Origin of the sequence: Roseibium sp. (genome assembly GCF_050301095.1) — a bacterium.
GTDB lineage: Bacteria > Pseudomonadota > Alphaproteobacteria > Rhizobiales > Stappiaceae > Roseibium.
Map to the genome: position 1 here is coordinate 1 of NZ_JBNKYW010000251.1, position 57,671 is coordinate 57,671.

The 57,671-nt window shown below is 59.0% G+C and carries 48 protein-coding genes and 3 tRNA genes (1 of these 51 running past the window's edge); 21 read left to right on the forward strand and 30 right to left on the reverse strand.

Annotated features, from left to right (window positions below; translation table 11 throughout):
- The 3 genes from ACQY7U_RS21535 to ACQY7U_RS21545 form a co-directional block, all read right to left on the reverse strand.
- A partial coding sequence (locus tag ACQY7U_RS21535; protein WP_428649142.1) for a glycosyltransferase family 2 protein occupies nucleotides 1-747 on the reverse strand: 747 nt, incomplete at its 3' end.
- Nucleotides 744-1,502 carry a phosphatase PAP2 family protein gene (locus ACQY7U_RS21540; protein WP_428649145.1) on the reverse strand — a complete coding sequence of 253 codons (759 nt, stop codon included), beginning with the start codon at nucleotides 1,500-1,502 and terminating at the stop codon, nucleotides 744-746. The genes ACQY7U_RS21540 and ACQY7U_RS21535, both read right to left, overlap by 4 nt.
- Before the next feature lie 136 nt (nucleotides 1,503-1,638).
- Nucleotides 1,639-3,384 (reverse strand): ArnT family glycosyltransferase, encoded by a 1,746-nt coding sequence (locus tag ACQY7U_RS21545; protein ID WP_428649148.1) that lies wholly within the window; start codon nucleotides 3,382-3,384, stop codon nucleotides 1,639-1,641.
- A 277-nt stretch (nucleotides 3,385-3,661) separates the two neighbouring features.
- Here ACQY7U_RS21545 and ACQY7U_RS21550 point away from each other — a divergent pair, with 277 nt between their 5' ends.
- Both ACQY7U_RS21550 and ACQY7U_RS21555 read left to right on the forward strand, forming a co-directional pair.
- Nucleotides 3,662-4,498 (forward strand): phosphodiesterase, encoded by an 837-nt coding sequence (locus tag ACQY7U_RS21550; protein WP_428649151.1) that lies wholly within the window; start codon nucleotides 3,662-3,664, stop codon nucleotides 4,496-4,498.
- Nucleotides 4,498-5,058 carry a CAP domain-containing protein gene (locus tag ACQY7U_RS21555; protein ID WP_428649154.1) on the forward strand — a complete coding sequence of 187 codons (561 nt, stop codon included), beginning with the start codon at nucleotides 4,498-4,500 and terminating at the stop codon, nucleotides 5,056-5,058. Before ACQY7U_RS21550 ends, ACQY7U_RS21555 begins: the two co-directional genes overlap by 1 nt.
- A 136-nt stretch (nucleotides 5,059-5,194) precedes the next feature.
- On the opposite strand, the gene ACQY7U_RS21560 is transcribed toward ACQY7U_RS21555, so the two are convergent.
- Entirely contained in the window at nucleotides 5,195-6,475 is a 1,281-nt protein-coding gene (locus ACQY7U_RS21560; protein ID WP_428649157.1) for a YcaO-like family protein, read from the reverse strand.
- Between the two features lie 364 nt (nucleotides 6,476-6,839).
- On the opposite strand from ACQY7U_RS21560, the gene ACQY7U_RS21565 reads away from it, so the two are divergent.
- On the forward strand, nucleotides 6,840-7,130 hold the full coding sequence (locus tag ACQY7U_RS21565; RefSeq protein ID WP_428649159.1) for a hypothetical protein: 291 nt from the start codon (nucleotides 6,840-6,842) through the stop codon (nucleotides 7,128-7,130).
- Entirely contained in the window at nucleotides 7,131-7,505 is a 375-nt protein-coding gene (locus tag ACQY7U_RS21570) for a hypothetical protein (RefSeq protein WP_428649162.1), read from the forward strand. It begins immediately after the preceding gene.
- Here the strand turns inward: ACQY7U_RS21570 and ACQY7U_RS21575 are convergent.
- Nucleotides 7,498-9,369 (reverse strand): BTAD domain-containing putative transcriptional regulator, encoded by a 1,872-nt coding sequence (locus tag ACQY7U_RS21575; RefSeq protein WP_428649164.1) that lies wholly within the window; start codon nucleotides 9,367-9,369, stop codon nucleotides 7,498-7,500. The genes ACQY7U_RS21570 and ACQY7U_RS21575 overlap by 8 nt on opposite strands.
- Nucleotides 9,370-9,676: 307 nt before the next feature.
- Between ACQY7U_RS21575 and ACQY7U_RS21580 the strand changes: the two genes are divergently transcribed.
- A complete protein-coding gene (locus ACQY7U_RS21580; RefSeq protein WP_428649167.1) occupies nucleotides 9,677-9,934 on the forward strand; it encodes a hypothetical protein in 258 nt (85 codons plus the stop codon).
- Nucleotides 9,935-10,057: 123 nt separating this feature from the next.
- Here the strand turns inward: ACQY7U_RS21580 and ACQY7U_RS21585 are convergent, their stop codons facing one another.
- From ACQY7U_RS21585 to ACQY7U_RS21595, 3 genes are all read right to left on the reverse strand, one after another.
- On the reverse strand, nucleotides 10,058-10,528 hold the full coding sequence (locus ACQY7U_RS21585) for a hypothetical protein (RefSeq protein WP_428649170.1): 471 nt from the start codon (nucleotides 10,526-10,528) through the stop codon (nucleotides 10,058-10,060).
- Nucleotides 10,529-10,719: 191 nt separating this feature from the next.
- Nucleotides 10,720-10,796: transfer RNA gene (locus ACQY7U_RS21590), tRNA-Arg, on the reverse strand.
- Between the two features lie 137 nt (nucleotides 10,797-10,933).
- Nucleotides 10,934-11,239 (reverse strand): ETC complex I subunit, encoded by a 306-nt coding sequence (locus tag ACQY7U_RS21595; protein ID WP_428649173.1) that lies wholly within the window; start codon nucleotides 11,237-11,239, stop codon nucleotides 10,934-10,936.
- 382 nt (nucleotides 11,240-11,621) lie between these two features.
- Between ACQY7U_RS21595 and ACQY7U_RS21600 the strand changes: the two genes are divergently transcribed.
- Nucleotides 11,622-11,855, forward strand: a complete 234-nt coding sequence (locus tag ACQY7U_RS21600; protein WP_428649176.1) for a hypothetical protein — start codon at nucleotides 11,622-11,624, stop codon at nucleotides 11,853-11,855.
- 66 nt (nucleotides 11,856-11,921) lie between these two features.
- On the opposite strand, the gene ACQY7U_RS21605 is transcribed toward ACQY7U_RS21600, so the two are convergent.
- The 4 genes from ACQY7U_RS21605 to ACQY7U_RS21620 form a co-directional block, all read right to left on the reverse strand.
- Nucleotides 11,922-11,998: transfer RNA gene (locus tag ACQY7U_RS21605), tRNA-Pro, on the reverse strand.
- 138 nt (nucleotides 11,999-12,136) lie between these two features.
- The gene (locus tag ACQY7U_RS21610) at nucleotides 12,137-12,622 is read right to left on the reverse strand and encodes a DUF192 domain-containing protein (RefSeq protein WP_428649179.1); all 486 of its coding nucleotides are present in this window, start codon (nucleotides 12,620-12,622) and stop codon (nucleotides 12,137-12,139) included.
- Nucleotides 12,623-12,859: 237 nt separating this feature from the next.
- Nucleotides 12,860-13,441: a cold-shock protein gene (locus ACQY7U_RS21615; protein WP_428649181.1), complete on the reverse strand. Its 582-nt coding sequence runs from the start codon at nucleotides 13,439-13,441 to the stop codon at nucleotides 12,860-12,862.
- A 149-nt stretch (nucleotides 13,442-13,590) separates the two neighbouring features.
- On the reverse strand, nucleotides 13,591-14,355 hold the full coding sequence (locus ACQY7U_RS21620; RefSeq protein ID WP_428649184.1) for an SIR2 family NAD-dependent protein deacylase: 765 nt from the start codon (nucleotides 14,353-14,355) through the stop codon (nucleotides 13,591-13,593).
- 51 nt (nucleotides 14,356-14,406) lie between these two features.
- On the opposite strand from ACQY7U_RS21620, the gene ACQY7U_RS21625 reads away from it, so the two are divergent.
- Both ACQY7U_RS21625 and ACQY7U_RS21630 read left to right on the forward strand, forming a co-directional pair.
- A complete protein-coding gene (locus ACQY7U_RS21625) occupies nucleotides 14,407-14,847 on the forward strand; it encodes a VOC family protein (protein ID WP_428649187.1) in 441 nt (146 codons plus the stop codon).
- Between the two features lie 125 nt (nucleotides 14,848-14,972).
- Nucleotides 14,973-15,048 (forward strand) — tRNA-Glu (locus tag ACQY7U_RS21630).
- 69 nt (nucleotides 15,049-15,117) lie between these two features.
- On the opposite strand, the gene ACQY7U_RS21635 is transcribed toward ACQY7U_RS21630, so the two are convergent.
- The gene (locus tag ACQY7U_RS21635; RefSeq protein WP_428649190.1) at nucleotides 15,118-15,969 is read right to left on the reverse strand and encodes a hypothetical protein; all 852 of its coding nucleotides are present in this window, start codon (nucleotides 15,967-15,969) and stop codon (nucleotides 15,118-15,120) included.
- Between the two features lie 494 nt (nucleotides 15,970-16,463).
- Here ACQY7U_RS21635 and ACQY7U_RS21640 point away from each other — a divergent pair, with 494 nt between their 5' ends.
- Complete coding sequence (locus ACQY7U_RS21640; RefSeq protein WP_428649193.1) at nucleotides 16,464-18,017, forward strand: caspase family protein; 1,554 nt, start codon at nucleotides 16,464-16,466, stop codon at nucleotides 18,015-18,017.
- Nucleotides 18,018-18,106: 89 nt separating this feature from the next.
- On the opposite strand, the gene ACQY7U_RS21645 is transcribed toward ACQY7U_RS21640, so the two are convergent.
- On the reverse strand, nucleotides 18,107-18,535 hold the full coding sequence (locus tag ACQY7U_RS21645; RefSeq protein WP_428649196.1) for an ExbD/TolR family protein: 429 nt from the start codon (nucleotides 18,533-18,535) through the stop codon (nucleotides 18,107-18,109).
- 98 nt (nucleotides 18,536-18,633) lie between these two features.
- On the opposite strand from ACQY7U_RS21645, the gene ACQY7U_RS21650 reads away from it, so the two are divergent.
- The 3 genes from ACQY7U_RS21650 (at nucleotide 18,634) to ACQY7U_RS21660 (ending at nucleotide 20,382) form a co-directional block, all read left to right on the forward strand.
- Nucleotides 18,634-19,152 carry a DUF1036 domain-containing protein gene (locus tag ACQY7U_RS21650; RefSeq protein WP_428649199.1) on the forward strand — a complete coding sequence of 173 codons (519 nt, stop codon included), beginning with the start codon at nucleotides 18,634-18,636 and terminating at the stop codon, nucleotides 19,150-19,152.
- Nucleotides 19,153-19,251: 99 nt separating this feature from the next.
- On the forward strand, nucleotides 19,252-19,659 hold the full coding sequence (locus ACQY7U_RS21655; RefSeq protein WP_428649202.1) for a hypothetical protein: 408 nt from the start codon (nucleotides 19,252-19,254) through the stop codon (nucleotides 19,657-19,659).
- A gap of 36 nt (nucleotides 19,660-19,695) precedes the next feature.
- A complete protein-coding gene (locus ACQY7U_RS21660) occupies nucleotides 19,696-20,382 on the forward strand; it encodes a MotA/TolQ/ExbB proton channel family protein (RefSeq protein WP_428649205.1) in 687 nt (228 codons plus the stop codon).
- An 8-nt stretch (nucleotides 20,383-20,390) separates the two neighbouring features.
- Here ACQY7U_RS21660 and ACQY7U_RS21665 read toward each other — a convergent pair whose 3' ends face one another.
- The 11 genes from ACQY7U_RS21665 to ACQY7U_RS21715 all read right to left on the reverse strand — a co-directional run bounded on the left by ACQY7U_RS21665 (nucleotide 20,391) and on the right by ACQY7U_RS21715 (nucleotide 36,943).
- Nucleotides 20,391-21,770 (reverse strand): hypothetical protein, encoded by a 1,380-nt coding sequence (locus tag ACQY7U_RS21665; protein WP_428649207.1) that lies wholly within the window; start codon nucleotides 21,768-21,770, stop codon nucleotides 20,391-20,393.
- Nucleotides 21,771-22,207: 437 nt separating this feature from the next.
- Nucleotides 22,208-22,630, reverse strand: a complete 423-nt coding sequence (locus ACQY7U_RS21670; RefSeq protein ID WP_428649210.1) for a biopolymer transporter ExbD — start codon at nucleotides 22,628-22,630, stop codon at nucleotides 22,208-22,210.
- 13 nt (nucleotides 22,631-22,643) lie between these two features.
- Nucleotides 22,644-24,557, reverse strand: a complete 1,914-nt coding sequence (locus tag ACQY7U_RS21675) for a serine/threonine-protein kinase (RefSeq protein WP_428649213.1) — start codon at nucleotides 24,555-24,557, stop codon at nucleotides 22,644-22,646.
- Entirely contained in the window at nucleotides 24,557-25,321 is a 765-nt protein-coding gene (locus tag ACQY7U_RS21680; protein ID WP_428649215.1) for a PP2C family protein-serine/threonine phosphatase, read from the reverse strand. Before ACQY7U_RS21680 ends, ACQY7U_RS21675 begins: the two co-directional genes overlap by 1 nt.
- Nucleotides 25,318-25,995 carry a type VI secretion system-associated protein TagF gene (gene tagF, locus ACQY7U_RS21685; RefSeq protein ID WP_428649218.1) on the reverse strand — a complete coding sequence of 226 codons (678 nt, stop codon included), beginning with the start codon at nucleotides 25,993-25,995 and terminating at the stop codon, nucleotides 25,318-25,320. The genes ACQY7U_RS21680 and tagF overlap by 4 nt, the downstream gene beginning before the upstream one ends.
- Before the next feature lie 3 nt (nucleotides 25,996-25,998).
- Complete coding sequence (tssM, locus tag ACQY7U_RS21690) at nucleotides 25,999-29,649, reverse strand: type VI secretion system membrane subunit TssM (protein WP_428649221.1); 3,651 nt, start codon at nucleotides 29,647-29,649, stop codon at nucleotides 25,999-26,001.
- 38 nt (nucleotides 29,650-29,687) lie between these two features.
- The gene (icmH, locus tag ACQY7U_RS21695; RefSeq protein ID WP_428649224.1) at nucleotides 29,688-31,286 is read right to left on the reverse strand and encodes a type IVB secretion system protein IcmH/DotU; all 1,599 of its coding nucleotides are present in this window, start codon (nucleotides 31,284-31,286) and stop codon (nucleotides 29,688-29,690) included.
- Complete coding sequence (gene tssK, locus ACQY7U_RS21700; RefSeq protein WP_428649227.1) at nucleotides 31,286-32,620, reverse strand: type VI secretion system baseplate subunit TssK; 1,335 nt, start codon at nucleotides 32,618-32,620, stop codon at nucleotides 31,286-31,288. The genes icmH and tssK overlap by 1 nt, the downstream gene beginning before the upstream one ends.
- A gap of 59 nt (nucleotides 32,621-32,679) precedes the next feature.
- Nucleotides 32,680-34,452 carry a type VI secretion system-associated FHA domain protein TagH gene (tagH, locus tag ACQY7U_RS21705; protein WP_428649229.1) on the reverse strand — a complete coding sequence of 591 codons (1,773 nt, stop codon included), beginning with the start codon at nucleotides 34,450-34,452 and terminating at the stop codon, nucleotides 32,680-32,682.
- A gap of 22 nt (nucleotides 34,453-34,474) precedes the next feature.
- Nucleotides 34,475-35,071 carry a DUF6931 family protein gene (locus ACQY7U_RS21710; protein ID WP_428649231.1) on the reverse strand — a complete coding sequence of 199 codons (597 nt, stop codon included), beginning with the start codon at nucleotides 35,069-35,071 and terminating at the stop codon, nucleotides 34,475-34,477.
- Nucleotides 35,072-35,116: 45 nt separating this feature from the next.
- On the reverse strand, nucleotides 35,117-36,943 hold the full coding sequence (locus ACQY7U_RS21715; protein ID WP_428649234.1) for a type VI secretion system Vgr family protein: 1,827 nt from the start codon (nucleotides 36,941-36,943) through the stop codon (nucleotides 35,117-35,119).
- 392 nt (nucleotides 36,944-37,335) lie between these two features.
- Between ACQY7U_RS21715 and ACQY7U_RS21720 the strand changes: the two genes are divergently transcribed.
- From ACQY7U_RS21720 to tssH, 9 genes are all read left to right on the forward strand, one after another.
- Nucleotides 37,336-38,034 carry an OmpA family protein gene (locus tag ACQY7U_RS21720; RefSeq protein ID WP_428649237.1) on the forward strand — a complete coding sequence of 233 codons (699 nt, stop codon included), beginning with the start codon at nucleotides 37,336-37,338 and terminating at the stop codon, nucleotides 38,032-38,034.
- A 63-nt stretch (nucleotides 38,035-38,097) separates the two neighbouring features.
- Entirely contained in the window at nucleotides 38,098-39,381 is a 1,284-nt protein-coding gene (locus tag ACQY7U_RS21725) for an ImpA family type VI secretion system protein (protein WP_428649239.1), read from the forward strand.
- Between the two features lie 289 nt (nucleotides 39,382-39,670).
- The gene (gene tssB, locus ACQY7U_RS21730) at nucleotides 39,671-40,225 is read left to right on the forward strand and encodes a type VI secretion system contractile sheath small subunit (RefSeq protein ID WP_428649242.1); all 555 of its coding nucleotides are present in this window, start codon (nucleotides 39,671-39,673) and stop codon (nucleotides 40,223-40,225) included.
- Nucleotides 40,226-41,749, forward strand: a complete 1,524-nt coding sequence (gene tssC, locus ACQY7U_RS21735; RefSeq protein ID WP_428649245.1) for a type VI secretion system contractile sheath large subunit — start codon at nucleotides 40,226-40,228, stop codon at nucleotides 41,747-41,749.
- Nucleotides 41,750-41,956: 207 nt separating this feature from the next.
- A complete protein-coding gene (locus ACQY7U_RS21740; RefSeq protein WP_428649248.1) occupies nucleotides 41,957-42,442 on the forward strand; it encodes an Hcp family type VI secretion system effector in 486 nt (161 codons plus the stop codon).
- A gap of 138 nt (nucleotides 42,443-42,580) precedes the next feature.
- Entirely contained in the window at nucleotides 42,581-43,132 is a 552-nt protein-coding gene (gene tssE / locus ACQY7U_RS21745; RefSeq protein WP_428649250.1) for a type VI secretion system baseplate subunit TssE, read from the forward strand.
- Entirely contained in the window at nucleotides 43,129-45,126 is a 1,998-nt protein-coding gene (tssF, locus tag ACQY7U_RS21750) for a type VI secretion system baseplate subunit TssF (protein WP_428649253.1), read from the forward strand. The genes tssE and tssF overlap by 4 nt, the downstream gene beginning before the upstream one ends.
- Nucleotides 45,123-46,955, forward strand: coding sequence for a type VI secretion system baseplate subunit TssG (gene tssG, locus ACQY7U_RS21755; protein ID WP_428649255.1), 1,833 nt, complete (start codon nucleotides 45,123-45,125; stop codon nucleotides 46,953-46,955). Before tssF ends, tssG begins: the two co-directional genes overlap by 4 nt.
- A 39-nt stretch (nucleotides 46,956-46,994) precedes the next feature.
- Nucleotides 46,995-49,802 (forward strand): type VI secretion system ATPase TssH, encoded by a 2,808-nt coding sequence (gene tssH / locus ACQY7U_RS21760; protein WP_428649257.1) that lies wholly within the window; start codon nucleotides 46,995-46,997, stop codon nucleotides 49,800-49,802.
- An 83-nt stretch (nucleotides 49,803-49,885) separates the two neighbouring features.
- Here the strand turns inward: tssH and ACQY7U_RS21765 are convergent, their stop codons facing one another.
- From ACQY7U_RS21765 to ACQY7U_RS21785, 5 genes are all read right to left on the reverse strand, one after another.
- Complete coding sequence (locus tag ACQY7U_RS21765; RefSeq protein WP_428649260.1) at nucleotides 49,886-51,709, reverse strand: M23 family metallopeptidase; 1,824 nt, start codon at nucleotides 51,707-51,709, stop codon at nucleotides 49,886-49,888.
- Nucleotides 51,710-51,982: 273 nt separating this feature from the next.
- Nucleotides 51,983-53,917 carry an adenylate/guanylate cyclase domain-containing protein gene (locus ACQY7U_RS21770; RefSeq protein ID WP_428649263.1) on the reverse strand — a complete coding sequence of 645 codons (1,935 nt, stop codon included), beginning with the start codon at nucleotides 53,915-53,917 and terminating at the stop codon, nucleotides 51,983-51,985.
- Nucleotides 53,914-54,600, reverse strand: a complete 687-nt coding sequence (locus tag ACQY7U_RS21775; protein ID WP_428649266.1) for a hypothetical protein — start codon at nucleotides 54,598-54,600, stop codon at nucleotides 53,914-53,916. The genes ACQY7U_RS21770 and ACQY7U_RS21775 overlap by 4 nt, the downstream gene beginning before the upstream one ends.
- Before the next feature lie 168 nt (nucleotides 54,601-54,768).
- Nucleotides 54,769-56,520 (reverse strand): caspase family protein, encoded by a 1,752-nt coding sequence (locus ACQY7U_RS21780; RefSeq protein WP_428649269.1) that lies wholly within the window; start codon nucleotides 56,518-56,520, stop codon nucleotides 54,769-54,771.
- A gap of 195 nt (nucleotides 56,521-56,715) precedes the next feature.
- Nucleotides 56,716-57,671, reverse strand: partial view of a caspase family protein gene (locus ACQY7U_RS21785; RefSeq protein WP_428649272.1) — the 3' portion only. Its footprint extends 1,684 nt past the window's final position; 956 of the gene's 2,640 nt are visible here — the last part of the coding sequence; its start codon lies off the right edge, out of view; the stop codon is at nucleotides 56,716-56,718.

The following is a 57,671-nucleotide window of genomic DNA, read 5'->3' on the forward strand; positions in this document are numbered from 1 at the left end:
GACTTCAGGAATTTTCTTGCGGCGCCGGCGCAGCCACCACACTCCGAAAAGATCCAGTACGCCCACGAGCGCCCGGTCGAAAATGCCGTATTTGGAGGTTCCGTGGCGGCGCTGACGGTCCTGTACGTCGATATGCGTCACACCGTAGCCCTCGCGGATCACCAAGGCAGGCAGGAAACGGTGCCAGCTGTCGAAATAGGGCAACTGCAGGAACACTTCCCGGCGCAGCGCCTTCAAGCCGCAGCCGCTGTCGCGCGTGTTGTCCTTCAGGATGGCACCCCGGAGCTTGTTGGCAAACTTTGACGCGTAACGCTTGGCCAGGCTGGCCTTGCGGCCCAGACGTTGGCCGGCGGCCAGTGCAACGGAGGGGCCTGCCGCCTCAAGGGCATCGAGCAGAGCCGGAATATAGGCCGGATCGTTTTCGCCATCACCGTCGATGGTGGCCACCACGTCGCCGCGGGCATGCTTGACGCCGGTGCGAACCGCGCTGCTCTGACCGCAAGACTTTTCATGGCGGATCGGCCGCAGCCAGTCGTGTGTCGCCGCATAGTCCTGCAGAACGATATCCGTACCGTCGGACGAACCGTCGTCAATAACGATGACTTCAAACGGGCGCTCCTTGAGCGCTGCCTCGATCTCATCGAGCAGGATCGGCAGGTTCTGAGCCTCATCCTTGGCGGGAACCACGACCGTGACAGCGAGAAGGCCTTTGTTTGCGGCCTGCCCCTCAAGGTAGCTTTGCGTCATGAGTTCGTCCGTTCCGTTTTTTCAAAATCCTGAGCGTCCAGGAGAACCCGGCCGGTTCCGCGTTGTCCACGCGCAACCTGCCAGATCGTCCGAACGCAGGCCTTTGCAGAAAGTGCATTCATGTTCGGCTGTATCTTGCCGGCAGCGGACAGGTGAAATCCGATCCGCCGTCGCGCCATCGCCCGAACCGTGAAAAAGGTGAAGGTCATGCCGAGCAAAGTTCCGGCAATGACATCGCTCGGGTAATGCGCGCCGACCATGACCCGGCTGAACGCAAGCCAGAAGGCGCCGACCACAATCAACCAGCGATAGGCGGGAAAGATAAAGGCAAGTGCCGTCGCAAGCGCGGCAACCGTCGTCGAATGCCCGGAAGGGAAACTGGTGTAGGTTCCATCGAAGGCAAGGAAGTCGAACCGGACGGGGCCCACGACTTCATAGAGCTTCGGGCGTGCGCGTCCGAGCGTCCATTTGAAGGCAATGGCCAGCAGGCCGGTTGCGGAAACCACGTAGAAGACAAAGGCAGCGTAGGTGAAGACGGCGCCTATTGCCATACGAAGCCGGAACGCCAGACGGCCGGCGTCAAGCATCAGCAAAATCAGGCAAACCGCTCCCGTCGTTCCAAGTATCCAGTCGGATTTCCCGAGATCAGTAAACGCGCGGAATGCCGAGCGGTATTCCCCCGGCAAGGATCTCAGCCACGGGTATGTCGGCACGTCGAAAGCCACCACTGCAATACCGACGGTCAGAAGCAGCACCGCCAGAATATCCTGAGGCCTTTGCCCGGGCGGCAAGGGATCGCGATTGTGGTACGCCCGAGCCGTTCGCCCATAAAACAGGATTGCAGCCCGCCTAACATTCCCGCGCAGTCGCGCCAGAATTCGCCAGACCTTTTTATTGCTGCTCGTCATTGCCGTTTTCTGAACCCGGAGCCGGTTTGACCGATTGATAAAGGGCGATGTCGACCTTGTCACCACCGTTGATATTGAGGCCGTCTACCCTTTTTCGAACCTCCGGCACAAGACCAATCTCTTTGGCGGCCGCCAAAAAGGCCGCTTCTTCCCGGCTTTCTATGGCCGCGACACGGCATTGCGACCCGTTCTCCCGGGGCGGTTGTTTCAGAAATTCCGCAGCGCCTCCTGGCGAGATTATTCGGGTCCCGGTTCCCTCCAGAAAAATGAAACTCGGCTCGTGGAACCCCGAAGTCACCACCTGTCTGTCGGCCCGGTCCGCACAACCAGGAATGTCATCCAGGGCAGCAACCAGACGCGGACTGACCCAGATTGGCGTCAGGGCCGGCCCGACGAACCCCCAAACGCCTATGGCGATGCAGATTGCGGACAAGACAGCCGTGGGAAAGGCGTGCACCGCAGCCCCCCGCAGCAGACGCGCGGCGGCCAGGACCGCGAACACTGCACCGACGGATGTCACAACAGCACCTGGTGGGGACGGCCACGCACCGAGCACAAAGGGGCCAGCAAAGGTGCCCGCAGCAAGTCCGATACCGGGAACGGCCAGCAAAATCGCGGAAACCCAACGTAACCAGCGGGCAGAATATGTGCCGGCTCCCTCGATCAGGGCGGCGGCGACAGGAAGGACAAGGGCCGGCAAAAGCGGCATGGTGTAATGCGGCAGTTTGGTGGACACCAATTCGAACACGATCCAGCTCGGCACGAACCAGGCCACGCAAAAGATCACGAGCGGGCTCCTGCGCTCCTGCCAGATCAGGGGAGCTGCGATCAGAAGAAATGCCGGCAGTGGCCAGAATATTCCGAACATGGCCCCAAGATGCGTCAGCGGAGGAGCACCATGTCCTTCCTGCCCCTGCCCGACCTTGCCCAGAAGATCCTTGCCGATGGCCTCGGTGAAGAAGGCTCCGTCGGTGGCGATCCAGATCGCCACAAACCACGGCGAGACGAGAACTACGAACCATAAGAACCCGAACAAGGGTGAGGATGCCTTGAACCAGCGCACCCTCCTGCGCAAGACCATCAGGCCCACGACCGTGAGGCCGATCACCATTGGTCCGACAGGCCCCTTGATCAGCACACTGGCGGCGAGCGCTGTCCAGAAAAGGAAACCGAGCCCCCATAACCGGTGGCCGGCGTCTTTCAGCCAGATCCTTGCCAAAGCGCCCTGCGCGATCATTATGGCTGCAAACAGGGCCGCGTCGGTTTTTGCAAGGCGCGCCTCCACACCCACAATGATGGCCGTTGCGATGAAACCGCCGGCCAGCAAGGCTCCGGCGGGGCCCATGAAGGCACGCGCCAGCCAGTATCCCGCCAATACACACACGACCGCCCCGATCAGCGATGGCAACCGGTAGACCCATAGCGGTGCCTTCGCATCGTGTCCGGTCAGCTTTGCCGCCGCGACCTGCAGCCAGTAGATCCCGGCTGGTTTCTTGTGACGCGCCTGATCCTGAAAACGAATATCGACGTAGTCCTCCGTTTCCAGCATCTGTTTGGTGGCCTGGGTGAAACGGGGCTCGTCCCTGTCCAGCGGAGGAACGGTCCATTGACCGGGTACGAAGAGCACAAGAGACAGAAGAAGGAGCAGCAGAGGTGCGGTGAGGTCATGTCCGAAAAGACGCAGCCAGACCGGCTTCTTGAAGGCATTTGCAGGCGCACCCGCTTCCAAGGACCGAACTGTTCCCTCATCTATTTTGGAACCATCTGCGGACTGCGAAGACGACGCCTGTTCACGCTCCAAAATGGGCTTCCCGTTTTCTGCTTCACTCTTTTCTGCCATCAATGGTCAAATCCAATACATGCTCCGTCACTGCGGAGAACTGACAAAACCCTTGATCGCATCTCCTACATGAGCTTTTCAAAAAGGGAAACTAGTGCTTGCCCTCTCGGCCCGCTGGGCTATCGTCCCGAGTTCCAGGCACCCGTTTGAGTCTTCAGGTTTTCCCATGACTTTGATTGCCCACATGACGGATCTGCACCTGCGCCCGAGAGGGCTGGCGTGCTACCGCGTTTCCGACACCAACATGTTCGCGGAGCGCGCAATCCGTTCTCTGCTTTCCCTCACGCCCAAACCAGATGCCCTCGTCATCACGGGCGACCTCACGGACGGCAGCGATCCGCGTGAGTATGCCGTCGGCCGCGAGTTGCTTTCCCGACTGGATATGCCCGTCTATCTGATCCCGGGAAATCACGACAGCACCGACGGCATGCGAGAGGCCTTTGCAGATTTTCCGGGAATTTCGGAAACCCGGGAGGGAAAGATCTCATACCGGGTGGATATCGGCGGAACTCAACTGATTGCCCTGGACACGCATATGCCCGGCAGACCGCAAGGGGAACTTGGCACGGAACAGCTCGCCTGGCTGGACAGCACATTGCGATCAGCCACAAAGCCGGCGTTGATCGCCCTGCACCATCCGCCCGCGCTGTCCGGAATCACCCACATGGACAATATCGGTCTTGTCGATGCCGCTGCCCTCGCGGAAGTGATTGCCCCGCAGGCCCATGTGGAACGATTGATCTGCGGACATCTGCACCGCCCAATCATTGCGAGTTTCGCCGGCAAAGTCATGACCCTCGCCCCGAGCACGGCTCATCAGGTTGTCCTGGACCTCACGGAAAACGGCCCGGCCCTGTTCAATTTCGAACCGGCTGCCTATTTCCTGCACTATCATTCGAGCACAACAGGTGTTGTGACCCACATGGCCTACGTGGAGAATTACCCGGGACCGCATCACTTCTTCGCTGACGAAGGCGTTCTCTGGCCTGGAGACGAAGCTTGATGTGCGCCCTGCACGCCTCGAGCGGATACCTGAAGGCGATTCTGGCCGGCCTGCTTGTCCTTGCCCTCGCCTCCTGCAGTGCCCTGCCCGGCAAGAATGATGTTGAAGACAAAACTGTTCTGACGGATCAGCCAGTCGACAAAAGCCAGATGATGTCTGTGCTCAATTCCTACCGGGCCCAAAAGGGACTGCCCTCACTGAAACATGACCCTGCCCTCGATGCTGTGTCACAAAAAATGGCGCGCCACATCGCGGAACGAGACAGCATGGACACATGGGCTCACAGTGCCTTCGGCCTGTCGCAGCGCCTGGACAAAGCCGGTTACGCCAATTACGCGGGAGCGGAAAATCTGGGGGCCGGCTATGCGGATTTCGGTGCCGCCTTCCGCGGCTGGCAAGGCTCCGCAGGCCACAACAAGAACCTTCTTAATCCATATGTCACCCGCGTCGGCATCGCCCGTACGAACAGAAACAACGGCAAATGGCGCAATTTCTGGGTCATGACGCTCGCACGGCCTCTTGAAGACGGACGGCCTGTCACAGGTGGACCCATCAGGTAACAATTGCAGCGGGGGTTCCTCCCGCTGCAAATATTGTCCGGACGAAAAACCCAACTGTCATGCCGACAGCGAACAGACACCTACCGGCATGTGTAATTTATGCCTGCCATCGTCGCAAAACCGGGCTGTCTATCGATCAAAACGGAAATGGCCGGGCAGCAAATTCAGCCTCAAATGCAGGCGCCGACCGCAGACCGCGCTGAACCACGCCGTCAAACAGCCTCCTCTTGCCGAACCGTGGTTCCCAATTGCACAGGTCCGGCGACAACAGCTTCACGCAGGGAATGTTCAGGTCCGACCGCGTGGCATTGAATTCCCAAATCCGCAATCCACGATCTTTGCAGCTCTGCAAGAGTGCTTCATAGGAATAGGTTTGATTGAAGCTCGTCTCATCGGCATCTGAAGCCGCGGCAAGCGGTATGTGATCCGTAATGGACTGCTCACGAGCGAAGACGAGTTGTCTCGGCAACGTCTGCCTGTCTCCGCTATTACCGGTCGGGACCGCATGAGCGCGCTCCATAAGTTCCAGAGAAAATTCCGCCTGCAGCAATTCCAAAAGCGCCCCCTCGCAGGCTGAGGAGAAATTCCAACCTGCCGATGAGCCAAACGCGCATTTGCGGCCTCCGCTTTCATAGGACAGTGCCATTACGACCCATGCGGCGAGATCCGTTTCAACCAGATGAAGGCTCCATTCCCTCCTGCGGTCTGCAAGGAAGTCGAGCAGATTTCGAGGGAGAATTTCCGCCAAGAACGCCTTTCCGATCCCGGTTATCCCCAGACGGTTGTACCAGCCCTGGGCAACAGCATCTCGCTCAACCAACTCAAGAAGGGCTCGTTGCCTTGCCCCATCCATATCCCGCCAGACAGCGCAACCACTGCTCGATGCAAGGGATATGTCCCGATCGGATACAAGCTCCATTTCACCAAAAAGCACGCCAAGACTCGTGCATTGCGCGTCTCCTTCACCAGTCAGAGAACGAAGCATCACTCTACGATCCGAAAGAGCCTTCCAGTTGACAGCAGGATCCTCGCCGGGAAGGTAATCCAAGCCAAGCTTTCCGGCCAGACATCTCTCCTGCGCCTTGCTAAGGCCGGTCAGTTCAGACAACCCAACCTCTAATTGCGAATTCCTGGAAAAAAATACCCTATCGTCACTTTCGCCCTGCGAGCAAAGACTTAGGCGTTCCGCAATTTCTCCAAGACAACTTGCAGCTGCGCTCACTGCACTCATGCCCTGACCACCCGCAGGAAAGATTTGTGCCGACTTTTGGTCCGGCGTTGGTTTGCCGGCTGCCGCTGTCACGATGCCGGTGCAAAAACTCACGGGGCAACCGTCGCGGTCGACAGGCGCCAACTTGACCTGGAACGAACGCAATACCGGCAGGAAAAGACGAAAGGAGTCGTCGGCTAACTCCAACACCTCTCCGCAAGCATGTGACTTTCGATGCAACACACCAATCCGGATCAGGTCAGAAACCACTCCAGGGGAAAGACTGAGTGTCTCTTGCCACGACAAGACGCCACCTCGTATCCGGACCAACAAGCCGCTAATTTATCATACTTTACTTAGTTTCCCGCTACAATTGTACTCATAGTAGATTAATCATATCACTATTGATGCTCTCTATGCTTCCGCATTACGTTTTAGTAGGAAGATGTCAAGCTCTCGTAAACAGTCATTTAACAATTATTTACTGACGCTTGACTTGTTTCTGTATAGCCGCGTGACCATTCCACCACCAGCTAGCACAAACCGCAACTTTAACTTCTGGAGGCTAACTATGCACGCTGATAAGACTTTCTCGAAAGAACTGGAACTTGGCGTAAGACTTGGCGCGATCATCCAGGATGAGGTGACACGTACGCGACTGATCGAAAGGCCTGCAGAAACGCTGCGCGGAGCCGGCGTCAAGCCGGACGTGACCATCTATGCGGATACGGCTGACATGGTGCACCTGATCGTGCCGGCGGAAGTAGATGCCGAACGCGTAGCAGCAGAAGACGAAAGCTATTTCGAAGAACTCGGCAAACTTGCCCTGGGAAGCTGCGTCTACAAGGAATTGCCCAGGTAATTGCACAAATCGGGCCCGGAACACCTGCTCCATGGCGCTCCGGGCTCCGCCGCGTTGGACGCACTGACCGCCATCCAGGAGGCACACATGGCCCGTTTCCCCTATTACCGGAACAATATCGCCGCCCTTGGACGCCTTCTTGCCGAAGCCCGTCTCAATCCCAAAGCGCTAGCGGCCTTGAAACAGGATCCGGCAGGCGAACTCGCCAGGATCGGCCTGCCCGAAAACGTGACCAGACTGATTTCCTTCAAGGTCATCGACACGCCGGACAAAAAGTCCGTCGCTCTGCCTTTCAAGCTGGACGACCGACTGTTGGAAAGCCGCAATGCGGCCTATCTGACGTCTATCGCCAACTCCTTTTCCCAGCCTATCTGAGCGCGGCCCTGTCTCCGAAGAAGTATTTCTTCACCAGATTGACGCCCTTTTCGTAGTTCATTCGCGCTTTCGGTTCCTGGAAGAGATTGACCTTGCGGGCCCACTCTTCCGGACCTTCCTGCGCCAGTCCGGTGTTCTGGATGATCTTTTCGTATTTGTCGCCGTGGCGTTCCAGCACTTGCAGGGCTTCATCTTCCTTGCCAGCGCAAATCAGTGACGCAACCCGCGTCGTCAGCCCCGCAATGCTGTTGAAGGATGTCTTTTCGACGAACCTGGCCGCCGTGTCGAAGTCTTCGGCGGCAAAGAAGATATTTGAATAGTATTCGTAGAACGGCCTTGGTACCGAAACCACAAGTGACATGGCCAGGTCGGCTTTTTCTTTTGCCTGCGCTACATCTCCCGAAAAGGCCAGCCCCTCCGCCACCGACATCAGGTTGGCCGGATCGACGGCGTTCAGGCGTCCGGCCTGCAGAAAGGCTCTGCGCGCGTCCTCGGACATGTTCGACTGAATGAGTGCCCATCCATGGGCCCTTTGATTGAACGGCTGCCACGGGTCCAGCATGACCGCACGTTCGCAAAGGGAGAGGATGCCGTCCATCGCCAGCCCCAGTTCCCGGTCCTCGATCGGATAATGCAACAGCTGTTTCATGTTGATCAGCGCCTTGGCCGCGAAAACCAGCGAAAAATTGCTGTGCCGCCTTTCCAGGTCACTCAGGATCTGCAGCGCCTTCTTGTCCGATTGTGGATTGAACTCCCACATCAGTGCCTCAACCTGGCACCAACGCGCAAACGCGGCATTGTTCCCGGGATTTTGCAGCTTGTCCGTGGCAAACAGGTGAATTCGGTTGATCGTCTGACTGGCCGCCGTCTGCAGCGTGTCCCAGTGATTGAGATCGACGATCTCGTTGAACACGATCCGGCCATCAGACCGGTCTTCGAACTGCACGGCAATTTTCCCGCTGCGTTCGTTGTGCCGGAAGCGCAGCACGTAAGCGCCCAGTTCATGGCCCTGAAGAAGCGTCGGCTGGATCTCGCCTTCGTCGCCGAAATATTCAGCCTGAAAGAGATCGAAAGACCGGAACGAAGACAAACCGGCGACGATTTCATCCCTAAGGTTCCTGGCATCCGCCGGAACCGGATGGGAGATCGCCGCGGAAACGATGGTAATTTCCGGCAGGCGGATGATGTCTTCTCTGTTGGACAATCTACCGCCGCCGGCCGAGCTATCGCCGGTCTCGCCGGAAGCCAGGTCCGCGACGCCGGCTTCGACAGGACCGTCCAGGAGCGCTCTTGTTTCCTCGTCCGGTTCCGCGTCCAGGTGCAGGCGCATCTCGCGTTCACAGGCCTTATACTGCTGCTCGGCACGCTCCTGCTGTCCCAGCTTCCGGTACAGCCGGATCAGCACACGGTGAGCCGCCTCGAGCGCCGGATCTGTCTTGAGCAGGAACCTTGCCCCGGCCTCCACTTGAACGCCGCCATCGTCGGTTCTGATCTTGTTGAGGTGCTGAAGCGCGGCAGATGTAATCTCCGAGCGGATGCGTTCCCGCTCAACCATCAACCAGTCGGAAAATTCCGGATCGATTTCGTCGAAACCCGTCAGGAATTCCCCGCGCCACAGATCCTCCGCCTCGCGAAAATCCACGGCCCGCCCCTTGCCGAGCAGTGCGGAAAGATGTGACAAATCGGTAACAAACGCAGAAGCATCCAGGTGAACATGGCCTGTCGTCGCCTTGACCACATCAACACCGGCGTCCTGCTCAGCGGTTTTCAGCTGCCGGAGCGCCTGGCGCAGCGACTGCATGGACTTGTACCGGTCCGCATTGCTCCAGAAGAGATCTGCTAGGGTTTCACGCGGGGCCGCCATGTCGTTTACACGGCTCAAAAAACCCATAATTGCCAAGGCTTTACGGGTTCTAACCGCAACCGGCTCACCATTGGTGTCGAGCAGCAACGGCCGGCCGAGGCACGCAAAACAGTAAGCGTTTGCCATCAAATCCCCGTAAATGAACCGAACTGTTTACAGGTTGCCATCGCGCAACTGAGAATAAATTACAACCTGAAACACAACAGCACCTTATCACGCTTATTTCACGCCGCAACAGCATGCTCTTTCCCGGATGGTCACAGCAGCCTTGCTGCAAACGGCAAAACCAATATTGGTGGGTGGTATTATGTCCAAAACAGTTAGCAAACCGGACCTCGTCGACGCTTCACAAGAGCCGACCGTGGAAGCGATCAAGAGAATGATTCGCTATACGAGAAAAGAAGCGGACAAGGACGGTCGGACTTTCTGCTCCTATTTCCTCGACATGGCGCTCCAGTCCCTGGAAGACGGTTCTGAAGACCTCGACACGCTTTTGAAAACCAAGATCACGCCGCTTATGGTCGGGCAGCAGAATCTGGAAAGCACGCGATCAGAGAACGCCTAAGCGGAACGAACGATTTTAAACGCCTTGCCCGTCCGCAACGCAGACGCGGACGGGCAAGGCGTGCTTTTCGAATAGATGGCAAGCGCGGCTGCAAAGAACTGCATGCCGTTCGGTTCTTGCGGCTCAGGGAAACTCGACCGTTCCCGTGATGTGTGCCGCGCCCATTCCTTCCTTTTCGCCCGGCATGTCCAGCCATCGGCCACCACCGACAGCACTCGCCCATTTGCCGGTACCTCCGATGAATTGCCAGTACCCGGCTGCTTTCTCGGTATTGGCCAACCACCAGCGCAAGGTGACCATTTCTCCTGCCGTGTCAGTGTAGGAGCAGTATCCGTCACCGGTCATTCTTCCGGCAGCCATTGCGGCTGTTCCGAAGCAGCTGCCTGTAGCGCCGTCGAGCGGTGTTCCTTGAGCCTCGATCGGCAGCCATTCGCTGGCAAGATGGATCACGCCTTCTCCCGTTCCTGTCATATACGGAACCGAAGACTGTTTGGTTTTGGCGATGAAGTCGAAGTTCACTGTGTCGGCAAGCGCAGGTCCGGTGAAAACTGTCAGTGCAAGACTGCATATCAATGCCGATTTCGAGCCAATCATGACAGGCCCTCCCTTGGCTTTCTGGGACGTCAAATCGTCCCACAGCCTCCCGGCCTTGTCAAAAGAGGTTGAGGACATACCACGATGAACGCAGGCATGGTCTGCGGGCTTGCAGGTATACCGAAGGCGGGCTTGTCACCAGCAAGCGGTACAAGACGTTACTTATGGTTTCAGGCTGGACAATTGGGAAATGGCGACCCCGGCAGGATTCGAACCTGCGACCATTCGCTTAGAAGGCGAGTGCTCTATCCAGCTGAGCTACGGGGCCCTGTTTCAGGAGCGCGGCATGGCCTGCGCGTATTTTGTCTAATGCGACAGAACACCTGTATTTGTCGATCCGCTTTCAGCGGTATCAACAGGCATTCCAGTCCAGAACCGGAACCAGGTCCCGCCTGGCTCCTGATGTCAATGCGTCCAGGGAGCAACCCGGTTGAACTTGAAGTTGTCGGCATAGGCCGCGCCCCGCACCTTCCGGTCCTGGGGCTGTTCCACCCGGTAGGCTATGCCCTGGCGCTTGGCGTATGAGACGGCAGCTTCTTCGGTTTCGAAATAAAGCCGGATCTGCTGCTTCATGTCCGAAGAAGACGTATATCCCATCAAGGGTTCGACCGATTTCGCGACTTCCGGCTCATAATCCAGAACCCAGCGCTGGGTCTTCGCCTTGCCGGACTGCATGGCGGTTTTCGCCGGTCGGTAGATGCGCGCAACCATGTGAGAGTGCCCCTAAATCAAATCCGCGGAGTTTCACTTCTAGCCATTGCGAGCGGCACCTGAAACCGGTGCTTCCCGCACTAGGAGCTTTTTCCCGGCTTTTCCCCGGAAGTCAACAGCGTTCTTGTGGAAGCAACGACCGGTTCAGGTGTTGTAGAGATGTGCAACCACGCCCTACAACCCGCCGGCATCTCATCTCTCGATGCAAAGTACCGGTGACGGGACGACAGGCTGCACGGAACCAACCACCTCTCCGAAGGTGAGTTTGCCAAGCCGGAAGGCGCTTCCAGTGGAGCCCGATCCGGTTGACAGGCTGAGTCGCCGAGGGAGCTGATGTTGCCGGTCTGGATGCCGGCCATGTCGCAGAAAGTAAGGCAGTCGCATGCAGCTGGCGTTTCTCAAGAACGCGGACATCTGTGTTCCGCAGCATTTTCTTGCAGCGGCTTCACGGCCGGGAAATCTCAAGTCGGCAGTCGACGCCGCGCACCTGACCGACATGTGGGAGACCATCCTGACGCAGGACTACGACGCTTGCGATTTGCAGGAGCTGTCTTCCGAAAAGCGCGACGAGTTCCTGAAGGTCATGTCGCTGCTTCTGAAGGCGTTCGACCGGTAAGGGCGAAGACGGGCCAACAAAGGCACTGCCGCACCGCAAGGTCGCTATCCAGAAAATTTGGAAAAATGGTCGGGGCAGCAAGATTCGAACTTGCGACCCTCTGGTCCCAAACCAGATGCGCTACCAGGCTGCGCTATACCCCGATCCGTTGATTGGCAGGGATTTAGCCGCGTTCCGTCTGGGCGTCAAGTGCGAAAGCTGCAGTGCACGGCGGCGGACTGTGGACAGCATTTTGACCAATCTTGAACAACGTGCCGCAGCCTTGTCACTGCCTGGAGTGATTACTCGACCTTCATGGACGGACTTGAAGCCGTGTCGCCGACATTCATGCCAAGCCTTGCGGATGTACCTGCATTGAGTTCCAACACAAACCTGGCCGGAGCGCCGGACGGGATCACCGCCTCGGAATAGGGAATGGTGTCGGCGGCGATGCCGACGATCCGGCCGGTTGCGCCTATAAACAGAATGTCGAGCGGCAGCGGCGTGTTCTTCATCCAGAAATACCGGTCCCCCTCGCCCTCGAACACGAAGAGCATGCCGTGATCGGCCGCCATTTCCTCCCGGAACATCAGGCCCATGGCGCGCTGTTGCTCGCTTGCGGCCACTTCCACCACGAACCGGTGCTCCTTGCCGCCGGATTCAACAATCAGGGTTTCTTTCGGTAGCGCATCCTGGCCTTTACCCGTGGTCTCGGCCCGTGCCGCCGGCTGCAAGCAAAATGACAACGCGATCAGAATGGCGGAAAAACGCAAGAACCTCAAAAACATGAACAGCCCTTTCAAGCGGCCTGACTTGCGGTCGGCAATACCCATTTTGAAATCAGTTGCACAGAAACCGGGGCCAATTCCCCTTCCCTCGCGCGACTGCACGGCGTAAACCGGACGGACTGCCCACCATATTCTGCGGCTGGCGCCAGCCAGGTCAACACTGGTACACAATCTCGGCAAACAAAAAGGCCGGAACAAGTCCGGCCGAGGAAAATGAGCGAAACGGTTTGATCGTGATCAGTGGGAGGCAGGAATGTGCGTGCCGGTTCCCACGGGCCGGATTTCGGCGGCCATGCGGCCCTTCGGCCCCTGGCCGAACCGGACCAGGACGTCCTGACCCGGACGCAATTCCGTGATGCCGAAACGGCGGAGCGTTTCCATGTGGATGAAAATATCCTCGCTTCCTTCTCCCTGGGTCAGGAAGCCGAAACCCTTGACGCGGTTGAACCATTTGACGGTGGCTTTTTCAAAACCGCTTTCCGGCACGACCTGAACATGGGTTCTGGAAGGTGGAAGCTGGGATGGATGGGTCGCCGTCGATTCATCCATGGACAGGATACGGAAGGCCTGCAAGCCGCGCGGCCGGTCCAAAACTTCGCAAACCACCCTCGCGCCCTCATAGGCGGTCTGGTAGCCGTCGCGTCTCAGGCAGGTAACGTGAAGCAGAATGTCGGTCTCGCCATTGTCCGGCACGATAAAGCCGTAGCCCTTACCAACATCGAACCACTTAATCGTTCCGGCGATCTCAAACACATCGACAGCAACATCGTCCGTCAGTGTTTCGAGCTCGCGGGGTGCCCGTGCGGTTTTTACCCCCATAGCCATTTGTCCCGTCTCTGGTCCGCATTATTGAGCCAGTGGCAATTTGTTTCACCACCCAGCTGATTCCTAACAAAAGGATAACATCGCGCTTTATAGCGAGAAGCGGAATTGTCGAACTAACCACAGACCATTTGCGTTATTTTTGGCTATTCTTCCGCAAAATTCGCAAATGACTGCGCAAGGGGCGTGCGAACGACAGTTGACGCAAGAGAATCAATCGGCGTTTCCTGTCCGTTGAGAATCACCAGATCGGCCCCGCGTCGGACGGCAAGCACAGGCAACTGTGCCGCCGGCTGCACGACCAGCGACGACCCGAGTACAAGAAACAGGTCACATTCCTGAGCTGCCTGCGCGGCCCGGTGCAGTTCCTGTTCCGGCATCTGCTGGCCGAAGCTGACGACCGCAGCCTTCAGATAACCGCCGCACCTGGTGCAAAGCGGGCTTCGGCCAGCTGCGACCTCCGTTCTTTGTGGCTCCAGTTCAGCACGGGCACCGCAGGAGAGACAGGTGGCATAAGTCGAATTGCCGTGGATCTCGATCAGCCTGTCAGCGGGAAATCCCGCAGCCTGGTGCAGCCCGTCGACGTTTTGGGTGACAAGCGTTTGCAGGAGGCCGGACTGCGCAAGAACGGTCAACGCCACGTGCGCTGCATTCGGCCTTGCCTTTTCGAAAAAACCGAGCATTTCAAATCGCCGGTCCCAATCTTCAAGCCGGCTTTCTTCGAATGCGACGAAATCCTGGTATTGAACGGGCTGGCGCCGGGACCATATCCCTCCTGGCGACCGGAAGTCGGGTATTCCCGACTCCGTCGAGATACCCGCCCCCGTCAGTGCCACGATCCGCCGGTAGGAACCGCCCCGGAATCGTGCCACAAACTCCTGAGCTTCGGACAGGCTGGTGATGACATTCATTGGCGGACCCGTTGACCTTCGGATTTCCCGCGATCAGGAAAAGGATTGAAAATGCGTTATCTGCACTCGATGGTTCGTGTAACCGACATTGAAGCTTCGCTCGATTTTTATTGCAACAAGATGGGCATGACAGAAATCCGCCGCACTGAAAGCGAACAGGGCCGGTTCACGCTGATCTTTCTGGCAGGTGCCGACGATGTGGAAGCGGGCAAGACGACCGCCGCTCCGCTTCTGGAACTGACATACAACTGGGATCCCGAAGAATATTCAGGTGGGCGGAATTTCGGTCACCTTGCCTATGAAGTGGACGATATCTACGCCTTCTGCCAGAACCTTCAGGACAATGGCGTGATCATCAACCGTCCGCCGCGAGACGGCCGCATGGCCTTCGTCCGGTCGCCGGACAACATTTCAATCGAGCTTCTGCAAAAGGGCAAAGCCCTTGAAATCAAAGAGCCCTGGGCATCCATGCCCAATGTCGGCGAATGGTAGTTTCAGGCAGTTTTCAACAGACGCAAGCCCGGAATTCCGGGCTTGCAAAAAATTGTCTCAAAGGCTCTTGCGGGCAAGTCCATTCCCGCCTATAAGCCTCCCCACGACGCAGCCGCGTCGACCGCGCGCCCATCGTCTAGCGGTCTAGGACGCCGCCCTTTCACGGCGGAAACACGGGTTCGAGTCCCGTTGGGCGTGCCATTTTCTTCCCGGCACAATAACTGAACCGACACACCGAAACCGCCTCTCGCGGCAGTTTCCTTGCTACTGCTATCGGCTGGGTGCCATGTAGCGTCCCCTGATCTGTTGTCCAGGATCGCCTTTTCGGAACAGCGTCCGTCCAGGGAATTCCGTCTGGTAAAATTCCTCGATCTTTTCCGCCGTCGGACCGGCATAATCGACGCGTCCATCGGGAAAGAACACGTCCAGATCATCCTTTTCATGCCGCGAAGCATAGGTTTCCTGTGACCCATGCAGAACCATCGGCACACCGATGCGGCTGTTGACGAAATTCTGAACGTCGAAAAACTTCGGCGAGCGGGCATGAACCTGTCCAAGCCTCTCCTCCTGAACGCGAACGATCTGATCCGGCATGTCCATGTCGACGATGCCGTAGAGATCGAAGTCTCCATGGATGCACTTTCCCGCAGAGATCAACGAACTGGACGTGAACTTCACGCAACCGAAGTAAGGGTCCTCCGGATTGCGCTCGACAAAATACTGTCCGCCACCGGGAACGTAAGTCAGCTGCTTCTGCTTTTCATATGAAGACATTTCCGGACGAAGCTGGCTGGAAAAGGAGCGCCAGGCCTCCAGCGCTTTCGCGTATTTTCCATCCGTGTAGGCATTCGGCCCGACCATTGCAGGATCCGCAACCAGACCGGCGATGTTGCCGCGTCTGGCCTCGGGGATCCTGCAGCCTTTCGGCGTCACGTTGGCGTCAGCGGTTTTCGCCTTGCAGTCGAGACGCTTGGGCGTAGCGTAATCCTTGCCAATATGCTGGATGGACGCCATGTTGGTGCGTCTGACTAGGATGGCAACCTTGTAAAGCCGTGCCGCCGACAGGAAAATGCCGACATGCTCGCGCCGCATGTGATTGAGAATATCCGCCTTTCCAGCCATTGAACGGGCTCCCTGTATTGCGGGCAATTCTCAGCCCGCATGTCTGCATCGTCTCTTTGCCAGCAGAATAGCAAATGTCGAGGGCGGGCAGCGTGACACGCATCACAGGGCAAAATCCTCCCTTCACCCTTTTACCGGGCCTGGAGAATGCTACAGACATGCTTTGCCGGCTACACAAACTCCGGGGGCCATAAGCGCTTTGTTAATCCAACAAGGAAGTAACGCCGGAACGCAACGTTACCTTGGCTTTACAGTAACCAATTGCGTATAATGATGGCCCCGGATCGAAGTATGCGTACCGGATCGGCATGCCCCACTGGAGGAGTACCCAGGCGGGACCTGGGACATGGAGGCTTAACGTCAAAACCCGGTTCCTGTGATACGCATTACAGAAACGTAATGCCGCACGCGGTATACCGAATTCCAAGAGGACGCAGACCTCGTGGTAAGATCGGAAAAACCGACAGGCAACTAGATCGACGAGAGGACAGGACATGTTCAAACGAATGATCGCCGTGCTGGCAATAGTGATAGCAGGAACTGCTCCAGCACTTGCAAAGCGCGTTGCCCTTGTCATCGGCAATGGCGCCTATGAAAATACGATACAGCTTCCCAACCCTGCCAATGATGCGCAGCAGATGGCCACGAAGTTGCGTGGCCTCGGCTTTGACGTCGTCTCGGGTCAGGATCAAACCTATGGCGATATGCGGCGATCCGTAATGGAATTCGCCAGGAAAGCATACGGCGCGGAAATAGCCGTTCTTTTCTATGCGGGCCATGGCATGCAGATTGCCGGACAAAACCTCCTGATACCGGTCGATGCCAGGATCGAAGACGAAACCTCGCTGGATTTCGAAACCATTTCGGTCGATTTCATCATGCGCCAGATGTCGAAGGACGTGAAGGTGCAGATGGTGTTCCTGGATGCCTGCCGCGACAACCCGCTGGCGCGCACGCTGGCACGCCGAATGGGACCGAGCCGGTCCGGTAGTGTCGGCGCAGGCCTTGCAGAAATCAAGATCGAGGAAACCGGCGGTGAAGGGTCGGTGATCGCATTTGCCACGAGCCCGGGCGACGTTGCCCTTGATGGCGAAGGCAGCAACTCACCGTTCACATCCGCACTGATACGCCACATCGATACGCCGAATGCATCGATCCAGACCGTGATGACGCGTGTCACCGGCGATGTCTATGAGGCAACGGAAAAGCGGCAGCGTCCGTGGGTCAACGCCTCTCTGATCGGTGAGGTGTTCCTGAACAAGCAGGCACAGTCCGGAAAGCCGACAGAAGTCGCTTCGCTTGGCAACACCGCGACCGCGGCACCTCAGCCCACGGTCACGACGCCGAGCACGGCTCCCTCAGCCAGCGCGGCCACTACCCAATCCACGATCGCGTGGGAACGGGAAAAGCTTGTCTGGGAAACCGTGAAGGCCAGCAACACCGTCGCCGACTACAAGTCCTACCTGGACTCCTATCCGAACGGCACCTTTGCAGGATTTGCACGCAATTCCATCAAGCGGCTTGAATCCAGCCAGCAGGTTGCGTCCGTGAACCCGGCAAGTGCTGCCAACACCACGCTTCCCAATCCGCAGCTCGGAGCTTCCGGAACCGAAGAAACGGAAGCTGCCCTCGGCTGGAACCGGACCAAGCGCCGGGAAGTTCAGACACGGCTGAACCTGACCGGGAACAAGGTCGGGCGTCCTGACGGTGCATTCGGTCCGAAAACCCGGGCGGGCGTAACCGCATGGCAGACAGCGAACGGCTTCTCCGGTACCGGTTACTTTACCGCGGCCCAATACGCCCTGCTGAGCACGCAGACCGAAACCCAGTACTCTGCCTATATCGCGGAAATCCGGCGCAAGCAGCGGGCTGCAACGGCCTCCCGGAGCGCAACAACGACCCGCCGGACCAACACGGCAACGACCACGCCGCAACGCGTGACGCCCACCACCAACAACAACACCGGTGGCGGCGGCATCAACCCGGCAGGCGCAGCCTTCATCGGAGGTGTTGTCGGCGGCATCATCGGCGGAGCAATCGGCCGCTGACACCCGCACCTGTCCCCGCACTCAAAAGCCCGGCTGAGCCGGGCTTTTTTTCGTCCTTCGCTCTCTCTGCGGTCAGTGCAAAGCTGATCTCAATCGAGCTTCAGGCTAATGCGCTTGATTCTGGATAGTCTTGCCTCGTCCAGAACATGCACGACTTGCTGGAATTTCGTGCCTCTTGCGGGCGCCAGGACCGCCTCCCTCGCCCCCCGCTCCGCCAGCTTGTCGAGTTGGGTCGCGAGGGCGTCGATGGTCAGGCCAATGCCATTGACGGTTATCCTGACCGATCCGGTCTCAGCGTCTGACCGCACCTGAATCAGTACCGGGGCGACGGCCGGCTTAGTGGTTTGCTGATCCGGTTGCCCGCCCTGGCCGGCCCTGCCGAGGGCAATATCGAGCGGGCGCCAGACACCGAAAGTGGACGACAGTAGAAAGAACATCACCAGAATGAAAATCACATCGATCAACGGCGTCAGGGGAATGCGCCTGCGCTTTTCACTATGCCGGTGGATCGAGATCATGGACGTGCCGCCTGCGGGCTTTTGGAAAAAGGTGCCAATAACCGGTTCGGACACAAGCATTACCCAGATTGGTCAAGACCTCAATCTCAAAGGAGAAATTGACCGGGCGCCTGCTGTTCCTTAGCGTGATGAAGAGCAAAACGAACCTGGACAGCTTGATGAAAGCGGCGTTGCATTTCTTCCTGCCCGACAGACGGCTCACCGGCCGGTTGCGCGGTTCCTTTCTGTTGGCCGCTCTTGCAACGGCTGCCTGGGTTCTGCCGCAGGCGGCTCAGGCGGGGCTGCGCGTGTGCAACGGTTCGGTCGATATTGTAAATGTTGCCATTGGATACGAAACCGACGAGGGATTGCGAACGGAGGGCTGGTGGACCATTACGGCCAATGCCTGCAGTCAGGTTCTCCAGGAACCTCTGAAAAACACCCGCTATTATCTGCATGTCGCTGACGGATTTGGCGAAAGCCGCCTGGGCGGCGACATTACCCTTTGCATTCGCGAAGAAAAATTCGTTTTGTATGATGGCGATCAATGCTGGCAACGGGGGCTTATCGAGGCCGGTTTTTTTCAGATCGAGACCGAGGGGGCGGAAGATTGGACCGTGTTGCTGTCTTATGACTGACGCCGGTCGCGGGCTGCATCAAGATGGCCCTTTCCGATTGCCCGCAGGGTCTGCAGTTCAACTTGGGGGAGTTTCATGCGCATGCCGTTCCGGATTTTGATGCTCACTTTGATATCCGCCACATTCGCGATGCCTGTTCAGGCCCAGGATGTGAGCGGCAAGATCCGTCTGGAGCTGAACCAGGCCCAGCCGACACAGGATGGCGGGTGCCGGCTATCGATCATCGCCACCAACGGGCTGGAACGGCCGATGAACCAGCTTGGCCTGGAAATGGTCGCCTTCAACAAGGACGGCCTCGTCGATCAGTTTCTGCGCCTTGACTTCTCGCGCATTTCGGCAGGAAAGACAAAGGTCCTGCAATTCGACCTGGCGGGAAAAAGCTGCGAAAGCCTGTCGCGCCTGCACATCAATGACGTTCTGAACTGCGTTCCACCCAGCATCACGGATGTCTACTGCCCCGATCTTCTGGACCTGGCCAACAGGACCGCCATTGAATTCGGTGACTGAATTGACAATTGAGACCCTCAAGGGACCTGCGGACGCATGATCGGATCTTCTTCGTCGTTGCTTGAACTGGGCGGGCCGGTCGTTCTGATCCTGCTGGCGATTTCCATTGCCGCGCTGGCTGTCATCCTCGCGAAAGTTTTCCAGTTTTCCAGCGCCCGTGTCGGTCGGCACAATCTTGTGCGCCGCGCGGTTGCGCAGTGGCGCACCGGTGAACGGGCGAAGGCAGCTCAAAACCTTCTAAAGGACCGTTCGCTTTCAGCCGCGCTCGTGCGGGCGGCCATGGAGGCGATCCAGTTGCTCGACCAGCAGCCGCTTGCCAGTCAGGAAAGGGATATCCGCGAGGAACGTCTGCGCGAAGAAATCTCTGCTCGGGCTGCGGACCGGCTCTTCGCCCTTGCAAGCTGGCTGAAGGCACTGGATCTGGTAACGCAGATCGCACCATTGCTCGGCCTGTTCGGCACGGTTCTGGGCATGATCGAAACCTTTCAGACCTTGCAGGAATCGGGTGCATCAGCCAATCCGGCCTCGCTGGCAGGCGGTATCTGGGTGGCGCTTCTGACCACCGCCTGCGGCCTCGCGGTCGCTATACCGGTTTCAGTAGCCGTCACCTGGTTTGAAACCCGCCTTGAAAAGGAACGTGCCGCTCTGGAAGTCCTGCTAACAGGCGTCTTTACCGCTGGCGCGGGAATGCCCGCCTCTGCGAACCAAACACCACAGGAGTGAGACGCGTCTCAGCGCGCAACCTTGAAGGCAGACAGGGAATAGACCCCCGGCGCAGCCAGAACGGCGGCGATGCTGTCCGCCGGCATCGTTCCGAACCTGGCGGGTTGTTTCGACTTCGGCCGGTTCCAAACCGCCAGAATGAGCGCCGTTTCGCTGTCTTCGCTCGACAGAAGCGTCACGGGAACCGCAAAACGCCACCCCCCCGCCGTCACGGCATTTGTTGCCGGCAGGATGTGGTCCCGGCCGTCATGGATTTGTCCGGCATCGTCAATGAGATAGAGTTCCGGCGGTCCTTTGCCGTTGAGCTGAAGGCCGGCCTGTTCCGCCTGGGCGATCCGATCCACAGGCAGGTCTCGCTGTATCACGCCGGAAACGGGTGTCCCGCTACGAACGATCGTCTTGTCGAGTTCCACCAGCCCGGCGGCTTCCAGGCCATTCGAAAGTCCGAGCGCGTCCAGCAACGCACATTGTCTTCGGGTGACCAGCCTGACTTCGACCTTTGCCTCGTAGCCATGGTCGGCTGCAAACCGTTGATCAAACAGCGCAAAAGGAGCAATTCCGGCGCCATAGGCGGTTACGGTGGCATTGTCGGCACCTGCGGACAACACAGAAAGATGCGCACACTCGCCCGCATCGTAACCTGCGACGTAGGACGTCACCTTCGCCAGGGGATCTATGCTCGCGACTTCGACAGGCGGGACATTATCGGCTGGATCGGAAGGCAATGTAACCGACGGAACCGGTGCAGTCTCGGGACGCGCGGGGGCGATAGCGGGCAATCCCTCTTCGGTTGGGCGTAAAGAGGCCAGCTGTTGCTCGACCGGTCTGACGGCCTGCGCATTGCCTGTTTGCTCGCTGTTGACCGGCGCGTTCAGACTGTCGGGCTTCACTGCTGCAACAACCTCGGTTGCAGCAGGAAGCACCGGCGTGGCCGGGTCATCAGCGTTTGAACTGTCAGGAACCGGTGCAGTGACGGGAGCAGCCTGCATGGGAACCTGAATGGTGGGCTGGTTGCCCGTGACTGCCACCACCTCGACTGCCAACGGTAAAGCGGAGATCGCCTCATCGCCCTGGACTTTCTGTGCTTGCGCCTTCTTGGCAACAGTCACCTTGCCGCTCACCTGCGCGGGTTTTACAGCGACGATGACCGGCAGGACTTCCTGATCCCCGGACTTAACAACAACGCCTTCATCCGGCGCGGCGGCAACGACGATGGAGGTTTTTGGCATTGTTGGCCGGCCGGTTACCACGTTATCGGCCGCATTCGGAACAGCAACGACCACATTTGCGGAAGGCGTTTCCTTGGCAATCACGGTCTCCGAGGCGGCCGAAACAGTTTTTATCGGCGCCGATTCCACTCGCTCGACAGGGCGGGCGTCTCCTGTCACGGCTTCCTTGGCCTCTATTCTGGTGGCTGGAGCCGTTTGCACTTGTTCAGCAGTTGAAGGAGAGGGTCTGTCCGGTTGAACAACATCGGCTTCCGCAGGACTAAGAATCTCCTTCGTCACCGGTTGAACAGGGACAGCGTTTGAAGTGGACGGTTGCGGAAACGGTGTCTTGACGGGATCAACCGCGGGCACCGCCGCCGGTTGCGGCTCTTCTACGGCCACTGATTCTACGGCCGTAACGGTTTCAAACTCCAATCCTCCACTTTCGAGGACAACCTCTGTTTCGGTCGGCTCTGGGCCGAGGTTCTGCAACCACGACCAATCCGGCAAGCCATAGATCAGAACTGATGCATGGATTGCCAGCGACATTCCCAGAACAGCCGGCCAGACATAGGGTGGCACATCCCATCTGCCGTCCTGATTGTAGGCAGCAGCCGTCACCGCCGGTCCGCCTCGATGGTCACCAGGGTCAGATGCCTGAAGCGGCCTGCTCTGAGCCGGTCCGCAAATGCGGCGACAGCTTCCATCCTCGCGTGCCTGTCGACCTGAACCGCGAGGCGATCCGAAAGAGCGGCTGATTTATGGAGAAACGCACTCAGCTCTTGCTCATCCAGCCTGCGGCCTTCGAACCAGATATCGCCGGTCCGGGTCAGCACCAGACTGCCTTGAATGTTGCTGCTGCCGGTGTCGGAGGTGGTCTCCGCCCAGGCAAACCCCTCCGGCAAGGGCGGTTTCAGGGTACCGGCAACCAGAAGGAACAGGAGCAGGAGAAACACGACATTGATCAGCGCCAGCGACGCGTCGACCCGTCTGTGGCGAACCACTTCGGGCACATGAATCGGTTTCGTGTAGCGCTTCATCGGCGTTCCCCGCTCAGGGCACCACTTTGATCGTCGTTGCTGTTGCCCGCAAGACCGGAACGTCCCTCATGAGGTTCTCAAAGAACGGACCGGCCTTTTTCTCCTGTCGTTTTGCCAAAGTCGACATCATGTCGGGGCCGACCATCGCGATGACCAGACCCGTTTCCTCGGCTGCTGTCCTCAGTTTCAGCGGCAATACGAATCCGGCTCCGCCATCGTCGCTCTGAAGTTTATCCGACAGGTTGGCAACACTGCCGTTGCTTGTGACGAGGATCAGGCCCAGTTCTCCACCCGCCGGGTCGAAACCGGAGATGCGGCCCGCCATGTTGCTTCCGTTCGGTATGACGGTTCGTTGCATGTCGAGGCGCAGGTCCGTCTTCGAACTGCCTTGCGGCGTTGCCCGCAGAAAGGCGATCGCCGGGCATTGCGCATCCGTCACCAGGTTGACCTGGATCTTGGCCTCGAACCCCTGGGACTGGGTAAAATCGCTGTCGAAGCTGATAAAGGGCGGAGTACGAGAGGCGAAGCCTTCGATCTCCGCGGACCGGCTGGCGATCTGGACCGGTTGCAGATACATGCAATCGCCCGCCTGATAGCTGTTGACGAACTTGCGGATCCTGTCTTCCGGGGTCAGAACCACTTCCGGTTCGTCCGGTTTCGGCATGATCGGCGGCGGTGCCTCGGTTTTCACCGTGTCGGTCGTGGACGGCTCCGTACTTGCCGTCTTTGTTTCGTCCTTGAAGTCCTCTATTCCGGCTTCATCCTTCGTGACCGGGATTTCCGGAACGGTATTTTTGACTGTTTCCGTTGCGGGTAAATCCGTTTGGGGCTCCTGTTTTGTTTCCTGAACAGGCGTCTCAGGTGCGTTTTCGCGCGGAGGCGCCACGAGAACCGGTTTTTGCTCCAGCTCAGGCACCGTCTGCCCGACAAGAAAATAGACGCCTCCTGCCCCGAGACCCGCAAAGCCCAGAAGGGACAGGGCAACCAGGATACGTCGGCCCCAGTGGACCGGAGGCGGACCATCGTCGAGTGCGCTCTGCTCCGGAGGAGGTCCGGAGGGGCGGATGATCGTCTTGTCCTGAGCCTGGCGCCCCATCGGCGCGCCAAGGGTCCATTCCGCGATCTCGGCCATGGACTTGGGCCTGTTTGCCGGGTCCGGTTGCAGCATGGCTTCCAGAAGGGGACGGAACCTGTTGTCGATCCCCTCCAATGGCGGAACATTACGCCGCTTTTCGACAATCTGGGCCTGGGTGCCGCCCATGTCGATCTGCTTGCCGGTCAAGGCTTCCGCAATGACGAGGCCGAGCGAATAGATATCGCTGCGTGCGGTGACCTTGGCATCGAAAATGCCGACCTGTTCGGGAGACACATAGTTGACCTTGCCGACAAAGCCGTCGCCGATGATGGTCGGGCCTCCGGTGTTGGCGCGGGAAATACCGAAGTCGATGATCTTGGCCTGGCCGACATCCTCGTTCTGCAAGATGATGTTGTCGGGCGAAAGGTCGCGGTGGATCACTTGTCGGTCATGGACCGCCTGCAACGCCTTGGAGACCCGTTTCAGCAAACGGTAGACTGCCTCCGGTTCCAGCGGGCCGGATTCCAGGCGCTTGCTCAGGGACGGCCCGCCGACAAATTCCATCGCCAGGTAGTAGACGCCAAGCGTCGGTTCCTTGGCGAACACGAAATACTGGGTCAGGGCATCATGCTTCAGGCTGCGCAGGATCTTCGCCTCGCGCTTGAAGAGATCGAGGATCATCGGGTCCCTGGCGAAACTCGGCAGGAGCACCTTGATGGCAACCGGGTCACCGCTTTCCACATCCCGCGCCCGGTAAACCGTGCCGATACCGCCGTCTGCGATATGCTCTTCAATCTCGTAGAGATTGTTGAGCCGGGTGCCGGTCGGCAAAAGATTGCTCGCAGAGTTCATCAGCGGGTCTCTCCTTCGCCCGAGGCCGCTCGGTCGATATCAACAATGACGACTGTGACATTGTCCGATCCGCCGCCGTCCAGGGCACCCTTCAAAAGACTGTGCGCCGCCGAATGCGCGGCTCCATTCATCAGGAACGTACCAATCACCGCATCCTCCAGATGCCCGGTCAAGCCGTCGGAACACAGAAGAAAACGGTCTCCCGGCCACAGGTTACCGGAAACCAGTTCCAGTTCCAGCTCTAGTCCCGAGCCTATTGCATTGGTGATCACATGACGCCGCGCAAAGGTCTTGGCTTCTTCCTCGGTCAGAACATTCTGGTCGATGAGTTCCTGGGCCTCGGTGTGATCCGTGGTCAATTGTTCCAACCGCCCGTTGCGGAAGCGGTAAACGCGGCTGTCACCCGCCCAGACACAGGCGAAATTCGTCCCAAAGGTCAGAAGCGCGGCAATGGTCGTTCCCATAGGAGCATTGTCGGCTTCCCTCGCCACCTGTTCGATCCGGTCCTTGGCAACGATCAGACGGGCTTCGAACTGCTCCAGAAGATCTTCCGCGCTGCGGGGAACAGAGATGGTTGTAAGGGCTTCGCGAACCAGATTGGAGGCGATGGCACCGAACTTCATGCCGCCGGCGCCATCCATGACGGCGAAGACGCCCTTCGTTTCATCGACATAATAGGCGTCCTGGTTCTCGTCCCGGGTCATCCCGACGTGTGTCAGTCCGATGGCAAAGCCACGCAGAACGTCCTGTGTTCTTCCGATCATGTGCGATGATCCTCCGGATGGTTCCGCCCTGTTGCAGTTTCCCCTGCCCGGTTCTCCGGTCTTTCCCGCCCGTACCGTTCCGGCAGGATCAACCACCTGAAGTCTTCTTTCGACGGCAGACCTTCGCACCTGAAGGAAAAGGTCCGCTCTCCTGCCCTGCACCAGAAACTGGAGCTCAGCCATTGGCTTTCGTTTTCCGCCGCCACAAGCATCTCGAATTTTGCCGGTCGGTCTGACGCCGCTCCCGCGTCCGGCTCATCCAGTGCACAAACAGCCTCCTGAAAAGCCGGCAGGCTGGCGTCATCCTCAAGTGTTTTCAGAAGGATGGCTTCAACCCCGTCGTACCAGGTCTTACAGGGTCCGCCATCTGCAAGTGCGCTGTCGAGTTTTGCCACGATCGTCAGTGGAAACTCCCGCCCCACCCGGTCAACACTCGGCATAAAGGCTCCGGCAAGCGGAGCAGGTAACGAACACGCCGGATCCTCCGGGTTAAGCAGGAAACGCCAGACGGGCATGGTCATGTATGCCTCCTCCCAGGAGGGCGACAGATCCTTTCTTGAGCCTGCCAGACCCTGCATGAGGAAAGGTTCCCACAGCCGCAGAAATCCGGCGGGACAATGTCCGGAGACAAAATCGGCCTTTGCCGGCAGCTTTCCGAAATAACCACCCTGCATGGATCAAAAACTCGTCGGGCAGGTGAAGTCCTTCACGGAGGACAGGAAAAACGGGTTTGGTTTCGATCTGAGGGTAATCGTGAAGGCGACCTGCCGACCACCCAGGGTCTTGCGGATCACGAACTTGTTGGGATCCGAACTGACCCGGTTGGCCTGGATGAAACGGTAGAACGCCCAGTCACCATGTATCTCCTGACGAGACCGGTATCCGGGCACCTCCGGCTGGATCACCAGAACCACCCTCGGTGTCGCGGTGTTGCTCGGCCAATCAAAGCTCGCAGGCAACGGTTCGATATCCGCATTGAAACCCGGTCCGCGCGTCACCAGAACCAGATTTCCGTTCACCTCGAGGCTAGCCGCGTCAGCCTGCTGGGACAATGCCCGCGGCACGACCTGCAATCCGACCGAAGGAAAGGCATTGCCCGTCGGAAAGAAAGCCTGCCTGATGAGTTCAGCCCGTTCGAACTGGCGCAATGTGGCGTTCGACAGCCGGTCCTTTTGCGCGACTTCCGGTTTCCAGCTCCACGGCCTTGAAGACGTATCGACCAGCGCCTTCAAGTTATCGTCGAAGAAGCGTTGCATGATGCCGGTGGGCGAGAACAACTTGGCAAAGTCCGTCATGGCGACTTCGGACCGGTTGTTCGTGAAGGGGTACTTTCTCAGAACAATCCGCTGACACTCGCCGACCACCTGCGACTTCAGTTTTTCATTCAACTGCGTGATGGACGTTTCCTTGAATTCCTCGTCGAACTCCTTCGCGGCCTGCAAAATGAGTTTGTCGAAGGGATTTGGGAAACGCGTGGCGTTGCTTCGAAGGAGAGATGCCTGGATCTGGACGTTGGAATTCGCCGTTTCACTTTGAACCGGGTTGTTGGCAACGACCAGCAGGTTGTCGAGGATGTTCTTGAAATTCACGAGCAAGGCATCGATCTTGCGATTGTTTTCACCTTCCACCAGTACATGATAGGGCCGGAAGTGATCCTCGATCGCCTTCCCCGGGATGATGGCAGGCCCGCCTCCGCCGCCAAGAGCGTCGAGCGCTCCCGATGCGCCACCCGGTGCGAGCACTTTCAACCCGGCTTCGAGACCGATACGTTTGAGACCGCCGGATGAATCCAGCACATAACGCTGGAACACTTTCTGGGCTGCTTCCGCTCCGGCATCTTTCGCGCTTCCGGAAGCAACTCCACCGAGCCCTTCGGTGGAAACGTCCTGCGTCAGCAGTGTTTCGTTGCGAATGCTTTCTAGGAGCTGCACCACCGGTGACGTCGGTGCCGAGACCGCCTGCAACGTGGTATAGAGCGGCTTGTCTGCGCGCATGGACTTGAACTTGAGATTGCTGAGCGCCTCTTCCCAGGTATCTATGTAGTCCTTCGTGTAAAGGGCCAGGATCTCACCCGGAAGTGTCTGGTACTGGTCGGCGAAGGCATCGGCTTCACCGATGTCACCGAAGACCCAATTGTCACGCTCCAGTTCTTCCCGGATACCAGCCAGGTTCGGCAGGACCGACAGGTGAAAGCCGGGATAGGTGAAAAACTTGTCGACCCGTACCGTATCGAGCGTGTCGCCATTCACCGTTTCGAAAACGGTCACCATGTCCGGACCGCCCCGCTGTTCGGCAATCCAGTCCTCGCTTGCCAGCCCCTTCGCCCGGGACTTGAGCAAGGCGTAGCCGCGCTCCGCAAGGCTGACCCTGGCCAGCTCGCGCTGCACCTCCGCGACAAGAACGCCATCGAGCTGACTTGTCAGGACGTTGCCGCCGAAATCGAGATCGAGCATGGCAGCGACATGATTGTTGAGCTCATTGCGCAAGAGCTCCGCCTGCGGTCCCGGGAAACTTTGCAGGAAGTCCGCCCGGAAGGAGTTCTTGATCTGCTCCTTGTCGATTTCCGGTGCGTCACCGGCGACCATCCGGTAGAGCTTTGCAAGATTGTACAGAGTATCGATATCCTGCCCACCCGGCCCCGTGCGGTTGTCGAGAACATCTGTCATCTGTTCCTCGATCCTGAGGATCAGGCGCGGACGCAGCAGGCGTTCAAGACCGCTGCGGTAGGATGTTACGCCAGCGGCTTCCAGCCGCTCGCGCTGACTGAGACCGAATTTCTCCATCCACGGTGTCGGGTCGTTGCGGCTGTCATAGCCAACCGGCAGTCCCCGCAGCAGCGACAGGAGGTAAGCCGTGTCGCGCAAGCTATCATCGCGCACGATCCGTTGATCCAGCACCCCCTCGCCTTCTGCCCTGACCGCGGCCACGGCTTTTGCCGTTTCATCGATCAGTGCCCGGTTGTTGACGTAGCTGATGCCCCAAAGACTGCCGAGACCGATCGTGACCAGCGCAATGGCAGCGAAAGCTGCAATACGGCCGGCGGTTGCCATGCGAACGGCCTGGCGGTTGTGCGTAACCCAGCCGGCCTCCCCGATGATCACCTTGGTCAGAAGATCCTTCAGAAAGTAGCTCTTGCCCTGACCGGACAAGGCAGCGGCCTGATAAGCCGTACCGAAAGCCTGGCTCATGGAACCGATGACCCGGTCGATGGCAGTTCCCGTCTGGGTACCGGAGGTGAAATAGAATCCGCGCAGAACCGCGTTCGGATAGTAGCGGCTCGGCTCGAAGACGGCGTTCAAAAAACCGGTCACCCGGTCCCTGAGCGCTGCGACCTGCGTCGGGAAGCCGTAGAGCATCAGGCGTGCACGCGGATCCGGTTCTTCCTGCAGCCGATCGGCCATTTCCTCGTTCAGCCGCTCGACCAGAAGATCGAATTCCGTCGGGGATTCCGCGACCATGTTCTTCGTTTTTTCTCGGGTCTGGAAGGTCGCACCCCAGACCAGATTGCGGCGGCTTTCCGGATAGGAGCCGAAGAACTCCATGAAACCGGCAATCGTGTCCGCCTTGGTGAAGATCACATAGACCGGAAAATCGATCTTGAGCGTCTTGTAGAGTTCGATCAACCGGCTCCGGATTGCATCCGTGTGGAGTTTCAGTTCCTCGTCCGAAAGGGTCATCAGGTCTTCAAGGCTGATGGACACCATGACGCCATTGACCGGTTGACGGGGCCGGGCCTTGCGCAGGATGTTCAGAAATCCGAGCCAGGCCTCCCGGTCGTGTTCCGCGTCCGAATCCTGGGTGGTGTAACGGCCGGCTGTGTCGATCAGAACCGCGTTTTCCGCAAACCACCAGTCGCAGTAGCGTGTGCCCCCCAGTCCTTCCAGTTTCTGGGCTTCGCCCTTTCCCCTGGAGTTGGCGAACTTCAGCCCGGAATGCATGAGCGCCGTTGTCTTGCCCGCACCCGGCGGTCCGATCATGAGATACCAGGGCAGATCGTAAAGGTAGGTACGCGCGCTTCCGCTGGAGGTCTTCAGCGTCTTCAGCGCATCCTTCATGCGTTCCGACAGGATTTGAAGGTCTTCGTCGCTCGCCTTGGGCTGCAGGATCTCCCGCTCAAGTGCCCGGTTGGCGGCAATGCGCTTGTAGATCCGGTAGGCCGTCCAGCCGCCGATCGTCAATAAAATGAACAGGGCGAGAGTAAGCCGCACCCAGAGCGGTTCGAACGGACGTACACCGGCAATTGACAGAAAGGGCCCGCCTAACCAGATCAGGGCGATCAGGGCGAGAATGCCAATCAGAATTGCCGATATTCCGAGCCAGAATTTCATTGCGTTTGCCTTATTCTGTTATTGCCCCGGACCAAAAATCAATTGTCGATCACCAACCCCTTTGGGGGCGGTTTCAGAAATACTTCGACGCGCCGGTTGAGCGCCTTGCCTTCCCGCGAGGTGTTGGGAGCGATAGGTTCGTCCGCACCGCGCCCCTCCACCGACACACGGTCAGGATTTTGAAGGATCGACTGCATGACGGCCGCCACGGATTTCGCCCGCTCGACCGACAAGTGCCAGTTGGTCGGGAAACGCGGATTGTTGCGGATCGGGTCGCTGTCCGTATGGCCGACAACCAGAATTTCCCCGTCCACTTTTTCCAGCGTCCTGCTGACCTGTTCGACCAGCAGCTGGAATTCCGGTCTGAGCGTCGCTGCGGCCACGTCGAATTGTGCTCTCATGCGCAGCATGATCGCCGGACCGGCCTGCTGGATTTCCAGGCCGTCTATTCCGGCAAGTTCATCGGAGACCGTGTCGATGGTAGCGTCCTCTGCCGGCGGCGGCGGCGGCGGCGGTTTTGGCTGATACCCTTCGCGGGCCAATTCGATGGGTCCGGTCGGATACAGAGCGGCCGCCCGGCTGGCCAGGACTTCACTGCCGCTCGACAGGAGCAGCATCAGCGTCACATATCCTCCAAGCAGCAGCGCGCCCGCAACGGCGGCCACCGCCCAGATGGGGACCGAAAAGCCGCTGCGTCGTTGCAGCAGTTCCAGTCCGCGCCAGTGGGGCGACAGGTCGTCTCCCGGGCGGGGCCGGACACGCCGCAGGATTTCATGCAGATCGCGTCGTTCGCGCTCAAGCCCCTGCTGCCCGCCCTGAATGGCTCTGTACTTGCCGTAAAACCCCAGCGACAGGCAAGCGTGCATGACTTCCAGAACGCCGTAGTTCCGGCCGGGATCCTGCTTGGCCTTTTCAAGGAGCTGGAAGAACTCGACACCGCCGGTCGCCTGCCCGAAAAACTGGGTCAGCATCGAATATTGCGTCCACTGGTGACGTCCGGAAGACGGCAGGTTCTGGACGATATCATCGGAGGTTGCGCACAGCGCATAGGCAGCCGAACGAATCTGCTCGTCGGTGATGCCTGCATCGCGCAGATCTTTTTCGAACGTCTTGATGGAACTGTAGACGTCGCGCATCAGGGCATCGAACTGGGCATCCGTCATCGTGAGATGGAGACGTCCAAGCAACAGCAGCAGCGGCGCAGCGGCACGTGAAATGGGATTTCTGTTTGCCACCCGGATCTGGTTGATGTCGGGTGTATGGGCAAGTTGCCCGGCGCCCTGCTGCGGGACCGGTCCGGGACCGGCGCCTTGAGGCGGCGGCACAGGCTGTTGTGGCGGTGGTGTCCTGATGTCCGGCGCTTCCTGTTGGCCGTAGGAATAACCGGCCGGCGTTGGCGCATAGGGATCCCGTCCGCCACCCCCGCCGCCACTCTGCCAGGGGTCGGGCGTACCCGAAGGGCCCCGTTGCGGCGGCGGCGGCGCTGGCGGTGTTTGTTGAGGCGGCGCAGGTGGCTGACCGGACGTGTCCGGCGGGCCGCCTTGTTGCGTTTCGCTCCACCGCCCCCCCGGATTGGGCCTGACGATGGTTTTTCCCTTGCGCTTGGAAACGCCGAAGGGATCGTCGTTGTCCGGCATCAGCGTCCCTCCCTGATCGCGTAGAATTCAAGCTGCAAGTCCGGCCAGTTGCCGGAAAATTGCAGCCCGATTGCCGAATCCTGACTGAACTCCCGCCACAGCGGCGTGGTCTTGTCGAGCCTGAAGTAGACGCGGTCGGTCAACGCACGGATCTGTGCGGGCGGAACCGGCATATGAATCAGCGGGATGCCCGGCAGGTTGGAATAAACGATCTGGCGCATCTGGCCGAAAGGGCCAACCTTGAAGAGCCGCGGAAACTCGTTCTGGATTTCGGTCAATGGCCTGCGGGCCGCTACCTCGATGACGAAGCTTGCCTGAGCAAACAGGTTGCGGTCGACGATCGTCGACTTGAAGGCATTCGGGGCCAATTGTTCCAGAGGCAGGCGGATGGCGCGCCGGTCATAACCGGCCGACAGGAACGCCTGGATATCGGCAAGCAGGGGTTTGAAGATATCATGCAGCTTGTCGTGATCGTAGACCGGATAGTTGCGCGCACGCCGTTCGTCGGTCGCGAAAGTTGCCAGTTCGCCCGCGAGCTGCAGAAATTCCTGGTAGAGCCGCTCGGGATGAATATACGCCGACTTTCTCAGATGCATCAGCATCGGGTGGGTGCGGTTCAACAGCTGCAAGGTCAGATAGTCGAAATTCTGCAATCCGCCTCCGGCCGATGTATCGGCCGCGTAGCGGGCCAATTCACTGAGTTTGCGTTCGACCCAGCCGATGACGGAATCGATCCAGCCCGTCACCACCGGATGCACATGACAGGCGAGGACAGGAGGCGCGAAAGTGCCGTCCGTTATGACGATACGGTCCTTGATTTCCGTAATACGGGCAACGGGAAGACACACTTGCCCCGGATGAGGGGTCGAGCGGATGGAATACATCAAACGTGGATGGGCCACGTCGATTTCCTCTTCCTGACGGACGGCCGAAGTTGAATCGATGATGGTTTCCCGGCCCTGAATGTATCGCGTCGCCGCGTCTTCGCGTCCATTGGCGACTTCCACTGCATTGACCGTCGTCTCGGGTATCCCGAGCCATACGATCTGTCCGGCCGCGTCCTCCGGAACGTCGATCGCCGGCGGCGGCGTCCCATCGGCCGGAAAGTTGAACACGGTTCCGTCCGGGAAAATGCCACGGCCATAGCGAAGTGCGAACCGGCATTGCTGACCGACATCCTGGTCGATTTCGACTTCCGAGAACCCCCAGGGGTAGGGAGACGCAAGCCTGATCCGTTCATCCAGCAAATGCTCCGCATAGCGGTCGCTTTGCTGAAGATGGTGCGGCCGCAAAAACAGGCCTTCGGTCCATGCAACCTTGCTATACCAGGACATTAAGGCATCGCTCCCTTATCCAATCGGCGCCAAAACGCCTTTCGATCTTTCAAAACGTCTTAATCAGGATTTCCGGGGCTCTGCTCCGGATCATCGCTGGAGAGTTCTTCATAGCTTTCCGTGAAATACTGAGTAAAAACACCGACCAGGCCGTCATCATAGGCTCCCGTCAGGGATGCCCATCGTTCCTGTATCCGCTCCCATAGTTTCGCCTTCTGATTTCCGAAGGTGCTTTTGGCAACCTGTCCTTCCTCCTCGATCGCCTTCGGGGACAGCGTATCATCAAACCGCGCCGCCGCCTTCTGCATGGCCGCATAAGTCCAGACATGATGTTTCTGGATATCCTTGAAGGCGGCATTCATCGCCTTGCCGAAAGGCAGGTAACCGCTGTCCTCGGCATTCTGCGAAAACATCGTCTGCAAGGCCATCTGAGGCGTTGGCGAAAATTTCAACGCGTTGTTGCCGCTCCGGCTGATCAGGGTCCGGTTTGCATTGCGCGTCATCGCCTTGACCTGGCTTCGGGCCTGGAGGAGACCCATAAGATCATCAGTAACCCCTTGAACTATCGTACCAAGCTCCCTGGCAAATTCTTCCGGATCGCGTCCCTCGAGGACGCTTTGCGGAATACCGGCGCCCTCGGCGAACGCCTTGATGAAGTCCACGCCAGCGCCCGGTGCCTGACCCGTTCCGGCCACGTCGCCGGACACGGGCGCATCCACATTGACAGGCTGGGTTACAGGTGCGGCAACCGCAGGAGCCGCCTCCGAAACTGCCTTGTCTTCCGGCAGAGTCAAGTCACCGGGTTCTACCTGTTCCTCCGTTTCGGAAGCGGCCGGTTCGGGGGCTGCCGGTTCAACGGGCGGTTCGCCCCAGGCGCCGGGTTCCGGAAACGGTGAAGAGGCCTGCACGTCCGGTCCGGAGGGCCCGGAGAGCGGACGAGCGGGAGTTTGCGGCTCCGGGTTCTGCGTTGCCGTTTCCTGTGAAGCCTTTGCCTCGCTGCCGAGATCCGGCATGGCAAACAGGGGTTGTTCCGGCTCCGGCACCGTTTCGCCTTGTGACAGGAACGGAGACGCACTGCCGGACCCCGGCGGGGGCTGCATCGGTGCAGACTGTTGCGAGGGCGTGTGCATCAAATCAGGCTGGTTGGCCAGATGATCAAGCGGATCGGCCCGCGCCGGTCTGGCAGTCTCTCTTTCCGGTTGCTGTGCATTCGGATCGTAAAGGGACGGATCGGCATTGCCCCAACCGTGCCCCTGGCGGCTCCAGACATCGTCTTCAGGCGTTCCGATACCGGGTGCCGAGGACGGCGGGGCATGCCGCCCTTCCATTCCGGCTGTCGGGGAAGCCCAAGGTCCCCCCTGGTCCGGCGCCGGATATGGGGCCTGCTGCGCGGGAGCCGGTGCCGACGGCCAGGCCGGCCCTGTTGCAGGCGGTGGTGGGGACGCCGGGCTTTGCCACATCGGCTCCTGCGGCTGGACCGGTGCCTGCGGGGCCAAGCCGGCACCAGCGCCCTGATCCGCTTCAAGTGTCACGGAAATGATGTAATCGCCGATCATCAACCGGTCACCGGACCGCAGAACTTGCGCCTTGTCCATGCGGTTCGGACTACCGTTCAGAAATGTTCCGTTCGTGGAGATGTCGTAGAGAACGAAATTTCCATCTTCGAAACGCACTTCGCAGTGTTTGCCGGAGATGACGCGCTGGGGATCCGGCAGGCTCCAGTCGAGATGTTCGTGCCGCCCGATATCAAATCCCCGGTCGGCGCAGCTATAGGACACCTGTCCGCCGGTCTCGAGCCGATCGACATTCTCGATCTGCAGCGTTATTCGCATTCCCACCAGTCCTCCGGTTGGTTCAAGACGAGGCTGGCGCCCGTCCCTTCACACTTACAACAGGCATTTTGCCACCTTCCGCGAAGGACAATCCCGCCGCCAGGCAGGACTTCACCGCTTCCTGTCTCGTCTCCGGTTCCTGCCCGCAAACGGCGAAAAGCACTGCCGCATTCACAGCCTTGGCAGTCAGGTCTTCCGGCACCTCCACCCGGTAGTCCGGGTTCGGAGACAGAGACCCGCCGGACCAGCCCGCCGCGAGGCCTATCCAGGCCGATGCGCTGTCCTTCCTGGCCGCTTCGGCGGCCTCACGGACGGCAGTACGCGCTTCCTCATCCCCGTCACGGACCCAGATTTCGGTCAGGGAAAGGACGGTCCGCTCCTGTTCGCTCGCTCCGCCGTCGAGGCCGGCAACGCAATTATACCCCCACCAGACGGCTTCGCGCTTGGGTAAAACATGCGCAAAATACGCGAGGGCGGCAAACGGATCATCTCCCTCCTGCAGCTCAAGCACGTAGTCTTGCGGAGTGACGTCCGACCTTGGCTCACGAACCGTTTCCGACAGCTCGGGATAGGTATCAAAAACCTGTTTTGCCCTTGTGAACCGGATACGTGATCCCATCGTTTTACTCCAAAACCTTATCTTGGCGCTGCAAACCAACTGGAATCAGTTGATCAGAACAAGTCCGCCTTTCAGCGTCAATATCGCGCTACCGCTCACTGTCGTCATCATCGACTTGGCGTTGAGAGACATTTTGGCGTTGATGTCGATCATCGGTGAATCGATTTTGATCTGACCTGGCGTCATGACGATCGAGCTGGCGCCGCAAATGAACTCGATCTTGGTACCGGCCGTCACCTTCCAGGTCTTGCCGATCGTCTCCGTCGTATTGTTCCCAACCTTCTCGGTACGGTCGACATCAATCTTCGTATCCCGACAGTTTTTGACATGAAGGGTCTCGTCATTTTCGATGACGGTATTCATGTCCTTCTGCGCGTGGACGCCAATCTCCTCCTGGCCCTTGGTGTCGTCCATGACGAACTCGTTGTAACCGCCGCCACCGACCGTGGAATCGGACTTGATCCCGGCCTTGTTCTTCTGTCCGGGAAGTTCATACGGCGGCATGTTGTCCGCATTGTAGACCGTACCAATAACAATAGGCTTGTCGGGGTCACCTTCCAGGAACTGGACAATCACTTCCTGGCCAACACGGGGAATATAGATCCCGCCCCAGCCGGGACCCGACCAGACCTGCGCAACCCGAACGCGGCGCGACTGGGTATTGTCTCGGTCCCAGTGGAATTCGACCATGATCTGACCGTATTCATCCACGTCGATCTCCCCCTGCCCGACGACCTTGGCCGTCTGCGGACCGGGAATACGGGGCTTTCGGGTCACTGCCGGCGTTCTGAAGGGAATGTCGGAAGCCAGGACATCATAGGTGCCCGTATAGGCCTCGCCCTGGGAGCCGCTGTCTCCCGTCCGGTACTGTTCCGTGATGATCTGATGGCTCGCCCGGACGATCAGGTATTCCCTGTTCTGCGGTCCGTGCGGGTGGTCAGTCAGTGTGAAGAGGCCACCGGCATAGAACCGGGGCACCTCACCGGCCGTTTCGATCCGTTTGTCGGCAGCCTGTTCCGCTTCCAGGCGAATGGTGCTGAAGGTGGTTCCCTTGTCCTTCTCCGTGTAGCGGCCCGGATAGTCATAACTTTCCAGGGACCCGGCACGGTAGGCGGCCCCGGCCTCCCGGTCCGCCTCCAGAGACGCTCCGGGTTTCTCGAAATCGTAATCGTTGACGGCGAATTTCCCCGTCCTGAATTTCCGGCTCGGTATCCAGTGATAGATGTGTTCCTCCTTCCGCTGGTTGTCTCCACCAAGAGGGATGAACGGGATAGTCGAGTTTCCGGTGATCGCCCTGTGCGAAGAGATCGCATCCGCGAGGATCATCGTGTGCTTGCCGTCGTCGTATTCGAAGAAATAGGAGATCCCGAATTCTTCCATCAGCCGGCAGCAGAAGTCGTAGTCTGATTCCCGATACTGAACACAATAATGGATCTGGTCGTAACTCCCCGTGAGCTTGTCTCTGAAATCGGCAAAGTCATGGTCGCCAAGCACTTCGGAAATGATTTCGGGTGCCGTTTTGTCCTTGAATATCCGGCAGTTGGAATTCTTGGTCAGCAGCCAGAACCAGGAGCGCAGGGTCAGGCGATAAACATAATAGGCATCCCGGTGGCCGAGCCATTTGGAATCGGTCAGCAGGCCGTCGAAATAGCGGGTATCACCGTTGTTGGTGACAACCTTTACGGTCATGTTGGTTGCAATGGCCTGGTCGAAGTTCAGGTCTTCCTCCTGGCTGACAACCTCCAGGCGAATTTCGAAGTCGTCGCTGATGCCCTCGTCGCACTCAACGGTCACGATCGAAAGCACATCCTGGCCAAAAACCGATTTGAGCTCGGCCATCCGGTGCGTTTGTGAAAGTTGTCCCTGGGCCACGAAATTCTCCTCAGAAAGACTGCGGGTTCCTGACAATGACAGCCAGATGATTGCTACGAACCGGATTCTTATGGCGTTTCCGGCGAAAATAATGTGCTTAACAACACAATTGTTGCAAATACTTTCACCGCCCTCGGCACCAAAACACGTATTGCCCGGCGGATTACGCGGCTGCGCCGCCATCATCGAACGCATTTGAGTCGTCATTTCAGCGATTCAGCGACGTCACCTCCCTTCCTAACCTCTTGCTTCTGCGAAATAATACGACATACTGATATCAAACCGCAGTTTAGTGACTTTCGCCACACTATTATTCTGAAGATATGGCACGATGAATTTCGAAGCCCATTGCAACAAAGCATTCGAACACTCCACGAGGGAGGATTGATATCGTGACCCAGACCAACCGAAACGAGCGAATGAATTCCAGTCACTCGCAGTTTGCCCGCCTCTTTGCAGCGACCGTCTTGTCGCTGAGTCTCGTCGGCCTGTCCGGCGCCCTTAGTTCCGCCTCGGCCCAGGACCCGACCTATTCCGCAGAGGACGTGAGCAAGCATTTCAAGAAGCTCAAGACCCGATCCCTGGCACCGTCAGGAACGAGCCGCGCGCTGTGCATCGGCACCCGTGATGAATGCAACCCCAACGCCAACAAGGAAGGTGGCGGCCAGGTCGCCGTCACGCCTGAAGGCGCGGGCAATGCCGACGCAACATCGGAACAGACCCTTGTTGTCGACCCGGAGACCAAGGCCATCGACGCAGGTTTCAACCTGCTGGTCTCCTTCGAGTATGCATCCGCCCGTCTCAGCCCGTCCGCCAAGGCCAACCTGCGTGAATTCGCTAGAGGCATTTCCGATCCGGATCTGGCGGGAGCGACGTTCCTGATTGAAGGCCACACAGACGGCATCGGGTCTCAGACCTACAACCAGCGCCTGTCGGAAGATCGCGCGACCGCGGTTACCGAATTTCTCGTTTCTCTGGGCGTGAGCCGGAACCAGTTGAAGACTGTCGGCTACGGCAAGACGCGTCCGATGGTTGCCGATGTCAACGACCCGGCCAACCGCCGCGTGGAAAGCAAGCTGGTCGCTCAATAAGGCCAGGAATGACAATAGGACCAGCCGGCCACAAGCCGGCTGGGTCCGGGCTGGGGAGCATCTATGAGTTTTGAACCGGAGATCTATGGGACCGAGATTGCACCCGGCGCGGGATGCGGCCCGGACCTTTACGATACCGAGCCCGCCTTCGCGGCACTTATGGATTCCTGCGAGGAACTGCTGCCGGAACGGTTCAGCGATTTTGATCGCTCGGAAATCGAATTTACCGATCTTTTCAAGCAGATGGACGGCTTCCTGAAGCAGTCCAGGGACTTGCGGCTTCTCATCATTCTAGCCCAGTTCAGCCTGTTGAACGGGCAACTTCACCAGTTTGCGAATGCGGTCCGCATTATTCGCCGCCTCGTCGAAAATCACTGGGACGAGGTTCAGCCTCTCGACGCCGACTTCGACCACATGGAACGGATGGGTGTCCTGGAGGCGCTCAACAACCGCCCCACCGTCGTCCTGCCGCTCGAAGCAGCCCCTCTCCTGAAGACTCGCAGAAGCGGTCCCATAAGCTACCGCGCCATTCAAATTGCCGCCGGCAACGCGACCGCGCGGCCTGACGAACACACGATTTCTCTCGGAGCCATCGAGGCGGCCCTGACATCCGGCGAATTGGAGCAGGACGCCATTGACGAGGTTCTTACCGACCTTTCCGAACTTCCCGAAGAACTCGAAACCATCTCCAGGGTGTGCACGGAAAAGCTGAAAGAAAGCGAGGCCAAGTCCACACCGCCGGACTACGAGGCGCTCTGCACGCTCCTCAAGGAGATGACAACCGATCTGAACCTGCGCCTGGGGCGTCTTTCGGCCGAGGACGTGGAGGAAAGCGACGCCGCTTCAAAAGAGGAGGCCGGAACGGGCCCCGACCAGGGAACAACTCCACAGGCAGATATCCGCAACGCGGCACAGGCGAAACTGATTCTGGACGCCGTCGAGGATTACTTCGCGTCCCGCGAACCCTCACATCCCGCGCTCTTTCTGGTACGCGAAGCACGCGGCCTGGTCGGCAAATCCTATCTGGATGCCCTCAAGATCTTGATGCCGCGCAGGTTCGACGACGTTGCTCTGCTGCTCGGCACCAGCGGCCTCCAACTTTCCAACGACCGGCTGATCGATCTCAACGACGGAGACGACAAGGATCTCGGAGACATCGAGGATTTTTCCGTTTTGGTCATCGAAAACCGAAATGACGCCATGAAGGGCATTGCGGCCGTGAAAGGCTATTATTCGGCAAATGAGCCTACCAGCCCCATACCGCTGCTTCTGGATGAAGCCCAGAACATGAGCTCGGGTTCCTTTACGGGACTGCTCAATCTTTTTCTCAGACCGGAAGAGGAATAAGGCTCAGCTTTGGATCCCACATCCTCCTTACCAAGAGTTCCCGTTGTTCTTCCTTGACTTGCAGGCTCAACGGGTCCTCAATAATCGGGTCCACGATATTTGAAAGAAATTCACCAAAGCCGCGAACCTGTGACTGTCGTCACTTCTCGCACTTCAACAATTGATTAAATAGAGATCAACGAGACAAGACGCAGCAACAAAATAAAAATAATAAAAAGAGGCCCTGCGTTAGTATTTGACTGTATTTGACCAAATGGCACCTTGGTCAAGGCAATGAAAGGCAAGTACGATGGCAAAAAATAGCGGGCAAAGCTTCATCAAGCGCAACAGACCCCCGCGGGTCCATATCTTCTACGAGGATCCGTTTGATGCGGAGGAGAAGGTGGAACTGCCCTTCGTCATGGGGGTCATGGCCGATCTTTCCGGTGACAGCCCGGGAGTCGAGAAGCCCGACATCGATGATCGCAAGCTTCTCGACATCGACATGGACAATTTCTCGAAACGGATGGAGGCCATCGAGCCCGGCACGTCGTTCACCGTGAAGGACCGCCTTTCCGGCGATGACGATACGAAGATGAGCGTCCAGCTCCGGTTCAAGAGCATGGATGACTTCACGCCCGGCAAGGTTGCCGAACAGGTCCCGGCTCTGAAGAAGCTTCTTGATGCGCGCCGCAGTCTTGCTGCCCTGCGCACCATGATGGACGGGCGGGTCCAAGCCATCAGCCAGCTCGAGGAGCTGACGCGCGACCCGGCCCTAATGCAGGCCCTTGCTCAGAAAATCGAAGCCGACAAGGCGCAATCGAAAGATGGTGCTGAAGACGGCGGCGACACGGAGGAGGCGTAAATGAGCAACACCGACACCAGCGCTCAAACCAGCGGCGCACCTGCCGGCGAAGTCGCGGGCGAAAAGAGCCCCGAGGAATTCGCTTCGATCCTGAAACAGAATTTTCGCATCAAGAGCGAGAACGATACCGCCAATGTTCTCGTCGACAACGCGATGTCGACTTTCCTTTCCGAAGCGCTTTCCGATCAGGCGCTGATCAAGGACGATGTCTACGACACCATCGACGAGATGATCGCCAAACTCGACGAGAAGCTGACGGCACAGGTAAACGAGATCATTCACGCACCGGAATTCCAGACGCTGGAAAGCGCCTGGCGCGGGCTGGACTATCTGGTTCACCAGTCGGAAACCGACGCCACGCTGAAACTGCAGTTCCTGAACATTTCAAAGAAGGAACTTGCAGGTGTCTTCAAGAGCTATCGCGGTGCCAAGTGGGACCAGAGCCCGCTGTTCAAGCAGATCTACGAAGCCGAATTCGGTCAGCTCGGCGGTCAGCCCTACGGCTGTCTCGTCGGTGACTACGAGTTCTCCTACGAGCCGCAGGACATCACCATTCTGCGCGGTATGGCCAAGATCTCCGCGGCGGCCCACGCGCCGTTCCTGGCGGCAGCCAATCCGCAACTGATGCAGATGGACAGCTGGACCGAACTTCCGGCCAAACGGGACCTGTCGAAAATTTTCGACACGGAAATCCACGCCCAGTGGCGAACCTTGCGGGAATCCGAAGACGCCCGGTATCTGGGTCTCACCCTGCCGCGCGTGCTCGCCCGCCAGCCTTATGGTGCAAAGTCAGACCCGGTCGAGGAATTCGCTTTCGAGGAAGAATTCGGCGAGAACAGCCACGAAAACTACGGCTGGATGAACTCGGCCTACGCCATGGCCGCGAACATCAACCGGGCGTTCAAGGAATACGGCTGGACGGTCAGGATCCGCGGCGTAGAAAGCGGCGGCCTTGTGGAAGAATTGCCGACCCATGTGTTCGAGACGGACGATGGCGGCGTCGATCAGAAGTGCCCTGCGGAAATCGCGATTTCCGATCGCCGGGAGCATGAAATCTCCCGCCTTGGCCTGATCCCGCTGATCCACCGCAAGAACACGGACCAGGCGGCCTTCCTGGGCGCACAGTCCGTGTTCAAGCCGAGGACCTTCTCCGGTCCGGACGGCAAGGACGCAACGGCTTCCGACAACCTGTCGGCCCGGTTGCCCTACATGTTCGCGACCACCCGCTTTGCCCATTACCTGAAGGTGATGGTGCGCAACAAGATCGGCTCAACCAAGGAAGCAGCTCAGCTGCAACGATGGTTGAACGACTGGATCATGGACTATGTGGACGGTGATCCGGACAATTCGACCGAGGAAACCAAGGCGCGCAAGCCGCTCCGGGAAGCCAAGGTCACTATTGTCGCCGACGAGGAAAATCCCGGTTACTACAGGGCTCAGTTCTTCCTCCGTCCGCATTATCAGCTGGAAGGCATGGACATCGGCATGAGCCTTGCCTCCCGCATTCCGCAGGACGCGAGCTGAATTGCGAAATTGCGTGACGGGCGGCACAGCCCGCCCGTCACACTGCATCCATAGTGGATGCATCCCGGGCTTACCGGGTGGAGGTACAAACAAGGTGCAGTCGCACCCAGGGGTTTGGACCGTCAGGTCCGAGGTAGTTGTCAGGAACAGCAGACATCTGGTCAGGCTGGAGGGCCTGACCGTCAACAACCAAGAGGATCTTTAGAAATGGCTGTCGATTTTTATCTGGAACTGGATGGAATCAAAGGTGAATCGCAGGACAAGACCCACAAGGACAAGATTGACGTCCTGTCCTGGTCCTGGGGTGCATCCCAGTCCGGCACCACCCACATGGGCTCTGGCTCCGGTTCCGGTAAAGTGCATTTTCAGGATCTGAGCATCACCAAATATGTCGACAAATCGACACCGGTGCTGCTGCAGCACATTTCCACCGGCAAGCACATTGCAAAGGGCACCCTGTTCGTGCGCAAAGCTGCCGGCGATAGCCCGCTTGAGTACATCAAGCTCGACATGAAGGACATCATCGTGACCAACGTGTCGACCGGCGGCAGCGGTGCGGACGACCGCATCACGGAAAGCGTCACCCTGAACTTCGGTGAGTACAAGTACATCTACACCGAACAGAAGCCGGACGGCTCAAAGGGTGCAGCTCCCGAATTTGCCTGGGACATTGCGGCAAACGAAAAGAAATAAGGCTCCAGCCTTTCCGGCTGCCGCTTCCGAGCGGCAGCCTTTTCCATTTGAAGCGGCCGGCGATCCCTTCGGATCCCTCTGCAGGCCGGGTAACCGCTCAGGAAACTTCAGGAAGTGCAATCGGCGTGGGCATGGCCAATGGCTAAATCAAAAGTGAAAATGCACTCCCCGCTGATGTGGGCCTTCCGGGCCATGGACGATCCGGACTACAAGGCCTCCCAGGCCCGCCGGAAGGAACTGGAACAAGGCGGAAAAGTAAAATCGGGCCGCCGCCTCTCCAGAGCATATGGTGTCACGGAACACACGCTTCTTGCAGAAGTCCGGCGCGATCTTCAGGCGCTTTTGAACACCGTCAACTTCAATTCGACGCAAGACCTTTCCGATTTTCCGGAAGTGGAAAATTCCATTCTCAATTTCGGGTTGCCCGACCTTTCCGTCCACGTCGTCGACACGGTTCGCATCGATCGTCTGGCCGACGACATTCGGGAAGCCCTGCTGCGCTTCGAACCACGCATGGACCCGCGCACGCTTCAGGTCGCGCGCGATGATAGCGTTGAAGGTGACACCTTCAAGGTCCGTTTTGTAATCAAGGCAGAGATCCGCTGCGACCCGGTGCGGGTGAGCAGCGAGTTCATCGCGGATGTGGATCCCGCCTTCGGGCGCATCAAAATAGTCGGAGCGACTGCATGAACCGGGAATTTCTGGATCTCTACAATCAGGAGCTCATGTACCTGCGGGAGCAGGGTTCAGCCTTCGCCGATGCCTATCCGGCGGTCGCCGAGCGCCTCGGCGGGCTCCTGGAAGATCGTTCCGACCCAATGTTGTCCGGACTGCTGGAAGGCGCCGCCTTTCTGGCCGCTCGCGTCCAGTTGAAGATGAAACACGAATTCTCCGAATTCACCTCCAACCTTTTCGAACAGCTTTATCCGACGGCCCTTGCGCCAATTCCTTCCATGGTGCTTGCACGGGTCACGCCGAAATACGGCGATTCCAACTTGCGAAACGGCATCAAGATCGACCGTCACGCCCCGATGGAAGCGGTTTTCCGTGAGCGGCGCGGTGAAGTGCGCTGCCGCTTCACCCTTTCTGCCCCGATCACCATGACACCGCTGGAATTGTCGGACGCGCGGTACCTGAGTTCGGCTGCGCAGATATCCGGACTTGGGGCAGATATGGCCGAAGACCGGCGGGCGCGTGCCGGCCTTACCCTGACCCTCACCCACCGCATGGCCGAGGATCCGGAAAACGAGGTCTCCGCGGAGATGGCGTTGAAGAAACCGGAATACCAGGTGGCCGGCTGCCGGATCGACGACCTGCCTGTCAGGCTGATCGGGCCCCTGGATCTGGCCGCACGCGTCTACGAACAGATCTTCGGTCACACGATCGCCCTTTACATCAGAACGGAAGACGCCTTCGGCCAGGCCAGCCTGCAACGGTTGCCCGTCGATGCCATCGAACAGCTTGGTTTCGACGAGGACGATGCAATTCTGCGCAACGACCGCAGGCTGTTCGTCGGCTTCGACCACATCAGGGACTATTTCAACTTTCCCCGCAGTTTTCTGGGCTTCCGCCTGACCGGTTTGCGCCGCTATCTCGACCGTGTCCATGCGAAGTCCTTCGAACTGGTCTTCGTTTTCGACGAAACCGACAACCGCCTGCCGTCCCATGTGGAAGCCAAGATCTTTGCGCTGCACTCGGCACCGGCTGTCAACCTCTTCGAGCGGCAGACCGATCGTGTCCCCATCAAGAAGGGTCAACACGAGTTCGCCGTCATCACCGACAGGACACGCCCGCTCGACTACGAGGTTCACACCGTCACGGAGGTCAACGCCCATTTCTCCGGCGGGGAAAAGCGAGCGGTGGAGCCGCTTTACAGCGTGGCACCCGACATGGAAAAGGCTGGCCACGAGTGGTTTTACACCATTCGCCGCCTGCCTCGCCGGCAATCCTCGTCCGAAATCCGGCGCATGCAGCCCAGCACCTATTTGGGCACGGAAACCTTCATCTCCATTTCGAGCGGCGCGCAGGCTACCGCGTTGCTGCAGAGCGGCGACAAACGACTGGCGGAACTTTCGCTCAAGGTGATGGCTTCCAACCGCGCGCTGGCAGCAGAACTCCCTGTCGGTGGCAAGTCCGGCAAAACGAGCATCGGTGACTTCCGCCTGCTGGAGGATGTGACACTGAAGGTGGATTGCGTCGCTGGACCGACCTCGCCGAGACCGCCGCTGATGTCCTACAACGAGCGGCTGGGAGAGGAAGGTCATACCGGCGCGATCGCATGGCGGCTGATCAATATTCTCGCGCTCAACCATACCGGACTTGTACATGATGCAGCAGGCGAAGACGGACGCTCCTTCCGCGATATCCTGCGGGTTTTCGCGCCAGTTTCAGACAATGCGGCCGACCGCCAGGCACAATCGATTCGCTCCGTTTCCACCCGTCCCGTCGTCCGGCGCTTGCAACAAAAGTCCGGAACAGGCGTTGCGCGAGGCCTGGAAGTGACCATAACGCTCGACGACAAGGCGTTCGAGGGCACAAGCGCCTTTCTGATGGGCGCTGTCCTGGACCGGTTCATTGCCGAATATGCCTCGATCAACCATTTTACGCAGTGTGTCATCGCCACGACCGAACGGGGCACGATCATGAAATGGCCGCCAAGGATCGGTGCGAAGGGGATCCTATGAGCGAAACAAAGGACAAGGATCATCCCGCAGACACGGGTCCGCCCGACAGGAACTCGGCCCGGGACAAGACCGTCCTGCGCATTGCCGGATCGCCGGTCTGGCCATCGGAGGGTACTGACGACGGCGCGGATGCGGCTCAAGTTGATTCTGACTCGCTCGAACAGGCTTCTGACAACGACACTCCGCCCACTGACGAGAGGCCGGACGTTACCATCGTGTCTCCTGAGCCTGCTTCTCCGAAGTCCGGCAGCAAACCGGCGGAAGCAGATGACAACCATGCGATCTGGCCGGAAGAGACTCAATCGCAAGCGCCTTCTGACAGCCTGGTCGCTGACGACACGACGGAACCAGCCGTCATCCCTGCCGGAGAGGCCATGGGCGAAGCAGCCGAAGGTGCCGATAGCCCGACCGGACACGTTTCTGCTGAGCCTGCTCCCGAGGAAGCTCGCAGCGACCTGACGGCAACGAATGAAGACGAAACGATCCGGTCGGAAGCGATCCAATCGCAAACGCGTTCCGATGATCAAGTCGCTGGGGATGCGAAGGACCCAGACACCACCCCAGCCGAAAAAAATCTGGACAACATTTCCGACGATGCCGGCCCCCTGGCCGGAACCGCATCCGAGGAAGCAGAACCGGAAGAGCTGGAAGAGCCGGAACCTCCGGCGGAAGCCAGGATCGAGGTTCCGGTACAGCAGCAATATGCGTCGCTTCTGGCCGCTCTTGGCGAGCGGGTCGAAAAACACCCCGGAGGACATGACCTGCTCGCGGTTCTGCGTATGCTCGAAGGGCAGACCGCCCCGGGTGCTGCGCAATCCGAAGTAGCCCCGAAGAAGGCAGACGAACCGGCCCCTCCCAGGATCGGAAAAAGTCGGCGCCTGATGGAGGACATCGTCCGCTTCGGACAGGACCCGTCCAGCGAGTTCGCCCCTTCCACGATTGAGCGGGCTACCCGGGACGCTGCAGGTGGCCTTGTTTTGCTGGAACGCTTTCTTGGGCTTCTTGGCCCCCACGGCGCACTGCCGTCGGCCTATACGGACGAGGCCATCATGCGGGGCCTTCGGGGAGACGACAGTTTCCCCCGCTTCCTGGATGTCTTCAACAACCGCTTTATCCAGCTATTCTTCCGGGCCTGGGCGGACGCCCGCCCCATCGTTCAGCATGACAGGCCCGACGACGACCGGTTTCTCACCTACCTCGGCTCGTCCATCGGCATCGGGTCGCCAATCTATCGCAACCTTGACCGGATCGATGACCGGCTGAAGCTGCTCTATGCGGGCCTGACATCTCCCAAGAACAAGAGCGCAGCACGTCTCCAGGCCCTTATCACCGGCGTTTTCGGCGTGAAGGTCGAAATTGACCAGTGTGTTGGCACCTGGCTGCATCTGGACAAGGACGACCAGCTCAGCCTCGGCGGCTACGGACCGGGCGGCGGCGGACGGCTTGGAGCCGATACAATCGTGGGCGCCAGGGTTTTCAGCGTCAGCGACAAGATCCGCATCCGAATTTTCACTCGCTCACTCGATGAATACCGGAAGTTCTTGCCGCCGACGAGGACGAAACCCAATCCCTGGACAGAAAAACTCTTTGATCTCATAGATTTCTATCTGGGACTTGAGATTGAATATGAAATAGAATTGGCCTTGCCCAAGCGCTGTGCTTCGTCCGTTCAGATGAATGCAAACAATTCGGCCACCCTCGGCCATATCGGCTGGCTCAAGCCTGCCGCTGCTCCCGAAGTGGAGGAGATGCTCGAGGGTGAAGACGAGGAAATGCTGACAGATACCCGATTCCGGCCCGTACGCCGGCACACCACCGTCTATCAATAGGCGTTTATCAATTGGTCTCCAGTTCGAAAGGCCGAAGCCATGAGTGACATTCTGGTTGAAACCGTTGCCAACAAACTCACCACGGTAAGCTACGAGTGCCTGGAAAAGGCCATGCGGCTGACCAAGAGCTCCGGCCACCGGCATTTGGAAATCCTGCAGTGGCTCTATTATCTGACGCGCGACGAAAACACCGACTTCATCCATATTCTGCGCCATTTCGGCATCGACGCCGGCACGGTTCATGCGGATTTGCAGAAGGCTATCAGCGAGCTGAAGATCAATCAGACGGAGCTGCCCTCCATGGCGACTCCCTTTCAGGAATCGTTGGAACGCGCCTGGTTCGAAGGCACGCTCCGTTACGGTGACTACAAGATCCGCTCCGCCTACGTGCTGATCGCCATGCTGGGTGACAGAACCACCGCCCGGCAACTGGTCAGCTACTCGCCCGCCCTCGACAAACTCAATCGCGATGTCCTCGTGCGCGACCTGGACAAGATTGCCGGTGCATCCGCGGAAACCGGTGCCCGCCCGGTGGATGGATCCGGTCCGAAAGCCGCCTCCCCCACAGCCGCTGGCGAGGCTCCATCGGCGTCTCCTGGCAGCGGCGCCGGTGAAGACGCCCTGATGCAGTTTACGGTCGATTTCACCGCCAGGGCACGCGCGGAAGAATTCGATCCGATCGTCGGCCGCGACGAGGAAATCCGTCAAGTCATCGACGTCCTCATGCGCCGCAGGCAAAACAACCCCATCCTCACCGGGGAAGCCGGGGTCGGCAAGACCGCCATCGTGGAAGGTTTTGCGCAGAAGATAGTCGCAGGCGATGTACCGCCCGCCCTTTTGGGAACGCGCCTGTGCGCGCTTGATCTGGGTCTTCTTCAGGCCGGTGCCTCGATGAAGGGCGAGTTCGAAAAACGCCTGCGCGCCGTCATTGATGCCGTCCATGCTTCGATTACACCCACCATCCTCTTCATCGACGAGGCCCATACGCTGATCGGCGCAGGCGGTGCGGCAGGGACGGGGGATGCGGCCAACCTGCTCAAACCCGCCCTCGCCCGTGGCACTCTGCGCACGGTCGCCGCAACCACCTGGTCCGAATACCGCCAGCACTTCGAAAAGGACCCCGCGCTGACCCGGCGCTTCCAGCCGGTCCAGGTGGACGAGCCGGACGAGGAAAAGTGCTTCGCCATGGTGCGTGGCCTCCTGGGACCGATGGAGGATCACCATCAGGTGCGTATCCTCGATACTGCCGTCAGATCCGCCGTTTCCCTGTCACACCGCTACATCCCGGCTCGCCAGTTGCCGGACAAGGCCGTCAGCGTGCTCGACACCGCCTGTGCCCGGGTCAACATTTCACAAGCGGCTCAACCGGCGAAACTGTCGGATCTCGTTGCCAGGAAAGGCTTTCTCGAAACGGAGCTGCAGGCACTGACCAACGATACCGAACTCGGCATGGAACATCAGGAACAACTTGATTCCCTGAATGCGGCCATTTCGGAGACGGAGGCCGAAATCGACAAGGTCCGCGGTGAATGGGAAAACGAACGCAAGCTTGTCGCCGAGATCCGAAGGCTGAACGCAGCGCTCACCCAGCTGCGAGGTGGAGAACCGGCACCGCATCCGGATGGGGCGGAAATCGAGGATCCGGACCACGACAGTCCGGCACTCGTTTCGATCGACGATATCGAGCTTGATCTGGATGTCGACCTGGAAGACGAGGAGGCCATTCGGACCGCCTTGAAGGACAAACGCGCCGAACTGTCCAAAATCCCGGAAGACGACCGCATGGTCTACGCCTATGTCGACGACGAAGCGGTCGCGAGCATCATCTCGGACTGGACCGGCATTCCGGTCGGCCGCATGGTTCAGGATGAAATGGAGACAATCCTGAACCTGACCGACAGCCTGAACAAACGGGTGATCGGTCAGGCGCACGGTCTCGGCATGATCGCCAAGCGCATCGAGACCAGCCGGGCGCAGCTCGGCAACCCGGACAAGCCCATCGGTGTCTTCATGCTGTGCGGGCCGTCCGGCGTCGGCAAGACCGAAACAGCGCTCGCATTGGCAGAAACGCTCTATGGCGGGGAAGACAGCCTGATCACCATCAACATGTCGGAATTCCAGGAAGCCCATTCCGTTTCCGGCCTGAAAGGGGCGCCTCCCGGCTATGTCGGCTATGGCGAAGGCGGCCGTCTGACCGAAGCCGTGCGCCGCAAACCCTATTCCGTGGTACTGCTGGATGAGGTGGAAAAAGCCCATCCGGATGTACACGAGATCTTCTTCCAGGTATTCGACAAGGGCTGGATGGAAGACGGCATGGGCCGCAGGATAGACTTCCGCAACACGCTGATCCTGCTGACCTCGAACGTCGGCACAGACATCATCATGCATGCCGCCGGAAACATGCTGGATGCCCCGGTTTCCAGCGATCCGACACTGGCAGCAAAGGATCCGAACGCGCCCGATCCGGAAAAACTGGCCGAAGCCCTGCGCCCCGCACTGCTGGATGTCTTCCCCCCTGCTTTGCTCGGACGCATCGTGACCATTCCCTATTATCCGCTGTCACCGTCCATGCTCGGCTTCATCGTCCGCCTGCAGCTCAACCGGATCGTCAAGCGGGTCAAACAGAACCGGGAGGCGGACCTTGCCTATGGCGACGACGTCGTTGCCCATATCGTCTCGCTCTGCCGTGACCCGGACAGCGGCGGACGCATGATCGACAATATCCTGACGAACGACCTCCTGCCGAAACTGTCGCGGGCATTTCTGACGGCCCAGATGAACGGGGAGGAAATCATGAGTGCGTCGATCACCGCGCAAGAAGACGGGCTTGCGGTGACAACGCAATAGCTGCCGGGGCTGAGCAAAGGTTCGGTTTGAGCATTGCCGGGACGGACTTTCAGGTTCATCCCGGCAGGCAGACTTCACCAGGACTACTGTGGCGCGCTCAGGATTTCGGAAATGGCGACCCGATATTCCTTCAGATCGCCGCTTGCCACCGTTTGCGGTGCGTCGGTTCCCGTTTCCATCTCGAAGGCCAACGGATCGGTCGGCTCCCCCCGCAGCCGGATCTCGAAATGAAGGTGCGGCCCGGTGGAGAGCCCTGTCGTGCCGACATAACCGATCAGATCGCCCGCCTGCACCACGGATCCGAGTTCGACGCCGTCAGCGAATTTGAGCATGTGCGCATAGCGGCTCGTGATGCCGTCCTTGTGGGTAATCTCGATGAAGTTGCCGTAACCTCCCCGCACGTCCCGATAGGTGATCTTGCCCGCAAAGGCGGCATGGATAGGTGTCCCGGGTGGCGCGGCCCAGTCGACACCGGCATGGAGCCGCTCGGTCTTTTTGATCGGATGAAACCGCATGCCGAACTTGGACGTCAGGACCCCTTTGACCGGGACAAGCATAGCCCCTGACAAGCTGACCTTGCCGCCTTCGTTGACACAGGCGAAGCCGCGGTTTCCCGGAGCTTTCAGAACGTAACAACGGACCGACCAGTCGTCGCCCCTTCGAACGCCTGCAAAAAGGACCCGGCCCCCTCCCCGTTTTTCGTCCCGGGTCACGTCCGTAAAGACCAGCGTGAAACGTTCGTCCGGCTTGATCGTCCGCTTCAGATCCGTCATCGGTGCCAGATAGGCAATTGCCTCGCCAACGATGGAAGCGGGCACGGCATTTCGAACAGCGGTCGCATAAAGCCCGTCGATCAGGCGATGAGTTTTAACTCCGCCTGCCGGTTTGTCGGACGCAACCTTCTCGCTTTCGATAGGTTTTCCAAACCAGGGATCGGCACCATGAACGTAGGGCTCTCCTTCCCGTGACGTGGAATATGCAGCCGTCCCCATATAGCCTTCGCTTGAATAGAAGGAGACCTGAACCGGCCGGTAATAGTCCCCCATCCGGCCGACCTTGTTCGGCATCCGGATACCGCGCACGGCGATCTTGTCGCCCGCGATCAGATCGCCTTTCTGGAACTCGGTTTCGGCAAACGTCAGGAGCGGCTTAATGACGTCGTCATCGAACCCGTTTTCCTTCAAGAAGGTCTGCAGCGTAGTTTTTTTCCTGATTTCGGTGCGGACCTCGACGCGGTTCGGCCCCTGTCCGATTGGCCGCTCGGAAAGGTAGACGTTCAACGTGTCCGTGGGAGGTTTCAGGAAAATGGGAAGATTTGCCCCGTCGCTCCGGTCCGGCTCGGTGTCCTCCTCAACAACCAGGGCTTCGGAATCATCACCGCCACCAAAATTGCCGAACTGGAAATCGGCTTCATTGCCGGGCGCCCGAATGACCAGGTTGCCGGTAGCGTCCAGCATCTGGCTATCCAGAACAAAGGCGCTGGCCGCCGGAATCTTCACGCTCTGTCCGGCGTCCGGACTTTCCTGCACTGAGCGAACCGTCAGTTCAATGCGCCGAGCGGCATCCGCACCTTTCAACAGCACCGGGTCGCCCGCCAGCGGAATGACCGCAGAGACAGCCATGTCGTAGAAGGGGTCGGCGGGCAGATCGAGATCCTCGCCGCTGGAAAAGGCATTTTCGGCGGCCGATCCCGCTTCCCGACCTTCTGCCGTTTGTGCCGGATCGACGGGCTCCGTTTCCAGTTCGGCATTGTCCGGGATTTCAGAACCGGATTCCAAACCGGCCTGCGGCGTCAATTCTTCCGGGTCGGATAAGGAGATCGCTCCGGAATTGATCAGATGCGCCAGTCCGCCCAGCCCTCCGCCTAGCGCCAGGAATCCCACTGCAAGGGCCGCATAGACCAGCATTGGTGATCGTTTCCTGGACGGCTTTCCTTTTCCGTCCGGAGCACGGGCGGGTTGGGTTCCCGTTGTTTCTGGAGGCACTTGCGGCTTTGCCGTCGGGCGAATGACCGTCCGATCGAATTCTGGGCGTTGCGCGCCGGAGTTTGGGTTGTCAGGCCATTGGACCATTCTGAAACCTAGGGTACGGACTCATTCGCAGTCAACGGGCTCCGATACCCGATCATGCCGGATGAAACCCGAAGATGCAAAGCCAGCCGTTGGCGCGCCCTCTAGCACTCAGCGAGGAAATTTCAGCAGTTTTCGCGAGCGCCGTTTTGTCTTCACCGCAGGAACCTGATCGGAGGCTTCCATGTACATTTCCGCGACGTCCAGGGTGAACACGGAAATGTCGGTGCTGAGGCCCCTGAGCTTGCCGGTCCAGATTTCCTTTACCGGATAGCTTCTCGGCAATTCCTGTGCCACCGACTGGCTGATAGCCAGCCGCACCTTCTTGTCCTTCGCAACGGCTTCGATCCGGCTGGCCGTGTTGACCGTCGTCCCCATCACGGTAAAGGAGCGGCGATGTTCACCGCCGATGTCGCCGACAAGCGCCGGACCGGCGTTGAGGGCAACGCGAAGGTCCAGCGGCGCCTGCCCCGTTATGGTGCGCAGGTGATCCAGCATGTCGATGATCTGCCGCGCGGCATCGACAGCGGCCTGCTCGGGCTTGTCGACGGTGTTGGGCGCATTCCAGACGGCCATGATGGCATCACCGATATATTTGTCGATGTAGCCCTTGTGCGCGGTGATCACCTCGCCGATGGCATCAAAACTGGAATTGACAACCCGAACCACGTCCTGATCGGCAAGTTTTTCAGACATCTTGGTGAAGCCGACGATGTCGATGAAAGCGACCACCACGTTGCGGGTGTCGCCGCCGAGTTCCGGCAACTGTTCCGACTGTGCCATCTGCTTGATGACGTCGGGAGCCAGATAGTGCCCAAAGAGACGGACAAGCGCGCGTTGCCTTCGTTGCAGTATGAGCACCTTGCCGGCAGCGGCGAAGACCAGGGAGCTGATGAAGGCGACGGGGGCCACCCCGGGAGCAAGCATGAGACCATAATCAAGACCGATCAGGCTGATGCCCAGCGCCGCGGCGGCGCCGACCACGGCAACAAAAGGCAAGACGACCGAAGGCAGAATGAGACCGAGCAAAACGCCTGTGACGGCGAAGAGAACGGCAAGTGCGGGCACGACACCCTTGGGCGGCGTTACCGCGATGCGTCCGGAGAGTGCGGAAGCGATGAAGTCCGCCAGCATATAGACACCGGCGGTATGAAGTCGCACAGGTGGACGGCCATTGCTGCCGGTTTCCGACATGTCCGGAGGCACCTGGGGCAGAAAACGGTCCGAATAAAGGTGTTCGTCTTCAAAGGGCAGCAACCCGCCGAACAGGACAATGCGGCCCTCCACGAAACGGCGCAGTTCCTCCTTGCCAGCCTCACTTGACTTCATCTTCAGAACATCGAGTAAGGACAAATAAGGCATGGAAGTCGCCAGTCTCGCGGACGGAATGGCGACATATTCCTCCTGCCCCGCATAACCAGCCTTTGCGAGAAGCCCATCGACTAGCGACGGCGACTCGATCAGCGGTGGTTGCGGCTTATGCCGGCGAACGACCCCATCATTGTCTGAATCCACGGTCACGGTCCTGACCGCGCCCTCACCGGCGGCACCTGAAAAGATGCGGTGCGGCACGCCAATTTCCGTATGAGCAATGAACACCTTGCCCCGGTTCCTGTAAAGAAACTGCTTGAACGGCTGATCCAATCCCGTCAGGCGCGCCTCCCCCGTCCTGGGATCCCGGAAGGCATCGGCGCTATAGGCGAAGACAAAATCATAGCCCAGCGCCAAAGCCCCGGCGTCGAGCACCGCCTGGCCGGCTTCAGCGAAAACGGGTGTCATCAAGACACGGGGAATGGGTTGCAGTTTCTCGGAATTGAGCGAGGTTTGATCCAGACCGACGACAGCCACGGGGGCACGCGCTTCCTCTTGCGTGCCCCTCATATTGGCCCGAACCTGAAACAGCCGGTCTGTTACCCAGCCTTCCCAGATGGCCTTATTGGCGGATAAGCCGATGGCGACGCCGGCAACGACCGCAACACAAGCGATGGCTGCGACAAGAAGCTTCCGGCCAAAGGCAGCATCCGCAAACCGGCCGCCTGATGTCATTTCACGATGACAACCGCGGTTTCGCGCCCGACCTCAACCGGATCGATGGTGATCTTGCGCATTTCGACGCCATAGTCCGGTGCCTTGCCCTGCAGGAACAGTTCGACTTCGACGGCCTCATCTTCGGTTTCCCGTGACGGCATGTCGGTCATGATGTTTTCCAGGACATCAAAGCGTTTGGGGGGGCCACCGGCAAAGGACACGAACACGGTGCCGTACTCATCGCGCAGCTTGTCGTCGAAACGAAGCATCAGTGAAGCCGCCTTCTTGTTCGACAGCTTCAGACTGCGCAAGGTCACCGTCAGTCCCTTGTCGGCGGTTTCCGTGCCGGTGCCGCTGTCAGCCTGGAGGCAGTTGCCTGCGCGCAGAACATTCTCCTCGCCGCCGTCAAGCGTATAGCCTTCGGAGGATACGGTGAGTTTTCCTGCCTTGACACGCACTTCCTGACAAGCGGCGTAGTTCAACAGTTCGACGTAACCGGACTCGCCGAGATCGACGACATCACCGGGCATGAGTTCGGTAAATGCGGAAATGTCCACGTCTTCCGATTTGTCCAATACCAGCGCAATCGGATCAGCCTGTGCAGTGCCTGTCAGAGCGGAAACCCCAAACGCGAGCGCGGCGGCCAATCCGGCGGATTTCAAACTTCGCCCGACTAGGGGGCGCTTTTTCGAAGATTTCATGACTGTCTCCCAAGTCTTTGGTTACCTGCAACCAGCACTCACCCGGAGCCTGGCATTCTCCTTCAACTTCAGATGATACCAAAGGATGGCGAAGCGAATGTGGCCATGGTCACACAAAAGAGTTTTATGCTGCAAGAAGATAAGCGTTCCCCGACGCTCTCAACCGGATTAATCCGCCGGTTCCGTATAGATGCCCGCGATACCGACAGCTTCTGAAGAGCGGCCAATCAGATCCAGCAACTTTGGGGCGATTTCCACGTCCAGCGGCAGCCCGTCGAGAGCCGACAGAACGCCGACCAACTGTGGCATGGGGCTGGAAGCACGGACCATCACGATGTGATCCGCTCCGAAGGGCAAGGCCGCCCGCAGGTTCAGAACGTAAGGATGCCCTGCTTCCACGGAGGTGTCCTTGCCGAGTGGGTCAGCCGCCTTGTCCGGGGCAAGCAGGCGCAGGGTCCCGTCTGCCTCCAGACCGAATACGGCCATATAGCCTTGCCGGTCGGACGTCAGACCAACCTTGAAGGGAGAGCCTTCCGGGATGTGGCCGACCGAAGGCTGCAATCTTCCCTCAATCGGCTGAAGGCGCCTCGAAAGGGCATAGAGATCTGACAGGAAAACCCACTTGGTAACGACATCTTCAAAACGGTCTGCGCCGGTAGCCTCGCCCCTCAGGACGACATCACCGAACTTCGTCAGAACGTCACCTTCACCCACATCCCAATAGAGGTCGGCTACATCACCTGTCATCGCCTTTACGCGGTGCTCATGTTTCAAGGCGAGTTTCTGCAGAACTGACCCGGCTGCCTCGGTGCTGGCGGCGACCGTCAGGGTTTCTCCTCCCCTTTCCAGAATACCGCCTTTGACCCTCGGCAGTATTGCCGTGCGGGTCTCGCCTCCGATGCTCAGGCTCGGTTCTTGCCGGCCTTCCGTAGCAACCCGGACCGTCTCGTTCAGGAAACGGGTCAGTTCCTCCATGGAGATGCCTCCGTCCCTGTCGAGGTCCGCGCGTCCTTCAACACCGCGCGCGAAGGCCCAGCTCAGGGCTCCCCGGGGTTTTCCACCTATCGTCAATTCGGGGATCACCTGCCCGTCTACCGTCGCCCCGACATAGATGACATTGGCGAGCTGCTGGACGTCTTTTTGGGTGACTTTCGCCTGCTGAAGCATCGGAGGCAGCGGCGTGGACCGCAAAACGTCATCTTCCAGCGGCGGCAGGCCAACAAGTCGTGTACCGAGCCGCTTGATGCGCGGGTCGATCGATCTTGTCATCGTGCCTGAATGACAGCTGTCCGCCAGAACCAGAACGTTGCGTCCGCCTGCGGCACGCAGCATCGCGGCGATGTCATCGTCCCGCAGGCGCTCGCCATTGCCGGGCGCGGAGAGATCAAAGCCCGCCAGAATGAACACTTCATCGAGCCCGTCCTCTTCGGACCCCTTGATCCATTCCTTCTCCTGTGCCCCGTGACCCGCGTAGGACAAAACAAGAACATCGTCAGGCGCGGCACGTGAAATGATGTCTTCCCAGGACGCCAGGATCGCCGCGCGCGAGGCCTCTCCGTTCAAAAGGGCGGTCAGGTCGCGCACGCCGGCCGCCTTCAGCGTCCCGGCAATGTCGTTCGCGTCATTGACCGCGCCTTTCAGGGGCGAGACGTTCTCGTAGGCATCGATGCCAATGACCAGCGCCCGCCATTCGCCAGCGGAGACAGGTGTTGAGTTTAACAGACACAACAATAGAACCGACGAGCAAAACGCCAAACGTGCATGTTGAAGTCGAGACATCTTAAGGGGCATAGTTTGGTCAGACTTAACCACCCCAGCCGCCACCAGAACCACCGCCAGGTCCGCCACCACCGCCGCCGCCGTCACTTCCACCGCCTCCGCTACTGCCTCCTCCACCGCTTCCTCCTCCGCGATTGTCATTGTCGCGAGGTTCCCGGTAGATGATGGTATCGTCGGTGGACTTGGTTTTGGTCGTAGACGCAGCGGTTGGCGTAGCAACAGGGACCGGTGTGAGAGGCCTGATATTGTTCGGTTCCGTCTGACAACCAGCCAGCATCAACGTTGCCAGTCCCGTCAGCGGCAATGAATAAAACAGTGATCGCATCCCATCTCTCCTTAGAACAAATCGTAGCGCGGGCGAGTCTGTTCCCATTGAGCCTTGACCAATGCGATCAGGGCCTCATCGCCTTGAACCGATGACCTTCCTTCCGCCTTGAAGAAGCTGGACAAGGCCTCCCGCGTTTTGCGCCCCGGCTGGCCGTCAACCGGCCCCGGCTCATAGCCGAGGTCTGTCAGGGCCTGTTGCAGGACCTTGGCCTTCAGTTTCCCGTCGGCCTTGGCGAGCCCGTCCCGGCCCTGTTTGGCGGCGGGAGATGACGGATCGACCGCAACGGACATGGCCAGCATCCGGATCCGGTCGCGGCCCGCGGCCTCGCCCGATTTCTGCCCGAGCATAAAGGCCGTGTTGTAGGCGCCCCAGGCGTCGCCGCGCTGGGCGCTTTCGCGGAACCACTTCGTCGCCTCGTCCGGGTTCTTCTCGACGCCCTGCCCGTTGAAATACAAAAGACCGATTGCCGTTCCCGCTGCCGGGTGGCCGCCTTCATGGGCCTTCTTGAACCAGCCGAGCGCCGCCTCGTAGTCCTGCGGCACGCCCTTGCCGTCGCGATAGAGGGTACCGACGTTCATGTAGCCATAGATGTCTTCCCGGGCAGCTGAGCGATTGTAGTAGTAGACCGCTCTCTCCACGTTCTGGGCAACGTGCTCGCCATTCGCATAAAAGGTGCCGATGGCATTGAAGGAGAAGGTGTGACCGGCTTCGACGGACTGGAGCAGCTTTTCCAGACCGTCCTTCTCGTTCTGCTGCGTTCCCTCGCCCTTGATCTCGGCCATGCCAAGGGAATGCAGCGCATAGGCGTCGCCGCGTTCTGCTGCCTTCCGGTAAAGCTCGACGGCCTTTTTCCGGTCCCTGTCGATCCCGGCGCCGAGATAATACATACGCCCCAGCACCTGGCCGGCGCGCACGTGGCCCATCTGATAGGCCCTTTGAAAATCTGAAATTGCCTGATCCAGAT

What these genes read in the sequence shown, in the direction of transcription:
- ACQY7U_RS21550 (WP_428649151.1), top strand. Translation starts at nt 3,662, where the DNA reads ATGACTTTGATTGCCCACATGACGGATCTGCACCTGCGCCCGAGAGGG.
- ACQY7U_RS21555 (WP_428649154.1), top strand. Translation starts at nt 4,498, where the DNA reads ATGTGCGCCCTGCACGCCTCGAGCGGATACCTGAAGGCGATTCTGGCC.
- ACQY7U_RS21565 (WP_428649159.1), top strand. Translation starts at nt 6,840, where the DNA reads ATGCACGCTGATAAGACTTTCTCGAAAGAACTGGAACTTGGCGTAAGA.
- ACQY7U_RS21575 (WP_428649164.1), bottom strand. Translation starts at nt 9,369, where the DNA reads ATGGCGGCCCCGCGTGAAACCCTAGCAGATCTCTTCTGGAGCAATGCG.
- ACQY7U_RS21580 (WP_428649167.1), top strand. Translation starts at nt 9,677, where the DNA reads ATGTCCAAAACAGTTAGCAAACCGGACCTCGTCGACGCTTCACAAGAG.
- ACQY7U_RS21585 (WP_428649170.1), bottom strand. Translation starts at nt 10,528, where the DNA reads ATGATTGGCTCGAAATCGGCATTGATATGCAGTCTTGCACTGACAGTT.
- ACQY7U_RS21595 (WP_428649173.1), bottom strand. Translation starts at nt 11,239, where the DNA reads ATGGTTGCGCGCATCTACCGACCGGCGAAAACCGCCATGCAGTCCGGC.
- ACQY7U_RS21600 (WP_428649176.1), top strand. Translation starts at nt 11,622, where the DNA reads ATGCAGCTGGCGTTTCTCAAGAACGCGGACATCTGTGTTCCGCAGCAT.
- ACQY7U_RS21610 (WP_428649179.1), bottom strand. Translation starts at nt 12,622, where the DNA reads ATGTTTTTGAGGTTCTTGCGTTTTTCCGCCATTCTGATCGCGTTGTCA.
- ACQY7U_RS21615 (WP_428649181.1), bottom strand. Translation starts at nt 13,441, where the DNA reads ATGGGGGTAAAAACCGCACGGGCACCCCGCGAGCTCGAAACACTGACG.
- ACQY7U_RS21620 (WP_428649184.1), bottom strand. Translation starts at nt 14,355, where the DNA reads ATGAATGTCATCACCAGCCTGTCCGAAGCTCAGGAGTTTGTGGCACGA.
- ACQY7U_RS21625 (WP_428649187.1), top strand. Translation starts at nt 14,407, where the DNA reads ATGCGTTATCTGCACTCGATGGTTCGTGTAACCGACATTGAAGCTTCG.
- ACQY7U_RS21635 (WP_428649190.1), bottom strand. Translation starts at nt 15,969, where the DNA reads ATGGCTGGAAAGGCGGATATTCTCAATCACATGCGGCGCGAGCATGTC.
- ACQY7U_RS21640 (WP_428649193.1), top strand. Translation starts at nt 16,464, where the DNA reads ATGTTCAAACGAATGATCGCCGTGCTGGCAATAGTGATAGCAGGAACT.
- ACQY7U_RS21645 (WP_428649196.1), bottom strand. Translation starts at nt 18,535, where the DNA reads ATGATCTCGATCCACCGGCATAGTGAAAAGCGCAGGCGCATTCCCCTG.
- ACQY7U_RS21655 (WP_428649202.1), top strand. Translation starts at nt 19,252, where the DNA reads ATGCTCACTTTGATATCCGCCACATTCGCGATGCCTGTTCAGGCCCAG.
- ACQY7U_RS21660 (WP_428649205.1), top strand. Translation starts at nt 19,696, where the DNA reads ATGATCGGATCTTCTTCGTCGTTGCTTGAACTGGGCGGGCCGGTCGTT.
- ACQY7U_RS21670 (WP_428649210.1), bottom strand. Translation starts at nt 22,630, where the DNA reads ATGAAGCGCTACACGAAACCGATTCATGTGCCCGAAGTGGTTCGCCAC.
- ACQY7U_RS21675 (WP_428649213.1), bottom strand. Translation starts at nt 24,557, where the DNA reads ATGAACTCTGCGAGCAATCTTTTGCCGACCGGCACCCGGCTCAACAAT.
- ACQY7U_RS21680 (WP_428649215.1), bottom strand. Translation starts at nt 25,321, where the DNA reads ATGATCGGAAGAACACAGGACGTTCTGCGTGGCTTTGCCATCGGACTG.
- tagF (WP_428649218.1), bottom strand. Translation starts at nt 25,995, where the DNA reads ATGCAGGGTGGTTATTTCGGAAAGCTGCCGGCAAAGGCCGATTTTGTC.
- tssM (WP_428649221.1), bottom strand. Translation starts at nt 29,649, where the DNA reads ATGAAATTCTGGCTCGGAATATCGGCAATTCTGATTGGCATTCTCGCC.
- icmH (WP_428649224.1), bottom strand. Translation starts at nt 31,286, where the DNA reads ATGCCGGACAACGACGATCCCTTCGGCGTTTCCAAGCGCAAGGGAAAA.
- tssK (WP_428649227.1), bottom strand. Translation starts at nt 32,620, where the DNA reads ATGTCCTGGTATAGCAAGGTTGCATGGACCGAAGGCCTGTTTTTGCGG.
- tagH (WP_428649229.1), bottom strand. Translation starts at nt 34,452, where the DNA reads ATGCGAATAACGCTGCAGATCGAGAATGTCGATCGGCTCGAGACCGGC.
- ACQY7U_RS21710 (WP_428649231.1), bottom strand. Translation starts at nt 35,071, where the DNA reads ATGGGATCACGTATCCGGTTCACAAGGGCAAAACAGGTTTTTGATACC.
- ACQY7U_RS21725 (WP_428649239.1), top strand. Translation starts at nt 38,098, where the DNA reads ATGAGTTTTGAACCGGAGATCTATGGGACCGAGATTGCACCCGGCGCG.
- tssB (WP_428649242.1), top strand. Translation starts at nt 39,671, where the DNA reads ATGGCAAAAAATAGCGGGCAAAGCTTCATCAAGCGCAACAGACCCCCG.
- tssC (WP_428649245.1), top strand. Translation starts at nt 40,226, where the DNA reads ATGAGCAACACCGACACCAGCGCTCAAACCAGCGGCGCACCTGCCGGC.
- ACQY7U_RS21740 (WP_428649248.1), top strand. Translation starts at nt 41,957, where the DNA reads ATGGCTGTCGATTTTTATCTGGAACTGGATGGAATCAAAGGTGAATCG.
- tssE (WP_428649250.1), top strand. Translation starts at nt 42,581, where the DNA reads ATGGCTAAATCAAAAGTGAAAATGCACTCCCCGCTGATGTGGGCCTTC.
- tssF (WP_428649253.1), top strand. Translation starts at nt 43,129, where the DNA reads ATGAACCGGGAATTTCTGGATCTCTACAATCAGGAGCTCATGTACCTG.
- tssG (WP_428649255.1), top strand. Translation starts at nt 45,123, where the DNA reads ATGAGCGAAACAAAGGACAAGGATCATCCCGCAGACACGGGTCCGCCC.
- tssH (WP_428649257.1), top strand. Translation starts at nt 46,995, where the DNA reads ATGAGTGACATTCTGGTTGAAACCGTTGCCAACAAACTCACCACGGTA.
- ACQY7U_RS21765 (WP_428649260.1), bottom strand. Translation starts at nt 51,709, where the DNA reads ATGCTGGTCTATGCGGCCCTTGCAGTGGGATTCCTGGCGCTAGGCGGA.
- ACQY7U_RS21770 (WP_428649263.1), bottom strand. Translation starts at nt 53,917, where the DNA reads ATGACATCAGGCGGCCGGTTTGCGGATGCTGCCTTTGGCCGGAAGCTT.
- ACQY7U_RS21775 (WP_428649266.1), bottom strand. Translation starts at nt 54,600, where the DNA reads ATGAAATCTTCGAAAAAGCGCCCCCTAGTCGGGCGAAGTTTGAAATCC.
- ACQY7U_RS21780 (WP_428649269.1), bottom strand. Translation starts at nt 56,520, where the DNA reads ATGACAATCGCGGAGGAGGAAGCGGTGGAGGAGGCAGTAGCGGAGGCG.